This window comes from Bradyrhizobium sp. (genome assembly GCF_028868675.1).
Lineage (GTDB): Bacteria > Pseudomonadota > Alphaproteobacteria > Rhizobiales > Xanthobacteraceae > Bradyrhizobium.
Genome location: NZ_JAGWUA010000001.1, coordinates 1 through 55,995 on the forward strand (window position 1 = coordinate 1; position 55,995 = coordinate 55,995).

At 66.5% G+C, this 55,995-nt stretch carries 52 protein-coding genes and 2 pseudogenes (1 of these 54 only partly in view); 37 read left to right on the forward strand and 17 right to left on the reverse strand.

Features of this window, described 5'->3' with window-relative positions:
• Positions 1-185 precede the first annotated feature (185 nt).
• The 5 genes and pseudogenes from KGM94_RS00005 to KGM94_RS00025 all read left to right on the forward strand — a co-directional run bounded on the left by KGM94_RS00005 (position 186) and on the right by KGM94_RS00025 (position 7,452).
• Positions 186-551 (forward strand): DUF559 domain-containing protein, encoded by a 366-nt coding sequence (locus KGM94_RS00005; protein ID WP_300253620.1) that lies wholly within the window; start codon positions 186-188, stop codon positions 549-551.
• A 75-nt stretch (positions 552-626) separates the two neighbouring features.
• Positions 627-1,760, forward strand: a complete 1,134-nt coding sequence (gene recF / locus KGM94_RS00010; protein ID WP_300253622.1) for a DNA replication/repair protein RecF — start codon at positions 627-629, stop codon at positions 1,758-1,760.
• Positions 1,761-2,027: 267 nt separating this feature from the next.
• On the forward strand, positions 2,028-4,463 hold the full coding sequence (gyrB, locus tag KGM94_RS00015; RefSeq protein WP_300253624.1) for a DNA topoisomerase (ATP-hydrolyzing) subunit B: 2,436 nt from the start codon (positions 2,028-2,030) through the stop codon (positions 4,461-4,463).
• 165 nt (positions 4,464-4,628) lie between these two features.
• Positions 4,629-5,921: a UDP-N-acetylglucosamine 1-carboxyvinyltransferase gene (gene murA / locus KGM94_RS00020; RefSeq protein WP_300253626.1), complete on the forward strand. Its 1,293-nt coding sequence runs from the start codon at positions 4,629-4,631 to the stop codon at positions 5,919-5,921.
• Between the two features lie 135 nt (positions 5,922-6,056).
• Positions 6,057-7,452 (forward strand): annotated as a pseudogene (locus KGM94_RS00025) (MATE family efflux transporter).
• Positions 7,453-7,477: 25 nt separating this feature from the next.
• Here the strand turns inward: KGM94_RS00025 and KGM94_RS00030 are convergent.
• Positions 7,478-8,602, reverse strand: a complete 1,125-nt coding sequence (locus tag KGM94_RS00030; protein ID WP_300253774.1) for an FUSC family protein — start codon at positions 8,600-8,602, stop codon at positions 7,478-7,480.
• 116 nt (positions 8,603-8,718) lie between these two features.
• Between KGM94_RS00030 and KGM94_RS00035 the strand changes: the two genes are divergently transcribed.
• Positions 8,719-10,086: an MmgE/PrpD family protein gene (locus KGM94_RS00035; RefSeq protein ID WP_300253630.1), complete on the forward strand. Its 1,368-nt coding sequence runs from the start codon at positions 8,719-8,721 to the stop codon at positions 10,084-10,086.
• A 65-nt stretch (positions 10,087-10,151) separates the two neighbouring features.
• On the opposite strand, the gene KGM94_RS00040 is transcribed toward KGM94_RS00035, so the two are convergent.
• Entirely contained in the window at positions 10,152-10,727 is a 576-nt protein-coding gene (locus KGM94_RS00040; protein WP_300253632.1) for a GNAT family N-acetyltransferase, read from the reverse strand.
• Positions 10,728-10,795: 68 nt separating this feature from the next.
• Here KGM94_RS00040 and KGM94_RS00045 point away from each other — a divergent pair, with 68 nt between their 5' ends.
• The 3 genes from KGM94_RS00045 (at position 10,796) to KGM94_RS00055 (ending at position 13,726) form a co-directional block, all read left to right on the forward strand.
• Positions 10,796-11,713 carry a pirin family protein gene (locus tag KGM94_RS00045; RefSeq protein WP_300253634.1) on the forward strand — a complete coding sequence of 306 codons (918 nt, stop codon included), beginning with the start codon at positions 10,796-10,798 and terminating at the stop codon, positions 11,711-11,713.
• A gap of 64 nt (positions 11,714-11,777) precedes the next feature.
• Positions 11,778-12,692, forward strand: a complete 915-nt coding sequence (locus KGM94_RS00050; protein ID WP_300253636.1) for a phosphoribosylaminoimidazolesuccinocarboxamide synthase — start codon at positions 11,778-11,780, stop codon at positions 12,690-12,692.
• Positions 12,693-12,931: 239 nt separating this feature from the next.
• Positions 12,932-13,726 carry a crotonase/enoyl-CoA hydratase family protein gene (locus KGM94_RS00055; protein WP_300253638.1) on the forward strand — a complete coding sequence of 265 codons (795 nt, stop codon included), beginning with the start codon at positions 12,932-12,934 and terminating at the stop codon, positions 13,724-13,726.
• Positions 13,727-13,804: 78 nt separating this feature from the next.
• Here the strand turns inward: KGM94_RS00055 and KGM94_RS00060 are convergent, their stop codons facing one another.
• Positions 13,805-14,809: an ABC transporter substrate-binding protein gene (locus KGM94_RS00060; RefSeq protein ID WP_300253640.1), complete on the reverse strand. Its 1,005-nt coding sequence runs from the start codon at positions 14,807-14,809 to the stop codon at positions 13,805-13,807.
• 98 nt (positions 14,810-14,907) lie between these two features.
• On the opposite strand from KGM94_RS00060, the gene KGM94_RS00065 reads away from it, so the two are divergent.
• The 7 genes and pseudogenes from KGM94_RS00065 to KGM94_RS00095 all read left to right on the forward strand — a co-directional run bounded on the left by KGM94_RS00065 (position 14,908) and on the right by KGM94_RS00095 (position 20,115).
• The gene (locus KGM94_RS00065; protein ID WP_366526200.1) at positions 14,908-15,555 is read left to right on the forward strand and encodes a TetR/AcrR family transcriptional regulator; all 648 of its coding nucleotides are present in this window, start codon (positions 14,908-14,910) and stop codon (positions 15,553-15,555) included.
• Positions 15,556-15,637: 82 nt separating this feature from the next.
• On the forward strand, positions 15,638-16,408 hold the full coding sequence (locus KGM94_RS00070) for an ABC transporter permease (RefSeq protein WP_300253644.1): 771 nt from the start codon (positions 15,638-15,640) through the stop codon (positions 16,406-16,408).
• 16 nt (positions 16,409-16,424) lie between these two features.
• Positions 16,425-17,462 (forward strand): NAD-dependent epimerase/dehydratase family protein, encoded by a 1,038-nt coding sequence (locus KGM94_RS00075; protein WP_300253646.1) that lies wholly within the window; start codon positions 16,425-16,427, stop codon positions 17,460-17,462.
• Positions 17,449-17,763: pseudogene (locus KGM94_RS00080) on the forward strand (GNAT family N-acetyltransferase); the annotation flags it as partial. The gene KGM94_RS00075 and the pseudogene KGM94_RS00080, both read left to right, overlap by 14 nt.
• A gap of 154 nt (positions 17,764-17,917) precedes the next feature.
• On the forward strand, positions 17,918-18,268 hold the full coding sequence (locus KGM94_RS00085; protein ID WP_300253776.1) for a hypothetical protein: 351 nt from the start codon (positions 17,918-17,920) through the stop codon (positions 18,266-18,268).
• 21 nt (positions 18,269-18,289) lie between these two features.
• Positions 18,290-19,345: a dihydrodipicolinate synthase family protein gene (locus KGM94_RS00090; RefSeq protein ID WP_300253648.1), complete on the forward strand. Its 1,056-nt coding sequence runs from the start codon at positions 18,290-18,292 to the stop codon at positions 19,343-19,345.
• Positions 19,333-20,115: an ABC transporter ATP-binding protein gene (locus tag KGM94_RS00095; protein ID WP_300253650.1), complete on the forward strand. Its 783-nt coding sequence runs from the start codon at positions 19,333-19,335 to the stop codon at positions 20,113-20,115. Before KGM94_RS00090 ends, KGM94_RS00095 begins: the two co-directional genes overlap by 13 nt.
• A 15-nt stretch (positions 20,116-20,130) precedes the next feature.
• Here the strand turns inward: KGM94_RS00095 and KGM94_RS00100 are convergent, their stop codons facing one another.
• Entirely contained in the window at positions 20,131-21,624 is a 1,494-nt protein-coding gene (locus tag KGM94_RS00100) for an NAD-dependent succinate-semialdehyde dehydrogenase (RefSeq protein ID WP_300253652.1), read from the reverse strand.
• A 112-nt stretch (positions 21,625-21,736) separates the two neighbouring features.
• Positions 21,737-22,057, reverse strand: a complete 321-nt coding sequence (locus KGM94_RS00105; RefSeq protein ID WP_300253653.1) for a hypothetical protein — start codon at positions 22,055-22,057, stop codon at positions 21,737-21,739.
• 342 nt (positions 22,058-22,399) lie between these two features.
• Here KGM94_RS00105 and KGM94_RS00110 point away from each other — a divergent pair, with 342 nt between their 5' ends.
• Positions 22,400-23,593, forward strand: a complete 1,194-nt coding sequence (locus tag KGM94_RS00110; protein WP_300253654.1) for a serine hydrolase domain-containing protein — start codon at positions 22,400-22,402, stop codon at positions 23,591-23,593.
• 118 nt (positions 23,594-23,711) lie between these two features.
• On the forward strand, positions 23,712-25,406 hold the full coding sequence (locus KGM94_RS00115) for an AMP-binding protein (RefSeq protein WP_300253655.1): 1,695 nt from the start codon (positions 23,712-23,714) through the stop codon (positions 25,404-25,406).
• A 127-nt stretch (positions 25,407-25,533) separates the two neighbouring features.
• On the opposite strand, the gene KGM94_RS00120 is transcribed toward KGM94_RS00115, so the two are convergent.
• On the reverse strand, positions 25,534-26,394 hold the full coding sequence (locus KGM94_RS00120) for a sulfite exporter TauE/SafE family protein (protein WP_300253656.1): 861 nt from the start codon (positions 26,392-26,394) through the stop codon (positions 25,534-25,536).
• A gap of 511 nt (positions 26,395-26,905) precedes the next feature.
• On the opposite strand from KGM94_RS00120, the gene sdhC reads away from it, so the two are divergent.
• The 9 genes from sdhC (at position 26,906) to KGM94_RS00165 (ending at position 35,776) form a co-directional block, all read left to right on the forward strand.
• A complete protein-coding gene (sdhC, locus tag KGM94_RS00125; RefSeq protein WP_300253658.1) occupies positions 26,906-27,304 on the forward strand; it encodes a succinate dehydrogenase, cytochrome b556 subunit in 399 nt (132 codons plus the stop codon).
• The gene (gene sdhD, locus KGM94_RS00130; protein ID WP_300253659.1) at positions 27,301-27,705 is read left to right on the forward strand and encodes a succinate dehydrogenase, hydrophobic membrane anchor protein; all 405 of its coding nucleotides are present in this window, start codon (positions 27,301-27,303) and stop codon (positions 27,703-27,705) included. The genes sdhC and sdhD overlap by 4 nt, the downstream gene beginning before the upstream one ends.
• 3 nt (positions 27,706-27,708) lie before the next feature.
• Entirely contained in the window at positions 27,709-29,547 is a 1,839-nt protein-coding gene (gene sdhA, locus KGM94_RS00135; RefSeq protein WP_300253661.1) for a succinate dehydrogenase flavoprotein subunit, read from the forward strand.
• A gap of 104 nt (positions 29,548-29,651) precedes the next feature.
• Positions 29,652-30,434 carry a succinate dehydrogenase iron-sulfur subunit gene (locus tag KGM94_RS00140; protein WP_300253663.1) on the forward strand — a complete coding sequence of 261 codons (783 nt, stop codon included), beginning with the start codon at positions 29,652-29,654 and terminating at the stop codon, positions 30,432-30,434.
• Between the two features lie 355 nt (positions 30,435-30,789).
• Positions 30,790-31,953 carry a benzoate/H(+) symporter BenE family transporter gene (locus KGM94_RS00145; protein WP_366526201.1) on the forward strand — a complete coding sequence of 388 codons (1,164 nt, stop codon included), beginning with the start codon at positions 30,790-30,792 and terminating at the stop codon, positions 31,951-31,953.
• 116 nt (positions 31,954-32,069) lie between these two features.
• Positions 32,070-32,897 carry an FkbM family methyltransferase gene (locus KGM94_RS00150; RefSeq protein WP_300253665.1) on the forward strand — a complete coding sequence of 276 codons (828 nt, stop codon included), beginning with the start codon at positions 32,070-32,072 and terminating at the stop codon, positions 32,895-32,897.
• Positions 32,898-32,915: 18 nt separating this feature from the next.
• Positions 32,916-33,302 carry a VOC family protein gene (locus KGM94_RS00155; protein WP_300253666.1) on the forward strand — a complete coding sequence of 129 codons (387 nt, stop codon included), beginning with the start codon at positions 32,916-32,918 and terminating at the stop codon, positions 33,300-33,302.
• Between the two features lie 71 nt (positions 33,303-33,373).
• A complete protein-coding gene (locus KGM94_RS00160) occupies positions 33,374-33,616 on the forward strand; it encodes a hypothetical protein (RefSeq protein ID WP_300253668.1) in 243 nt (80 codons plus the stop codon).
• A gap of 162 nt (positions 33,617-33,778) precedes the next feature.
• Positions 33,779-35,776, forward strand: coding sequence for an OmpA family protein (locus KGM94_RS00165; RefSeq protein WP_300253670.1), 1,998 nt, complete (start codon positions 33,779-33,781; stop codon positions 35,774-35,776).
• 155 nt (positions 35,777-35,931) lie between these two features.
• On the opposite strand, the gene argG is transcribed toward KGM94_RS00165, so the two are convergent.
• The 6 genes from argG to KGM94_RS00195 all read right to left on the reverse strand — a co-directional run bounded on the left by argG (position 35,932) and on the right by KGM94_RS00195 (position 41,838).
• Positions 35,932-37,269 (reverse strand): argininosuccinate synthase, encoded by a 1,338-nt coding sequence (gene argG, locus KGM94_RS00170; RefSeq protein WP_300253671.1) that lies wholly within the window; start codon positions 37,267-37,269, stop codon positions 35,932-35,934.
• Between the two features lie 109 nt (positions 37,270-37,378).
• The gene (locus KGM94_RS00175) at positions 37,379-38,155 is read right to left on the reverse strand and encodes a phosphatase PAP2 family protein (RefSeq protein ID WP_300253778.1); all 777 of its coding nucleotides are present in this window, start codon (positions 38,153-38,155) and stop codon (positions 37,379-37,381) included.
• Positions 38,156-38,221: 66 nt separating this feature from the next.
• The gene (locus KGM94_RS00180; protein WP_300253673.1) at positions 38,222-38,716 is read right to left on the reverse strand and encodes a hypothetical protein; all 495 of its coding nucleotides are present in this window, start codon (positions 38,714-38,716) and stop codon (positions 38,222-38,224) included.
• A gap of 132 nt (positions 38,717-38,848) precedes the next feature.
• Positions 38,849-40,051, reverse strand: coding sequence for a 23S rRNA (adenine(2503)-C(2))-methyltransferase RlmN (gene rlmN, locus KGM94_RS00185; protein WP_300253675.1), 1,203 nt, complete (start codon positions 40,049-40,051; stop codon positions 38,849-38,851).
• Positions 40,052-40,259: 208 nt separating this feature from the next.
• Positions 40,260-40,889 carry an invasion associated locus B family protein gene (locus KGM94_RS00190; RefSeq protein WP_300253677.1) on the reverse strand — a complete coding sequence of 210 codons (630 nt, stop codon included), beginning with the start codon at positions 40,887-40,889 and terminating at the stop codon, positions 40,260-40,262.
• 109 nt (positions 40,890-40,998) lie between these two features.
• Positions 40,999-41,838, reverse strand: a complete 840-nt coding sequence (locus KGM94_RS00195; protein ID WP_300253680.1) for an SDR family oxidoreductase — start codon at positions 41,836-41,838, stop codon at positions 40,999-41,001.
• Positions 41,839-42,073: 235 nt separating this feature from the next.
• On the opposite strand from KGM94_RS00195, the gene KGM94_RS00200 reads away from it, so the two are divergent.
• From KGM94_RS00200 to KGM94_RS00210, 3 genes are all read left to right on the forward strand, one after another.
• Positions 42,074-43,048: an NADPH:quinone oxidoreductase family protein gene (locus tag KGM94_RS00200; RefSeq protein ID WP_300253682.1), complete on the forward strand. Its 975-nt coding sequence runs from the start codon at positions 42,074-42,076 to the stop codon at positions 43,046-43,048.
• Positions 43,049-43,390: 342 nt separating this feature from the next.
• A complete protein-coding gene (locus tag KGM94_RS00205) occupies positions 43,391-44,266 on the forward strand; it encodes a hypothetical protein (RefSeq protein ID WP_300253684.1) in 876 nt (291 codons plus the stop codon).
• Between the two features lie 25 nt (positions 44,267-44,291).
• Positions 44,292-45,479 carry a TAXI family TRAP transporter solute-binding subunit gene (locus tag KGM94_RS00210; protein WP_300253686.1) on the forward strand — a complete coding sequence of 396 codons (1,188 nt, stop codon included), beginning with the start codon at positions 44,292-44,294 and terminating at the stop codon, positions 45,477-45,479.
• A gap of 157 nt (positions 45,480-45,636) precedes the next feature.
• On the opposite strand, the gene KGM94_RS00215 is transcribed toward KGM94_RS00210, so the two are convergent.
• A complete protein-coding gene (locus KGM94_RS00215) occupies positions 45,637-46,017 on the reverse strand; it encodes a YkvA family protein (protein WP_300253688.1) in 381 nt (126 codons plus the stop codon).
• A gap of 90 nt (positions 46,018-46,107) precedes the next feature.
• Positions 46,108-46,431 carry a 4a-hydroxytetrahydrobiopterin dehydratase gene (locus tag KGM94_RS00220; protein ID WP_300253780.1) on the reverse strand — a complete coding sequence of 108 codons (324 nt, stop codon included), beginning with the start codon at positions 46,429-46,431 and terminating at the stop codon, positions 46,108-46,110.
• A gap of 163 nt (positions 46,432-46,594) precedes the next feature.
• Here KGM94_RS00220 and KGM94_RS00225 point away from each other — a divergent pair, with 163 nt between their 5' ends.
• Positions 46,595-48,037 carry a TAXI family TRAP transporter solute-binding subunit gene (locus KGM94_RS00225; protein WP_300253691.1) on the forward strand — a complete coding sequence of 481 codons (1,443 nt, stop codon included), beginning with the start codon at positions 46,595-46,597 and terminating at the stop codon, positions 48,035-48,037.
• Between the two features lie 33 nt (positions 48,038-48,070).
• Here KGM94_RS00225 and KGM94_RS00230 read toward each other — a convergent pair whose 3' ends face one another.
• A complete protein-coding gene (locus KGM94_RS00230; RefSeq protein ID WP_300253693.1) occupies positions 48,071-48,457 on the reverse strand; it encodes a response regulator in 387 nt (128 codons plus the stop codon).
• Between the two features lie 180 nt (positions 48,458-48,637).
• Here KGM94_RS00230 and KGM94_RS00235 point away from each other — a divergent pair, with 180 nt between their 5' ends.
• The 3 genes from KGM94_RS00235 to KGM94_RS00245 all read left to right on the forward strand — a co-directional run bounded on the left by KGM94_RS00235 (position 48,638) and on the right by KGM94_RS00245 (position 52,833).
• Positions 48,638-49,426, forward strand: coding sequence for a Crp/Fnr family transcriptional regulator (locus tag KGM94_RS00235; protein WP_300253695.1), 789 nt, complete (start codon positions 48,638-48,640; stop codon positions 49,424-49,426).
• Between the two features lie 238 nt (positions 49,427-49,664).
• On the forward strand, positions 49,665-51,491 hold the full coding sequence (typA, locus tag KGM94_RS00240; RefSeq protein WP_300253697.1) for a translational GTPase TypA: 1,827 nt from the start codon (positions 49,665-49,667) through the stop codon (positions 51,489-51,491).
• A 97-nt stretch (positions 51,492-51,588) separates the two neighbouring features.
• Entirely contained in the window at positions 51,589-52,833 is a 1,245-nt protein-coding gene (locus tag KGM94_RS00245) for an NAD(P)/FAD-dependent oxidoreductase (protein WP_300253699.1), read from the forward strand.
• Positions 52,834-52,923: 90 nt separating this feature from the next.
• Here the strand turns inward: KGM94_RS00245 and KGM94_RS00250 are convergent, their stop codons facing one another.
• On the reverse strand, positions 52,924-53,331 hold the full coding sequence (locus tag KGM94_RS00250; protein ID WP_300253701.1) for a thiol-disulfide oxidoreductase DCC family protein: 408 nt from the start codon (positions 53,329-53,331) through the stop codon (positions 52,924-52,926).
• 1 nt (position 53,332) lies between these two features.
• Positions 53,333-54,229 (reverse strand): alpha/beta fold hydrolase, encoded by an 897-nt coding sequence (locus tag KGM94_RS00255; protein WP_300253703.1) that lies wholly within the window; start codon positions 54,227-54,229, stop codon positions 53,333-53,335.
• A gap of 274 nt (positions 54,230-54,503) precedes the next feature.
• On the opposite strand from KGM94_RS00255, the gene KGM94_RS00260 reads away from it, so the two are divergent.
• The 3 genes from KGM94_RS00260 to KGM94_RS00270 all read left to right on the forward strand — a co-directional run.
• Complete coding sequence (locus KGM94_RS00260; protein WP_008136728.1) at positions 54,504-55,013, forward strand: GNAT family N-acetyltransferase; 510 nt, start codon at positions 54,504-54,506, stop codon at positions 55,011-55,013.
• Between the two features lie 201 nt (positions 55,014-55,214).
• Complete coding sequence (ppa, locus tag KGM94_RS00265; RefSeq protein WP_300253706.1) at positions 55,215-55,745, forward strand: inorganic diphosphatase; 531 nt, start codon at positions 55,215-55,217, stop codon at positions 55,743-55,745.
• A 148-nt stretch (positions 55,746-55,893) separates the two neighbouring features.
• A protein-coding gene (locus KGM94_RS00270) for a M20 family peptidase (protein ID WP_300253708.1) crosses the window boundary here: on the forward strand, positions 55,894-55,995 show its 5' end (the start). It continues 1,380 nt past the right edge of the window; 102 of the gene's 1,482 nt are visible here — the first part of the coding sequence; it begins with the start codon at positions 55,894-55,896; its stop codon lies off the right edge, out of view.

The following is a 55,995-nucleotide window of genomic DNA, read 5'->3' on the forward strand; positions in this document are numbered from 1 at the left end:
GCTGGTCCAGGACCGCGACGACAAGAGCGCGCTCTACGTGCTGATGCCGATGCGGGTGTGAGGGGGGTGGTCCGGCGGCGTCAGATCCCTTTCGAGCAAGGCGCGATGCGCGTTGCTGCGCCCTCTCCCCTTGCGGGAGAGGGCAGCTCCGCCGATCGACGCGACCTCGCTTGGGTGAGGGGTTAGTGCCGCAGACACCGCACCACCGCTCGATCGGCAAGCATCTCCGCGAATTCGCAAGGAACATGCGGCGTGAGCCGACCGACGCCGAAGCTGCGATGTGGCGCCTGCTGAGGGACCGTCGACTTTCCACCGTCAAGTTTCGCCGACAGGTTCCCTTCAACACCTACATTCTCGATTTCGTCTGCTTCGAGAAGCGCCTCGTCATCGAGATCGACGGCAGCCAGCACGCAGACTCGCAGAGCGACTCGCTCCGCGAAACCGCACTAGCGGCCGAGGGATTTCAGACCGCGCGTTACTGGAACAATGATGTTCTGCAGCGGCCTGCGGCTGTATTGGAGGACATTCTTGCAAAGCTCGCCGAGCGGTAAGATACCCCTCGCCCGTCGCCTCACTTCGTGAGGCGCCACCCTCCCCCACAAGGGGGGAGGGTAAGAGAATTCGACATGACCCCTTCCCGCATCCACCGCCTGACGCTGACGCATTTTCGCAATTACAGGGCGGCGGGGCTCGAGACGCGGGCCGACATGGTGGCGCTGGTCGGGCCGAACGGCGCCGGCAAGACCAATTGCCTGGAGGCGATCTCGTTCCTGTCGCCGGGCCGGGGCTTGCGGCGCGCCACGCTGGAGGACGTCGCCGACAACCAGGGCGACGGCTCCTGGGCGGTGTCTGCGCAGGTCGAGGGTGCGCTCGGGCTTTCGACGCTCGGCACCGGCATCGATACGCCGCAAGCCGACCAGCCGGTCACCCGCCGGGCCCGCATCGATCGCGAGCCCGCCGTGTCCGCGACCGCGTTCGGCGACCATATCCGCATGGTGTGGCTGACGCCCGCCATGGACGGATTGTTCATGGGCGCGGCCTCGGAGCGGCGACGGTTCTTCGACCGCCTCGTGCTCGCCATCGACAGTGCGCATTCCAGCCGCGTCTCCGCGCTCGAGCGCTCCCTGCGCTCGCGCAACCGGCTCCTGGAGGTGCGCAATTACGACGACCATTGGTGCAGCGCGATCGAACGCGAGACCGCGGAGCTTGCGGTTGCCGTGGCGGCAAGCCGCGGCCAGACCGCGGCGCGGCTCGCCGAGATGCTGCGCGCCCGCACCGAGGCCTCCTCCTTCCCGTCCGCGCGCCTCGCGCTCGACGGCTGGATGGAGAACGCGCTCGTCGGCGAGAGCGCCACGGCGGTCGAGGACCGCTATCGCCGGATCCTGCGCGACAACCGCCAGCGCGACGCCATCGCCGGCCGCACCACCGACGGCCCGCATCTCACCGACCTGCAGGTCGTCTACGCGCCGAAGGGCGTGCCGGCGCGTGACGCCTCGACCGGCGAGCAGAAGGCGCTCTTGATCGGCCTCGTGCTGGCGCACGCCACGCTGGTCGCGGAGATGACCGGCATCGTGCCGCTGTTGCTGCTCGACGAGGTCGTCGCCCATCTCGATCCGAACCGGCGCGCCGCGCTGTTCGACGAATTGCAGAAGCTCGGCGCGCAGGTCTGGCTGACCGGCGCGGACCCCGCCGCTTTTATCGAGATCGGCGCCGGCGGCCAGATTTTCGACGTCGAGAACGGGCAAGTCACGGCGCGCTGACAGGCTGCGGACGAGCCCCTTGGATGGCCTCGGAACAGCCATCCAAACCCTTCCTGCACGGCCCCGGCGGCAACGTTCGAATCGCGCTTTTTGCAGCGCCCAGAATCGGCCTTCACGGGTCTTGAATCGCGGCCGAAAATGCCTATCTGCTCAATGGGTTGCGGGAGGATACTTTGCGCTAGGCGCAATCCTCCTTTCATGGCACAAAGAGCTTGAGATCAGCGCCTTTTGCGCCGCTGATTCGGCGATATCCTCGAAGGCCTCTCGATGACAGAACCTGCCCGGCAGCCGCGTGCCGAAAACGAACCCTCCAGCGCGAGCGATTACGGCGCAGAATCGATCCGGGTGCTGAAGGGTCTCGATGCCGTCCGCAAGCGACCGGGCATGTATATCGGCGACACCGACGACGGTTCCGGCCTGCATCACATGGTCTACGAGGTCGTCGACAACGCGATCGACGAAGCGCTCGCCGGCCACGCCTCGCGCGTCGAGGTCGTGCTCAACGCCGACAATTCCGTCACCGTGCGCGACGACGGCCGCGGCGTTCCCGTCGACATCCACAAGGGCGAAGGCATCTCGGCCGCCGAGGTCATCATGACCCAGCTGCACGCCGGCGGTAAGTTCGACCAGAACTCCTACAAGGTGTCCGGCGGTTTGCACGGCGTCGGCGTGTCCGTCGTCAATGCGCTGTCGAGCAAGCTTCAGCTCAGGGTCTGGCGCGACGGCAAGGAGCATTTCGTCGAGTTCGCCCATGGCGAGACCGTGGCGCCGCTCAAGGTCGTCGGCGACGCCAAGGGCAAGCGCGGCACCGAGGTGACGTTCCTCGCCTCCTCCGACACCTTCAAGAACATCGAATACGACTTCGCCACGCTCGAGCACCGGCTGCGCGAGCTCGCCTTCCTCAATTCCGGCGTCAACATCATCCTCTCCGACATGCGCCATGCGGTCGAGAAGCGCGATGAGATGCACTATTCCGGCGGCGTCGAGGAGTTCGTCAAATATCTCGACCGCAACAAGACGCCGATCGTGCCCAAGCCGATCATGGTGCGTTCGGAGCTGAACGGCATCGGCGTGGAAGCCGCGCTGTGGTGGAACGACAGCTATCACGAGAACGTGCTGTGCTTCACCAACAACATCCCGCAGCGTGACGGCGGCACGCATCTCGCCGGCTTCCGCGGCGCCCTGACCCGCCAGGTCAGCGGCTATGTCGAGGCCAACGCGAAGAAGGAAAAGGTCGCACTCACCGGCGACGACTGCCGCGAAGGCCTCACCGCCGTGCTGTCGGTGAAGGTGCCCGATCCGAAATTCTCGTCGCAGACCAAGGACAAGCTGGTGTCCTCGGAAGTGCGGCCCGTGGTCGAGAACGTGATCAACGAGGCGCTGGCGGCCTGGTTCGAGGAGCATCCTTCCGAGGCCAAGACCATCGTCGGCAAGGTGATCCAGGCGGCGGCCGCGCGTGAAGCCGCGCGAAAAGCGCGCGAGCTGACGCGCAAGAACCCGCTCTCGGTCTCCTCGCTGCCGGGCAAGCTCGCCGATTGCCAGGAGAAGGACCCGGAAAAATCCGAGCTCTTCATCGTCGAGGGCGATTCCGCAGGCGGCAGCGCCAAACAAGGCCGCAACCGCGAGTTCCAGGCCGTGCTGCCGCTGCGCGGCAAGATCCTCAACGTGGAACGCGTTCGTTCCGACACGATGCTGAAGAGTGAACAGATCGGCACGCTGATCACCGCGCTCGGCACAGGTATCGGCGACGACTTCTCGATCGAGAAGCTGCGCTACCACAAGATCATCGTGATGACGGACGCCGACGTCGACGGCGCCCATATCCGCACGCTGCTGCTGACGTTCTTCTACCGGCAGATGCCTGACATCATCGACGGCGGCTATCTCTATATCGCCCAGCCGCCGCTCTATAAGGTCTCTCGCGGCAAGTCCGAGCAGTATTTGAAGGACGAGCGCGCGCTGGAGGACTACCTGATCGAGGCCGGCCTCGACGACTGCGTGTTCACGCCCGGCACCGGCGGCGAACGCTCCGGCCGCGACCTACGCGCGCTGGTCGACGACGCCCGCATCATCCGCGGCGTCTTGCGCAACCTGCACAGCCGCTACAATCGCAAGGTCGTCGAGCAGGCCGCGATCACCGGCGTGCTGAACAAGAACATCTACGGGGATCCGGAAAAGGCCGGCGCCGCCGCTCAATACATCGCCAGCCGTCTGGACGCCCAGGCCGATGAAGTCGAGCGCGGCTGGGTCGGCCACTACGCGGAAGGCCAGGGCTTCGTGTTCGAGCGCACCGTGCGCGGCGTCAAGGACGTCGCCATCATCGACGACGCGTTCCTCGGTTCGGCCGAGGCCCGAAAGCTCGACGAGTTCACGCTGAAGCTCCAGGACGTCTATGCACGCCCCGGCAAGCTGCGGCGAAAGGACGCCGAACATGCGGTCCACGGCCCGGTCGACCTGTTCGAAGCCGTGACCGACGCCGGCCGCAAGGGCATCACGCTGCAGCGCTACAAAGGCCTCGGCGAGATGAACCCCGAGCAGCTCTGGGAGACCACGCTGGACACCGATGTGCGCTCGCTCCTCCAGGTGAAGGTCAAGGAAGTCGACGAGGCCGACGACATCTTCACCAAGCTGATGGGCGACGTGGTCGAGCCGCGCCGCGACTTCATCCAGGAAAACTCGCTCAGCGCCAACATCGACATCTAAGTCGATACGCCGCGAGCATTAACTCTCCATCATGACCCGGACGGCCGGAATTCGGCCGTTTGCCGGCTCGAAAGGGGCGGCAGCGCCGGTTTGAAATTGCGCGCGATCCTCTGTAGTTTCCGGACCAGAGAGGCCCGGTTCAACTCAGAGACAGGACAGACCGCAGTGGCGCCCATCCAGTATATCGTCGAGGGCGGTCACCGGCTCTCGGGCTCGATCGAGCCGTCGGGCAACAAGAACTCGGCGCTGCCGATCATTGCCGCAGCGCTCCTCACCGAGCATCCGGTGACGCTGCAGAACGTGCCGCGCATCCGCGACACCGAGACGCTGGTCGAACTGATCCGCTCGGTCGGCGCGACCGCCGAATGGCGGGGCAACACGCTCCTGATCCACGCCAGGAGCATCCGCGCGGCCGACCTCGACCCCGAGCTCTGCGTTCGCATCCGCGCCTCCATCCTGCTCGCAGGACCGCTGCTCGCCCGCTGCGGCGAGGTGATGCTGCCGCCACCCGGCGGCGACGTCATCGGCCGCCGGCGGCTCGATACCCACGTGCTGGCGCTCGAGCAACTGGGCGCCAGGGTCAACGCGACCGACCGGCTGGAATTCCGCTGCCCGCGCCTGGTCGGCGCCGACGTGTTCCTGGACGAGCCGAGCGTGACCGCGACCGAGAACGCGCTGGTCGCCGCGGTCGCCGCCGAGGGCGTCACCTATCTGCGTAACGCGGCCTCCGAGCCGCATGTGCAGGACCTCGCCAACTTCCTCGTCGCACTGGGCGCGAAGATCGACGGTATCGGCACCAACACCATGGTCGTGCATGGACCGGCGACGCTGGGGGCCGCGGCCTATTCGATCCAGCCCGACCATATCGAGGTCGGCTCGCTGATCGGCCTTGCCGCCGTGACGCGCTCGCCCTTGCGCATCATGCGCGCCGGCGTCGAGCATCTGCGCTCGATCCGGATGGGATTCGAGCGGCTCGGCATCGTCTGCCGCGTCGAGGGCGACGACCTCATCGTGCCCGCCAACCAGACGCTGAAGATCCAGGACGATTTTGGCGGCCATGTGCCGAAGCTCGAGGACCAGCCGTGGCCGGCCTTCCCCGCCGACCTGATGTCGATCGCGATCGTCACCGCCACGCAATGCGAGGGCGTGATCCTGATGTTCGAGAAGATGTTCGAATCGCGCATGTTCTTCGTCGACAAGTTGATCTCGATGGGCGCGCGCATCGTGCTGTGCGACCCGCATCGCGCCATCGTCGCCGGCCCAAGCCGGCTGCACGGCGCGGTCATGACCTCGCCCGACATCCGCGCCGGCATGGCCATGCTGCTCGCGGCGGTCGCGGCGACCGGTACATCGACGATCAACAACGCCGACCAGATCGAGCGCGGCTACGAGCGCATCGACGAGCGGCTGAACGCGCTCGGCGCCAGGATCACGCGGGTGCCGGCGCGCAAGGGCTGAGGGCTCTCGCATTCCGGCCGACACTGAGCAGGCCTCGTGCCCCGGACGCAGCGCAGCGTCACTCCGTGCCGCAGCGCGTCCGGGACACGAGAATGGGGCCACGTTTTCGACGCGCGCTGATGCTACCAGGCGACCATGCTTGAGAAGATCGACCATACGCTCCACCCGCAGCTCGGCGCGCCGCAAAACCACCTCGCCGAGGAATTTTGGCGAGACGCTGCGGCTGGCCGTGCCGATGATGCTGACCCAGCTCGGCCAGATCGCGATGATGACGACCGATCTCGCGCTGATCGGCCGGCTCGGCGAGGATTCGGTCGCGGCCGCGGCGCTCGCCCATACCGTCTATTTCATCAGCTTCACCTTCGGCCTCGGCCTGGTCGCGGCCGTATCGCCGCTGGCGGCACAGGCTTTTGGCGCCGGCGATGCAAGGCGCCTGCGACGCTCGCTGCGCGTCGGCCTCTGGGTGGCGCTCCTGATCTCGCTGCCGATGATGGCCTCGCCGCTCTATGGCGAGCAGATCCTGCTCGCGCTCGGCCAGGCGCAACGTTCCGCGGCGCTCGCCCAGCACTACCTGTTCGGGCTCGCCTGGGGCATTGCGCCGGCGCTCGGCTTCGTCGCACTGCGCGGCCTGATGGGCGCGGTGAACCGGCCGCAGCCGGCGCTGTGGATCACCTTCGCCGCGATTCCCGCCAATGCGTTGCTGGTCTATGTGCTGATCCACGGCCTGTTCGGCCTGCCCGAGCTCGGATTGCTCGGCGCGGGCCTTGCGACCACGCTGGTCAATTTCGCGACCTTCGTCGCGGCGCTCGGCATCGTCGCCTTGCGCAAACCTTTCGCCGACTATCAGCCGCTCGCCCGGCTGTGGCGGATCGACTGGCCGTTGATGCGCGAGCTCGTCGGGATCGGCGCGCCGATCTCGTTCTCGCTCTTGATGGAATACGGCCTGTTCTCATCGGCCGCGCTGCTGATGGGCCTGATCGGCACCACCGCGCTCGCGGCCCATCAGGTCGCGCTGCAGGTGACAGCCGTGCTCTTCATGGTCCCGCTCGGCATCGGCATGGCGGCGACGGTGCGGGTCGGACACGCCTTCGGCCGCAACGAGCCGGCTGCGGTGAGGCGCGCGGGCCTCGTCGCGGCACTGCTCGGCATCGGCATGGTATCGGCGCTGACGCTGGCCGTCGTGCTCGGGCGCCATGCGCTGGGGCGCGCCTTTTTCGGCAGCGGCGAGCCGGCGGAGGCGACGGTCGAGCTCACTGCGACGCTCCTCCTGGTCGGCGCGACCTTCTTCGTGGCCGACGGCCTGCAGACCATCATGGGCGGCGCGCTGCGCGGGCTCAACGACACCAGGATGACGCTGCTGTTCGCGGCCATCGGCTACTGGATCGTCGGCTTCCCCTCCGCCTGGTGGCTCGCCTTCGACGCGCAGCTCGGCGCGGTCGGTGTCTGGATCGGGCTCGCGCTCGGCACCTTCGTCTACGCCGGTCTTCTGATCCTGCGCTTCCTGCGGCTGGCGCGCAGATTGGCCGCATGAGCGACGTCCGCGACGTCACGCCCGACTAGCCTGCCTGACCCGCGCGGCGCGCTCGTCCATTCAGCGACTTGTCCGACCACTCGCCGACGACGCGGTCGAGGTCGCCGAGATTCTGGTGCATCTGCTCCAGCGAGAAACCGAGCGCGAAGAAGCGCTCCACCATGTCGCCCGGCTGGCCGCGGACCAGCCCGTCGCGGCGCACGGCGGCGACCTCGTCCGCGTAGCGCTGCAGCGCGAGGTGCACCGGCTGGATCGGCGGCGCGCCGTCGCCCGAGCGCAAGGCCGCGGCCGCCGCGCGCAGGAACAGTGCGATGGCCGCGCTGACCTCCGCAAGCGGTCCGGCAAGCCGCGCCTGCAATTCGTCCGGCAGCGGCACGACGGTGGCGCGGCCGATCATCACGACGTCGTGGCGCAGCCGCAGGATCGTGCGCAGCAACGGCCCGGTGTCCGGCCCGCTCGACAGATACGCCGCGCGCTCGCGTTCGGCTTCCGCGCCGGTGGCGTTGAGACCGACGATCGCGGCGCCGATGCCGTCCTGGATACGATGCAGGGCGTCATTGTCGCGGCCCCGCGTCAGTCCCGCCAATAGTTCCGTGAAAGCGTCCGCGATCAGCTCCAGCAGGCGCTCCGCGCCGACGCGGATCTGGCTGACCGCGCGCGAGGGCAGCACCAGGAAGGAGATCACGAGCCCCGTGATCGCGCCGACCGAGACCTCGCTGACGCGGTCGATCGCCGAGGCCAGCGGATCGGCGTGGTGCATGGTCGGAACCAGGAGCACGATCACCGCGGTCACGGTCGCCGCGCTCAGACTCGGATGGATCGCCGCAACGAAGGCGAGCGGCGCGACCGTCAGAACCAGCGGCGCCAGCAGCCCGACCTCGCTGGAATAGGGAAGCAGCACCGCGATCGCGCCGCCATAGACTGCGCCGCCGACGGTGCCGAGCATGTAATCGCGCGTCGCCTTCAGCGAGCGCCCCACGCTCATCTGGGTGACGATCAGCGAGGTCAGGACGGCCCAGAGCGGCAGCAACAGGTGCAGCGCGGTGGCGATCGCATAGGCCGCCGCGGCGGCGACCGTGACCCGGATCGCCAGCGCCAGTTGCGTCTTGCGCGAGCCGATCCGCTCGAAGAGCCGCTTTGAGAGAGCCATCATCGCACATCCCGGCAACAGAACCCGCCGAAAGCATAGCTGATCCCCGCGGCGCCGAGGCGGCTTGAAAGCCGAAACCGGCCCGCCTACCCTGCGCCGCAACACGAGGAAACACGATGGCCCACGAAACCGCAACGCTCGCCGCCTATGTCGCCAACCTGAAATACCAGGATATTCCGGCCGAAGTGCTGGAACGCGCCAAGGTGCTGACGCTCGATTTCCTCGGCAGCGCCATCCGCGCCCGGAGCGAAGCGGAATCGACACCGTCGCTGCTCAAGATGCTGGAAGCGCTGGCGCTCGACAGCAAGGGCGAGTCGACCGTATTCGGCGACAGCAAGACCTGGACGCCGGCGGTCGCGGCGCTGCTCAACGGCGCGCTCGGCCATTCCCTCGATTTCGACGACACGCATGCGGACTCCTCGCTGCATCCGAGCGCGCCGGTGGTGCCGGCGGCGTTCGCCGTCGGCGAGATGGTCGGCGCCTCCGGGCGCGACGTGCTGACCGCGATCGTCGCGGGCTACGAAGTCTGCTGCCGGCTCGGCAATGCGCTCGACCCGACCTCGCATTATGCCCGCGGCTTCCACCCGACCGCGACCGCCGGCACCTATGGCGCGGCGGCGGCAGCCAGCAAGCTGTTCGGCCTGTCCGAGCCGCAGATCATCTCGGCTTTCGGTGTCGCCGGCAGCCAGGCCGCGGGCTCGCTGCAATTCCTGGTCAACGGCGCCTGGAACAAGCGCTACCAGGTCGGCGCCGCCGCGATGAACGGCGTGATTGCCGCCACGCTCGCGCGCAACGATTTCGTCGGCTCGACCGAATCGATCGAGGGCAAGCACGGCCTCCTGGCCGGCTACACCGACGACGCCCATCCCGACAAGGCGACGGCTGAGCTCGGCAACAGCTACGAGACCATGAAGATCGGCGTCAAACCCTATCCGAGCTGCCGCTATACCCATGCCGCGATCGACGCGCTGATCGCGATGCGGCGCGAGCACAATCTGACGCCGGACCAGATCAAGCGCGTCGAGATCGGCCTGCACCGCAACGGCATCACGCTGACCGGCGACGCCGCCACCAAGCGCCACCCGCGCTCGATCGTCGGCGGCCAATTCTCGATGTTCTTCACCGGTGCGCTGGCGCTCGACCAGGGCAGCTTCGGCTGGGACGATTACGACCGGCTGGGCGATGCCGCGATCGACGCCCTCGCCGACAAGTTCGACGTGGTGCAGGACGATCGGCTCGAAGGCCGCAGTCACCCCTTCGGCGCACGCGTCAGCATTACCACCGAGGACGGCGTGCACGAGCGGCTGCATGCCGACCCCTCCGGAGAACCGACCTCCTTTCCCGGTGCGCAGGCGATGCAGCAGAAATTCCTGACGCTGGCCCGCCCCGTGCTCAACGCCCGCGCCGAGCAGCTCGCCGACGCGATCCTGTCGCTGGAGCGCTTCGACCGCGTCGCCAAGGCGACGCAGCTCGGGAGGCAGTAGATCGCGCTTTCGTCGACCCTCTCCGTGTTGTGCGAGAGGGATCGCGCGAATGCGTTGCTTTCTCTTCAGCGACCATCCGGCCGCCAGCGCTCGCGTGTGGTTACCCAGAGGTCGATGCTGTCTCCGTGCAACTCGGCCGGACCTTCGACTTCCGCCCCCAAGCGCCGCGCCACGGCTTGCGAGGCCACGTTCTCCGGATCGATGCAGTGAACGATGCGATCGATCGCGAAGGTCGCGAACGTCCAGTCGATCGACGCACGCGCGGCCTCGACCGCATAGCCCTTGCCGCGCGCCCCCTTCGTGATGCCCCAACCGACCTCGAATCCCGGCCAGCCCGGCGGACACCACGGACCGACGCGGCCGATGTAGCGCCCGGAGGATTTCTCCTCGACCGCGAACATGCCGAAGCCGTGCAGCGCCCAGTGCCCCATGATGATGGCGGCGTTGCGCCAGCCGTTGGTCTCGCTGGTCACGGCCTTGCGATCCGGCGTGATGTAGCGCGCCGTGTCGGGATCGGACAGCATGGCGGTGTTCGGCGCGACGTCGCCGGCGCGCCACGGCCGTAGGATCAACCGTTCGGTCTCGACCGTGGGACCGTCGACCTGCAGCAATCTGGCGCCTGGCCTGAGCGGAGGGAGCATGGGTTTCACCTGCCGTTCCCGATCGTGTTCTGCTACGATCATACCAACAAACGGCGAGGAGTTCCTCCATGAGCTGGATGCCCACCAACGATCCCGTGCTCGGCGACTCCGCCTCCTGCGACGCGCTCGACCTCGTCATCGTGCCGCGCACCCGCGATCTCGGCGACGGCTTTGCGGTGCGCCGCGCGCTGCCGCACGGCCGGCGGCAGATGGTCGGCCCGTTCATCTTCTTCGATCATTTCGGCCCGGTGCAGTACATGTCCGGCAAGGGCATGGACGTGCGACCGCATCCGCATATCGGGCTTGCCACCGTCACCTATCTGTTCGACGGCGCGATCATGCATCGCGACAGCGAAGGCAACGTCCAGGAGATTGCGCCCGGCGCGATGAACCTGATGACCGCGGGCCGCGGCATCGCGCATTCCGAGCGCACGCCGGAGGCGCAGCGGCAATCCGGGCAGAGGATGCTGGGCCTGCAGAGCTGGATCGCGCTGCCGGCGGGCAGCGAGGAGATCGCGCCGTCGTTCCAGCACTATGCCGCCGGCGACCTGCCGATGATCTCCGAGCGCGATTTCACCGCGCGGGTGATCGCGGGCTCCTCGTTCGGCATCGCCTCGCCGGTCGCGATGGTCTCGCCCTGGTTCTACACCGAGGTCACGGCGGCAGAAGGTGCCCGCGTGCCGCTCGATCCCGACCAGGAGGAACGCGCGATCTATCTGGTCGACGGCGAGGTCGAGATCGCGGGCGAGCGCTACGCCGGGCCGCGGCTCCTGATCTTCCGGCCCGGCGACCGCATCACCGTCAACGCCACCCAGCCGACGCGGATGATGTTTCTGGGCGGCGACGCGCTGGAGGGCCCGCGCCACATCTGGTGGAATTTCGTGTCTTCCAGCAAGGAGCGCATCGAGCAGGCCAAGCAGGACTGGAAAACCGGCCACTTTGCTCCTGTTCCGCAGGAACACGAGTTCATTCCGCTGCCGGAATAGGCTATTTCGGCACCTGGCCCGTGCGCTCGCGCGGGCCTAGTCTCCTGCCCGAAGGCCCTTGCCGATGACCACCATGCTCTCCAGCGACCTGCCCCTGTCCAAGATCGGCCGCGGCAAGGTGCGCGACATCTACTCGGTCGACGACGACCGCCTGCTGCTCGTCACCACCGACCGCATCAGCGCCTTCGACGTCGTCATGGGCGAGACCATCCCGATGAAGGGCGCGGTGCTGACCCAGATCAGCGCCTACTGGTTCAACGAGCTGGAAGGCGTGGTGCATCATCACATGATCAGCGCCGACACCGACGAGATCATCGCGGAGGTGCCGGCACTGAAGCCTCACCGCGCCGACATTCTCGGCCGCGCCATGCTGTGCCGGCGGACAATCGTGTTTCCGATCGAGTGCGTGATCCGCGGCTATCTCTCCGGCTCGGCCTGGAAGGAATATGCGGTCGGCGGCACGCTCGCCGGCGAGAAGCTGCCGGCCGGCCTCGTCGAGAGCGTCAAGCTCGAGCCTGCGATCTTTTCCCCGGCGACCAAGGCCGAGACCGGCCATGACGAAAACATCACGATCGCGCGAATGCGCGAGGTCGTCGGCGAGGAAGTTGCCTACACGCTGGAGAGCATGACGCGGGCGATCTACACGCTCGGCGAGGAGCTCGCCCGCAAACAGGGCATCATCATCGCGGACACCAAGTTCGAATTCGGCCGCGACAAGGCGGGCCGCATCATCCTGATCGACGAGGTGATGACGCCGGATAGCTCTCGCTTCTGGGCGGTCGACGCCTACACGGCCGGCCGGCCGCAGGCGAGCTTCGACAAGCAGCCCCTGCGCGACTATCTCGACGCCGAGCGCCGCGCCGGCCGCTGGAACGGCGACGCCCCGCCCCCGCCGCTTCCGGCGAGCGTGGTGGAGGCGACCAGCAAGCGGTACCTGGAAGCGTATCGGCGGATCACGGGGAAAGAGCTGAAGGTTTAGCTGCGTCGTCACCATGCAACTCCGATGTCGTCCTGGCGAACGCCAGGACCCATACCGCGAAATCCATCGATTGCAGGCGGTGGGAGTACCGGGCCGCCAGTCTTCGTCAAACTGCTCCCTGGGGTAATGGGTCCACGCCTTCGCGGGGACGACACCGAATTTGCTCCCGCGTTCTCCAGAACATTGCCTGCGTGACGCCTTGCTGCAAGACTGCCTGAGAGAAAACAGGGAGCCCGCCCATGTCCGAAGCCGATGCCGTGCTGATCGAGCGCGATGGTCCGGTCACCATCATCTCCATCAACCGGCCGCATTGCCGCAACGCCGTGGACGGCGCCACTGCGCGCAGGCTCTATGATGCGTTCCTCGCCTTCGAGGCGGACACCGAGGCCTCGGTCGCGGTGTTCACCGGCACGCAAGGGCATTTCTGTGCGGGCGCCGATCTGAAGGCGGTGGCCAAGGGCGACCGCGAGAAGATGCGCGAGGTCGGCGGCCACGACACCATTGCGCCGATGGGCCCCAGCCGGCTGCGACTGTCGAAGCCGGTGATCGCGGCGATCGAGGGCTATGCGGTCGCCGGCGGCATGGAGCTCGCGCTGTGGGCCGACATGCGCGTGATGGCCGAGGACGCCCATTTCGGCGTGTTCTGCCGCCGCTTCGGCGTGCCGCTGATCGATCTCGGCACCATCCGCCTGCCGCGCCTGATCGGCCATTCGCAGGCCATGGACTTGATCCTCACCGGCCGCCCGGTCGGCGCGGAGGAAGCGCTGCGGATGGGCCTTGCCAACCGCGTGGTGCCGCGGGGCGAAGCCTGCGCGCGGGCGATCCTGCTGGCACGGGAGATCGCGCAGTTCCCGCAGGCCTGCCTGCGCGCCGACCGCCTGTCGGCGCTGGCCCAGTGGGACCTCGAGGAGGAAGAGGCGATCAAAAACGAGATGCGCGGCGGGCTGGAGGTCATCGCCTCCGGCGAGACGCTGTCCGGCGCGACGCGCTTCGCCTCCGGCGCGGGCCGCCACGGCACTTTCGGCAAGGACTGAGCGGCACCGCAGCTTGACCTGAGTCAATCCGGTCGCGCGCTCGGAACCCCCATCCCGCCGTCGCGGGAACGGAAAACCCTACTTCTTGACCTTGCTGGCATCCATCTTGACGCCCGGATCCAGCATCCTGGTGGTGAAAGCGGTGCTGACGTCGAACGGCTTTTCCATTCCGAGATAGGTCTGCACCAGCTCGTAGTCCTTCTTCATGCGCTCGGCGTCGATCCAGCCGAGCCCCTTGGTCGTCGTGTACTCGTCGGTCATCAGATACTTGATGCGTTCCCACTGCCGCTCCTGGTTCTCCTTGTCGAGACCGGAGACCTGATCGAGCAGCGCCTTGAGGCACGGCGCGGCGTCGGCGACACAGGCGGCAAAGGCCTTCTGGCTGACGCGCACGAAGTCTTCGACCAGTTTTGGATTCTTCTGCAGGAAGGCGCCGTTGACGATCAGAGAATTGCCGTAGGGGTTGAGCCCGATATCCTTCCAGTTGACGTAACCGAGGTCGCCGCCGAACTCGATCACCTTGAGGTCGTGCTCGTTGTAGAAGTCGCTGATGATGTCGACGGTGTGGCTCTTCAGAGCGGCAATCTTCGCGGTCGGCCCGATGTTGACGAAACTGACGGAATCCGGGGCGATGCCGGCGGACTTGGCGAATGCGGGCCACATCACCCGCGAGGCGTCGCCGGGCGGATTTCCGATCTTGTGGCCGGGAAAATCCTTGACGCCGTTCACGCCATAGCTCTTCAGCCAGTAGAAGGTCTGGCCGGTGTTGGCATAGATGCTCATCACCGCCACGTCGTCGGCACCCTTGCCCTTTGCCACCAGCATCGTCGCGAGGTCCGCGATGCCGAACGGCGACCCGCCCGATCCGACCTTGGCGGCGGAGACGCCGGAGCCCTTGCCGGTCTCGATGGTCAGGTCGATCCCGGCCTTCGCGTACCAGCCCTGCGCCTTGGCGTAGTAGAACGGCGAGTGATCGGCGGTCGGCGTCCAGTTCAGGATCAGATTGACCGATTCCGCGGCCCCCGCGGGCGTCGCCGCCAAACCGAGCGCCAGGGCCAATGTCGCGGCCTGCAAACCCTTCATCGCATTTCTCCTCATCTGCGACCCGGCTTGTCGCTATCCGCCGGTGAGGCTACCAATGCAACAAGCAGCGTCTCGACTTGTCAACTGTCTGGTTGAAAATGCCCTCGAAGCGATCAGGCGGCTCCCGGCCGCAGCGGCGGGATCCCGCAGCCACACGGCGGAAATTGCTCACCGCGGCGCGCCGGGAGTTCGCGCGGAACGGGCTCGCCGGTGCGCGCGTCGACGAGATCTCGGCCCGCGCGGGCGTCAACAAGCAGCTCGTCTACCACTATTTCGGCGACAAGGACGCCCTCTACCTGGCCGTGCTGGAATGGGTCTACGAGGAGATCCGCGAGCAGGAGCGCAAGCTCAACCTGGAGGGACTGGCGCCGCAGGAGGCCATCGGCAGGCTGATCGAGGCCTCGTTCGACCACCTCGCCGCCCACCCCGACTTCATCGTCCTCCTGAACGACGAGAACCGCGGCGGCGCGCGGCACGTCCGCGGATCGCGGCGGCTCGAGGCGATGCATTCGCCGCTCGTCAAGATGGTGTCCAAAATCCTGAACGAGGGGGTGCGCGCCGGCATCTTCCGCAAGGGCGTCAACCCCGTCCATCTCTACATCTCGATCGCGGGGCTCAGCTATTTCTACTTCTCCAATACGCCGACGCTGTCGGCGATCTTCGGAAAGGACCTGTCGAGCCCGGCGGCCCGGCGCGATCGCCGCAGGCACGTCGTCGACCTGGTGTTGCAGTCGCTCCGGCCTTAATCAACCAGATGGTTGAAACAGGGGCGGCGGCGGGTTAGGCTACCTTTGGCGGCCCCCGGGCCGAATCCACGAGGAGCGGTCGGTGGCAGGTGACGGCGGACGCCCGGCGCGAAACTTCGCGATCATCCTGATCGTGCACCTTGCTGTGCTCGTGCTCTGGCAGATCCTCGTGGACGCCTTCCACGTGCCGAAATTCATCCTGCCCTCCCCGCTCGCGACGTTGCAGACGCTCGGAACCGCGAACTACGCCTGGGGGGCAAACGTGCTGGTGACCGCGGCGGAGATCCTGGGCGGCTTCGCGCTCGGCGCCGTGGTCGGCGTGGCGCTGGCCGTGATCTTCAGCTGGTCGCCGCTGATCAGCGTGATCCTGCTCCCGCTGTTCGTGACGCTGAACATGATACCGAAGGTCGCGCTCGGGCCGCTCGTGATCGTCTGGTTCTCCTACGGGATCGTGCCGAACATCCTGATCGCGTTCAGCATCTGCTTCTTTCCCATTCTGCTGACGACCGCGCGGGGCTTGCGCGAGGTGGAACCCGACCTGCTCGATCTCGTCAAATCGCTGCGCGGTTCGCGCTGGACGCTGTTCCGCAAGATCCAGCTGCCGGGCTCGCTGCCCTACGTGTTCTCCGGCATGAAGGTCGGCGCCATCCTGGCGGTGGCCGGCGCCATCGTCGGCGAGTTCATCGCCTCCGAGCGGGGACTCGGCTATCTCATGATCCAGGTGCAATCGTCGCTCGACACGCCGGCGATGGTGATGGCCGTGGTGCTGCTGACGCTGCTTGGGGTCGCGCTTTACGGACTGGTGCTGGGCCTCGAGCGGATGTTCGTGGTCGTCGACACCAGGCTGCAATAACGACGGGGAACGACGCATGCTGCTCACGCGCCAGACGCTGCCGAACACGATCCCGGACATCGCCGCGCTCGACGAGCTGCTGTGCCGGCCGACCCAGGCGCTGATCGACGACCTCCGCAAGGTGGACGGCGACATCATGGTGCTCGGTGTCGCCGGCAAGATGGGGCCGACGCTGGCGGGTCTCGCCAAGGCGGCCGCGCCCGAACGCCGCGTCATCGGGGTGGCCCGCTTCAGCGATCCGGGCGTCAAGGACTGGCTGCATGCGCGCGGGGTCGAGACCATCAATTGCGATCTGCTCGACGAGGCCGCGATCCGGGCGCTGCCGAAGGCGCCCAACGTCGTCTTCATGGCCGGCCGCAAGTTCGGCGCCGAGGGCGACCTGTCGCTGACCTGGGCGATGAACGCGCACGTTCCGGCGCTGGTCGCCCAAGCCTTCGCATCGTCGCGGATCGTGGCGTTCTCGACCGGGTGCGTCTATCCGTTCGTGCCGGTCGACGCCAAGGGATCGGGCGAAGACATGGCACCCAACCCGCCCGGCGAATACGCGCAATCCTGCGTCGGTCGCGAGCGCATGTTCGAGTATTTCTCGCGCGAGTTCGCGACGCCGGGGCGGCTGTTCCGCCTCAATTACGCGATCGACATGCGCTATGGCGTGCTGCACGACATCGCGACCAAGGTCCTGTCCGGCACACCGATCGACCTCGGCATCGGCCATGTCAACTTCATCTGGCAGGGCGATGCATCCTCCCAGGCGCTGCGCTGCCTCGCGCACTGCACGACTCCGACTTCGCCGATCAACGTCAGCGGTCACGAAATCCTCGCCGTACGGGACCTCGCGGCGAAATTCGGCGCGCGTTTCGGCCGCGCGCCGGTGCTGATCGGCAAGGAGCAACCGACCGCCTGGCTGACCGACACCTCGCAGGCGGTCGGACTGTTCGGCCTGCCGGTCGTCGACACCGACCGGCTGATCGGCTGGACCGCCGACTGGGTCGCACGCGCGATGCCGAGCCTCGGCAAGCCCACCAAGTACGAGGTGCGCGATGGACGCTACTGACGACGGACCCGTCGTCCAGCTCGGAGTCGGGGATGCCGCGGCCGGGCTCCTGCTGTCGACCGAGGCGCGCTGGAATCAGAACGAAGACGACTGGCGCTTCTTCTTGCGTGCCGGCACCGTGTTCGGCATCCGCCACGGCTCGCAATTGATCGCGACCGCGGCGCTGCTGCCCTATTCCGACGACAATGCCTGGATCAGCATGGTGCTGGTGACGGCGAGCCGCCGCCGGCGTGGCCTGGCAACGCGTCTCGTCGATTCGTGCCTGGAGACGGCAGGGCGGCGCGGCCTGACCTGCTGGCTCGACGCGACGCCGGCGGGCGCGGCCGTCTACGGGCCGCTCGGCTTCGTGCCGACGCTGCAATTGCGAAGGTTCCGGCTGGAGCAGCCAGCATACGCGACCGCGCCGCCGCTGTCGCGCGCGACGCTGGAGGAGCTGCGCGCGCGACCGCCTCACCATCGGCTTCGATCGGGGCGATCTCCTCGCCGAGTTCGCGCAGCGGCCCGGCTCGCGCATTGTGTCCCTGAACGGTTCGATTGCGCTGATCCGCGACGGGCGGACCGCGCGCCAGATCGGCCCGGTATTTGCGGAGAACGCCGCGGACGCGCAGGCCCTGGTCGATGCGATCGCGCGATCGGAAAGCGGGCCGCTGTTGCTCGACGCCGTCGCGTCGCAGGACGTTTTCCTGCATGGACTGACCCGTGCGGGCTGGAGTATCGAGCGGCCGTTCCAGCGCATGCGGTTCGGCCGCGCCACCCGGCCCGGCGCGGACGTGGCGTTCGCGGTCGCCGGCCCTGAATTCGGATAGGAAGCCAGCTGGAAGGAAGCCATGCATCACAGCCAGATCGACAGCGGTGTCCGCAAGCTTTTGGCCGACGGCACGGTGCTGCCGGCGCATCCCCTGGCGCTCACGGCCGACCGCGAGCTCGACAGGACGCACCAGCGGGCGCTGACGCGTTACTATATCGACGCTGGCGCAGGCGGACTTGCGGTCGGCGTGCACACCACGCAGTTCGCGATCCGCGACGTCGGGCTGTACCGGCCGGTGCTGGAACTTGCCGCGGAGACCGCCGCCGGGTGGACGAAGCGGCCGCTGGCCATGATCGCGGGCCTCGCCGGACCCACCCGGCAGGCCATCGCCGAGGCACGGACGGCGCGTAGCATCGGCTACCATGCGGGCCTGCTCAGCCTCGCCGCCATGAAGAGCGCTTCGGAAGACGAGATCATCGCCCACTGCCAGGCGGTTGCCGGCGAGATCCCGCTGATCGGCTTCTATCTGCAGCCGGCCGTGGGCGGCGTGGTGCTGAGCAGCGGCTTCTGGCAGCGCTTCGCGTCGATCGACAACGTGATCGCGATCAAGATCGCGCCGTTCAACCGCTATCGCACGCTCGATGTCCTGCGCGGCGTGGCGGCGGCGGGCGCGCTCGACCGTGTCGCGCTCTACACCGGGAACGACGACCATATCCTGCTCGACCTCACCTTGCCCTTCGATCTCAGGGACAACGGCGTCACCACGCGCACCTATTTCAAGGGCGGGTTGCTCGGACACTGGTCGGTCTGGACCGCGAGCGCGATCGAGCAGTTCGAGCGATGCAGGCAGGCCCGGCACAAGGACGCCGTGCCGGCCGATCTGCTCGCGCTGGATGCCCGCGTCACCGACTGCAACAGCGCCTTCTTCGACGTCGCCAACAATTTCCACGGCTGCATCGCCGGCTGTCACGAGGTGCTGCGGCGTCAGGGCCTGATGCGGGGCCTTTGGTGCCTCGATCCGGACGAGGGCCTCAGTCCCGGACAGAAGCAGGAAATCGATCGCGTCTGCCGGGAGCACGCCGATCTCAGCGACGACGCCTTCGTGGCGGCCAATCTGGACAGATGGCTGGCATGACGGCGGAGCCTTTCATCAGCCTGCGCAGCGTCCGCAAGGTCTATCGATCCGGCGGCACCGAATTCCTTGCGGTCTCGGACGTCACCATGGACGTGCAGGAAGGCGAGCTGGTGTCGCTGGTCGGGCCGTCCGGCTGCGGAAAGACCACCGTCATGAAGATCCTCGCGGGGCTGCATGGCGCGGACGGCGGCACGGTGCGGATCGGCAACGCGGTCACGCCGTTCGATCCGGCGCGCGACATCGGCATGGTGTTCCAGCAGGCGCTGCTCCTGAAATGGCGAACCATTCTGGACAACGTGCTGCTGCCGGCCGAGATCGTGGGCCTGCCGATGAAAGCCGCGCGCGACCGGGCGCGCTACCTGCTGAAGCTGGTCGGATTGACCGGCTACGAAGACAAGTATCCGCAGCAGCTTTCGGGGGGCATGCAACAGCGCGCCGCGATCGCCCGCGCCTTCGTCCACGATCCCAAACTGATCCTGATGGACGAGCCGTTCGGCGCGCTGGATGCCCTCACGCGGGAGCAGATGAACCTGGAAATGCTGCGGATCTGGCGCGAGAGCGGCAAGACCATCATCTTCGTCACGCATTCGATCCAGGAAGCGGTGTTCCTGTCCTCGCACTGCGCCGTGCTCACGGCCGGGCCGGCGAAAATGGCCGATTATTTCGCGGTCGAGCTGCCCTTCCCGCGCGCACTGCCGATCAAGACGACCGACGCGTTCGGCGCCTATGCGCGGCGCATCTACGCCAAGCTCGGTCTGGGCGCGGCGTGACGACGGGGCGGGGGACTATACCCCCGCCATCATCACGTATTTGATCTCGACGTACTCTTCCATGCCGTGATGCGAGCCCTCGCGCCCCAAGCCGCTCTCCTTGACGCCGCCGAAGGGCGCGACCTCGGTCGTGATCAGGCCGGTGTTGACGCCGACCATGCCCGACTCCAGCGCCTCCGCGACGCGCCAGACCCGCCCGAGATCGCGGGAATAGAAGTACGAGGCGAGACCGAACGGCGAGGCGTTGCACATCGCGATCACGTCGGCCTCGTCCTTGAAGCGGATCACCGGCGCGAGCGGGCCGAACGTTTCCTCCTGCGACACCAGCGAGTCCGGCTTGACGTCGGCAAGCACCGTCGGCTCGAAGAAGGTGCGGCCGAGCGAATGGCGCTTGCCGCCGGTGACGATCTTGGCGCCGCGCTTCACGGCGTCCGCAATGTGCTTCTCGACCTTGTCGATCGCCTCCATGTTGATCAGCGGCCCCTGGGTGACGCCGGCTTCCGTGCCGTCGCCGATCCTCATCGCCGCGACCTTTGCCGACAGCTTCTGCACGAACGCGTCGTAGATGCCGTCCTGGGCGTAGATGCGGTTGGCGCAGACGCAGGTCTGGCCCATGTTGCGGTATTTCGAGACGATCGCGCCTTCGACCGCGGCGTCGATGTCGGCGTCGTCGAACACCACGAAAGGCGCGTTGCCGCCGAGCTCGAGCCCGAGCTTCTTCACGCCGACGGAAGCCTGCCGGTAGAGGATCTTGCCGACCTCTGTCGAACCGGTGAAGCCGACGAAGCGCACCGCCGGATGCTCGCACAGCACCTTGCCGATCGGCGGCGCATCGCCGGTGACGATGTTGAACACGCCCTTGGGCACGCCGGCCCTCTCGGCCAGCAGCGCGAGCGCCAGCGCCGACAGCGGCGTTTCGTTCGCGGGCTTCAGCACCACCGTGCAGCCGGCAGCGAGCGCCGGCGACACTTTTCGGGTGATCATCGAGTTCGGAAAGTTCCACGGCGTGATGGCGCCGCAGACGCCGATCGGCTGCTTGATCGCCAAGAGCCGCGCATCGGCGCGCTGGGTCGGGATGGTTTCGCCATAGACGCGGCGGGCTTCCTCGGCGAAGAACTCGACATAGGCGCCGCCGATATCGACCTCGCCGAGCGCCTCGGTGAGCGGCTTGCCCTGCTCGGAGGTCAGGATCAGCGCGAGATCCTCGCGGTTGGCGACGATCAGCTCGTACCATTTACGCAGGATGTTGGAGCGCTGCTTTGCGGTGAGCCTGGCCCAGGCCGGGAAGGCGCGCTCGGCGGCTTCGACCGCCCTGGTCGCATCGGCCGCCGTGAGTTGCGGCACCTTGGCGAGCGCCACGCCGGTCGCGGGATTGTTGACCGGAAAGACGGGCGAGCCGACCCAGGCGCCGTCGATGTAGCAGGCCTCGCGCAGGAGCGAAGGGTCCTTCAGCCGGTCGCGCAAGGTGGAAGCGGATTGCGAAGCGCGTGCGGCGGCGGTCGGGGTCATGGCGTTGCTCCTTGACGGCTCTTTTCGGATTGGCGCCGACTATAGGCGCAACCGGCGCACAATGCACCGCCCGGCAACGCACGGCAGATTCGAGCTTATCTGGGGGCGGCGCTTACGCCGCGCCGCTCATATAAGTCTCGCGCCGGCCGATCATGCGCTCGGCGGCCGCCTTGGCGTCGGCCTTGGTCGAGGTCGCGCAGGTCCGGTATTCGAGCGCGGGCACATCGGTGGTATCGCGGCGGCCGAACCAGGATTTTGAGCCGACCGGCAGCAGCGCCAGGGCCTGTGCGACGTTGTCGACCGCACCGAAGGAGTAGAGCGCACCGGTCCCGGCGACGCGAACCTCGTAGATTCCCGGCGAAATCGGCGCCTCGAGGTTCTCACCCCGGCCGGGACGGGGGTAACGCTTCCAGTCACTCCAAGTCGAAATCATCTCAAACTTCCCTCGCGGCCTTGGGCAGCCGCCAACATTTTGCATCGAGTCTGACCGGCCACGCCGATTTGGCCGTGTTCTGAACGCCTTAAGGCACGAAATGTTTCAAGAGGCCAAGCCCTTTGGAAACATTAGAGCCTGACGCCCCGGAGGGTCACGGCGAAGTGCGGGCATCCACCGCAGATTGTCGTCAGGTGTTGCAGTTTGGTCCCCTCGGAGCGTCTCGCCGTCAAGTCACGACATCGCGACCGGCGCGCGCAAAGGTAGATGCTTGCCGCGCGCGGTTGGCGGGAGGACAATCGATCGCTGCCAACAATAATCGAATGTCGGAGGAACAACCCCATGCACGGTCAGGCCGAGATCGATCAGGTTCTGCGCCAGAAGAGCGAGACACAGGAAATTCCCGGAGTCGTCGCCATTGCCGCCGATGGCGGCGACGTGTTGTACCAGGGCGCGTTCGGCAAGCGCGACCTGTCCAAGTCCGATGCGATGACGCCGGACAGCGTGTTCTGGATCGCCTCGATGACCAAGGCGGTGACGACGGCCGGCGCGATGCAGCTCGTCGAGCAGGGCAGGCTCTCGCTCGATGCGCCGATCGCGAAGGTGCTGCCGGACCTCGCCGCCCCGCAGGTGCTTGAAGGCTTCGACGCCAACGGCGAGCCGAAGCTGCGGCCTGCGAAGAGCCCGATCACGCTGCGCCAGCTCATGACCCACACCGCCGGCTTCTGCTACGACATGTGGAACGGCGACATGGCGGTGTATCTGGAGAAGGCCGGCATTCCGCCGATCACCACCTGCCAGAACGCCGCGCTGAAGACGCCGATCGCCTCCGATCCCGGGACGCGCTGGGAGTACGGCACCAACATCGACTTCGTCGGCAAGGCGGTGGAAGCGATCAGCGGCCAGCGGCTCGACGCTTATCTGCGCGACAATCTGTTTGCCCCGCTCGGCATGAGCGACACCGGCTTCAAGATCAGCGAGGGCATGCGCCAGCGCCTGGTCGGCATGCATGCGCGCGGCGAGAACGGACAGCTCGCGGCGATCCCGTTCGAGCTGGAGCAGAACCCGGAATTCCACATGGGCGGCGGCGGCCTCTATGCCACGGCCGGCGACTACATCAAGTTCACCCAGATGATCCTGAACAAGGGCCGCGGCAACGGCAACCAGGTGCTGAAGCCCGAGACCGTCACGACGATGGGCCAGAACCACATCGGCGATCTCAACATGACCAAGATGACGACGGCGGCACCGATCTACACCAACGACGTCGACCTGTTCCCCGATCAGGCGAAGAAGTGGGGCCTCAGCTTCATGATCAACACCGCCAGGACCCCGCAGGGCCGCAGCCCCAACAGCCTGTTCTGGGCCGGGCTCGCCAATACCTATTTCTGGATCGATCCCGCGCGCAACGTCACCGGCGTGATCCTGATGCAGCTCCTGCCCTTTGCCGACGCCAAGTGCCTGGAGGCGTTTGCAGGCTTCGAGCGCGGCGTCTATGACGGCCTCGACGCAGGCAGCGGAAAGAAGGCGGCGTAGGTTCTTACCGCGCGTCGCGGCCGGGCCTGGCCCGGCGATCCGCACGAAACAGTCATTCCGGGGCGGTTCGCAGGACCGAACCCGGAATGGCGCCCGGTTTGATAGGGAGGACACGACCTTGGCAGACAAAGCCGACAGCTACGTTTGCGGCATCTCGGACACACCGCTGCTCGGCGACACGATCGGACGCAGCCTCGAGCTCGCCGCCCGGCGCTGGGGCGCGCGCGAAGCGCTGGTCTCGCCGTCCCACGGCGTGAGATGGACCTGGACGGAATTTGCCGAGCGGGTCGACGCGCTCGCGGCGGGGTTTCTCGCCCTCGGCCTCGAGCCCGGCGCGCGCATCGGCATCTGGTCGCTGAACCGGCCGGAATGGACGCTCACTCAATTTGCCGCCGCCAAGGCCGGGCTGATCCTGGTCACCATCAATCCCGCCTACCGGCTGAGCGAGCTGGAATTCGCGCTCTACAAGGTCGGATGCGCGGCCATCGTCACCGCGACGTCGTTCAAGACCAGCAACTACATGGAGATGCTGAACACGCTGTTGCCGGAACTTGCGACCGCGCAACCCGGTCATCTGCGCGCGGCGCGATTGCCGGCCCTGCGCTTGGTGATCCAGATCGGCGGACCGGTAAGCCCGGGCACCGTTCCGTTCGACGAGGTGCCGCACATGGGCGGCGACCGGCACCGCGAGCAGCTGGCCCGGCTCGGGCGTGAGCTGCAGTTCGACGACCCCGTCAACATCCAGTTCACCAGCGGCACCACGGGATCGCCGAAAGGCGTGACGCTGACCCACCACAACATCCTCAACAACGGCTATTTCGTCGGCCGCGCCATGCGCCTGACGGAACAGGACCGCATCTGCATTCCGGTTCCGCTCTATCACTGCTTCGGCATGGTGATGGGCAACCTCGCCTCCGTCGCGCTCGGCGCGGCCATGGTCTATCCCGGCGAGGGTTTTGATCCCCTGACGACGCTGCGCACCGTCGCGCAGGAGAAATGCACCGCGCTCTACGGCGTGCCGACCATGTTCATCGCCGAGCTCGATCATCCGGAGTTCGCGAGCTTCGACCTCAAGACGCTGCGCACCGGCATCATGGCCGGCGCGCCCTGTCCGATCGAGGTGATGAAGCGCGTCAACAACGAGATGAACATGCGCGAGGTGACGATCGCCTACGGCATGACCGAGACGAGCCCGGTGAGCTTCCAGAGCGCGGTCGACGATCCGCTGGAGCGCCGCGTCTCCACCGTCGGGCGCATCCACCCGCATGTCGAGGTCAAGGTCGTCGACCTCGAAGGCAGGATCGTCAAGCGCGGGGAACGGGGCGAGCTCTGCACCCGCGGCTACAGCGTCATGCTGGGCTATTGGGACGAGGCGGAGAAGACCGCCGACGTGCTCGACAAGAATGGCTGGATGCACACCGGCGACCTCGCCACCATCGACGACGCCGGCTATTGCAACATCGTCGGCCGCATCAAGGACATGGTGATCCGCGGCGGCGAGAACCTCTATCCCCGCGAGATCGAGGAGTTTCTCTATCGCCATCCGAAGATACAGGACGTACAGATTTTCGGCGTGGCGGATCAGCGCTATGGCGAAGAGCTGTGCGCCTGGATCAGGGTGCGCTCCGGCGAGACACTGACGGCGGAGGAGGTGCGCGCCTTCTGCGACGGCCAGATCGCCCACAACAAGATCCCGCGCTATGTCGAGTTCGTCGAGGAGTTTCCGATGACGGTGACGGGAAAAATCCAGAAATTCATGATGCGCGACGCCGTGGAGAAGCGGCTCGGACTGCAGGCGGCGAAGACGGCGTGAGGGGCATGCGGCGTATCAACACCGTCATTGCGAGCGGAGCGAAGCAATCCAGGGTCTTTCCGCGGTGACAGTCTGGATTGCCTCGTCGCTTCGCTCCTCGCAATGACGGCGTGGAGACGGCCTCAGGCTACTGCCCACTCAGCAAGCTCATCACGAACCGGCTGCCGACGATGAAGAGGTAGCAGCCGAACGCCATCTCGAGCGTGCGCTTGGACATCGCGTGCGCGGCCCTCACGCCGAGCGGCGCGGTGACGAGGCTGGTCGGCATCACCAGCGCCGCCCCGATCAGCGAGACGTAGCCGAGCGCGAACGGCATCTGCAGTGCGGCGACCGCTGGATAATGCGCGGCCGCCGGCCAGCCGGCATAGACGTAGCCGAGCGCGCCGGGGATCGAGATCAGCACCGCGAGCGCGGACGAGGTCGCGACCGCCTGGTGGATCGGGCGGCCGTAGAAGGTCATCAGCAGGTTCGAGAACAGGCCGCCGCCGATGCCCATCAGCGTCGAGAGCAGACCGACGCAGACGCCGTAGGCGCGCATCAGCGGTCCCTTCGGCAGTTCGTCGCCCAGCTTCCAGCCTTCGCGCGCGAAGATCAGCCGCGCTGCGGCCGAATAGGCGACGCAGACGAACACGATCTTGAACAGCCGCTCCGGCGCATGGCGCGCGATAACGCTGCCGGCGAGGACGCCGGCTACGATCGGAAGCCACCAGATGCGAAGGATCTCCGTGTCGACGGCGCCGCGCTTGTAGTGCGCGTGGCACGAACGGATCGAAGTCGGGATGATGATCGCAAGCGAGGTGCCGATGCAGAGCGGCATGCGCACCTCCAGCGGCACGCCGGCAAGGCGGAAGCATTCGTAGAACACCGGCACCAGAACGGCGCCGCCGCCGATGCCGAACAGGCCGGCGAGGAATCCGGAGAGCGCGCCGACCGCGATCAGGAGCAGGAGGAGCTCGACGACGTCTTGGGAGTTGAGACCAGCAATCACGCGTATTTCGCCCCGGCACCCGATCGCGCCCGTGCGCTTCGGCGGACGCCGCGCGAAGAGCTCTAGGCGATCTCGTCGGTGCGGTCGACTGGCGCAGGGTGCGCGTTGGCCATCAGGGTGGAATGCGGGCCGCGCATATCCGGTGGATGGCGGGCGAGAGCGGCCGGGAACGCCGACGAGAATTGGGGGTTGTTGGCCAGGCGCTACCCGTGAGCGAAGCCGCCCTCGCGCATGAGGCAGGGGCTGGATGCGTCGTTCCGCTGGGATTTCAAGCCTTCGCGGCCCGGCGCCAAACAAGTGAACCTAAATTCTTTACTTTAAAGGTTGCAACTCGCTCTGGTATACCAAGCCTCTGATCGGGCTGGATTCGTCGCGATTATAAGACTGAACCGCAGTTCCCTTTATGGCGATTTGGTGATTGCGCTGACAGTTTCGACTCCGTAAATAGGACCGACCTTTCGCGATCCCCGCGCGCCCCATGCTGGGCGCAATAAAACATCAAAGCCGCCCAATGACCGCACGGATCGAACGACCGCTTTCACCACACCTGCAAGTCTACCGCGTGACGCTGACGATGGCGCTGTCCGTCGTCCATCGCGCCACCGGCATCGCCCTCTATTTCGGCACCCTGCTGCTCGCCTGGTGGCTGATTGCCGCGGCGTCGGGTCCTGCCGCCTATTCCCACGTGCAGGCCTTCACCGGCAGCTTCATCGGCCGGCTCATCGTGTTCGGGTACACCTGGGCGCTGATGCACCACCTGCTCAGCGGCATCAGGCATTTCGTCTGGGATCTCGGCTACGGCTTCAAGGCCAATGAGCGCGAGGCGCTGACCTGGGGCGCGCTGCTCGGCGGCATCGCGCTCACCCTGCTGATCTGGATCATCGCCTACGCGATCGGAGGCGGACGATGAGCGCAACGGAAACGACCAAGCGCAGCATGCGCACGCCGCTCGGCCGCGTCCACAATCTCGGCGCAGCGCATTCGGGCACCTCCGATTTCTGGCGCCAGCGCCTTACCGGCGTTGCGATGACGCTCTTGATCATCCCCGTGCTGGTGGTCGTCATGATGCTGATCGGCCGCAACCAGGCGGGTGCGGCACAGATTCTCGGCTCGCTGCCGATCGCCGTGATCCTGCTGCTCTTCATCTTCGCCAGCGCCTGGCACATGAAGATCGGCATGCAGGTCGTGATCGAGGACTACGTCCATAGCGAGAAGCTGAAGCTCGCTTCCATCATGCTCAACAATTTCTTCTCGATCGCGGTCGCGCTCGCCTCGACCTACGCGATCCTCAAACTTTCTTCCGGAGTGTAGCCCATGGCCACTGCCCAAAATGGCAAGGGAAGCGGCGCTGCGCCGGCGACCAGCAGCAAGGCCTATCCGATCGAGGACCACACCTATGACGTGGTCGTGGTGGGCGCCGGCGGCGCGGGCCTGCGCGCCGTCGTCGGCTGCAGCGAGGCCGGGCTGCGCACGGCCTGCATCACGAAGGTTTTCCCGACCCGCTCGCACACCGTCGCCGCCCAGGGCGGCATCTCGGCCGCGCTCGGCAACATGCACCAGGACGACTGGCGCTGGCACATGTACGACACCGTGAAGGGATCGGACTGGCTCGGCGACCAGGACGCGATCGAATACATGGTGCGCCACGCGCCCGAAGCCGTCTATGAGCTCGAGCATTGGGGCGTGCCATTCTCGCGTACCGAGGAGGGCAAGATCTACCAGCGCCCGTTCGGCGGCATGACCATGGACTACGGTAAGGGCCAGGCGCAGCGCACCTGCGCCGCCGCCGACCGCACCGGCCACGCCATGCTGCACACGATGTACGGCCAGTCGCTGCGTCACTCGGCCGAATTCTTCATCGAGTTCTTCGCCATCGACCTGATCATGGATGACCAGGGCGCCTGCCGTGGCGTGATCGCACTGAAGCTCGACGACGGTACGCTGCACCGCTTCCGCGCCCAGACCACCATCATGGCCACCGGCGGCTATGGCCGCATCTATTACTCCTGCACCGGTGCACACACCCAGACCGGAGATGGCAGCGGGATGGTGCTGCGCGCCGGCCTGCCGCTGCAGGACATGGAGTTCGTGCAGTTCCATCCGACCGGCATCTACGGCGCGGGCTGTCTCGTCACCGAAGGCGCGCGCGGCGAGGGCGGCTACCTCGTCAACTCCGAGGGCGAGCGCTTCATGGAGCGCTATGCGCCCTCTGCCAAGGACCTCGCCTCGCGCGACGTGGTCTCGCGCGCAATGACCGTCGAAATCCGCGAAGGCCGCGGCGTCGGCAAGAAGAAGGACCACATCTATCTGCACCTCGACCATCTCGACCCGAAGATATTGCAGGAACGGCTGCCGGGCATTTCGGAGTCGGCCCGGATCTTCGCCAATGTCGACGTGACGCGCGAGCCGATCCCGATCGTGCCGACGGCGCACTACAACATGGGCGGCATCCCCACCAACTTCCACGGCGAAGCGCTGACCAAGAAGAACGGCGACGAAAACTCCGTAGTGCCGGGACTGATGGCGGTGGGCGAAGCCGCCTGCGTGTCGGTGCATGGCGCCAACCGCCTCGGCTCCAATTCGCTGATCGACCTCGTGGTATTCGGCCGCGCCGCCGCACTGCGCTGCGCCGAGAAGCTGACGGCGAACGGCAAGCAGCCCGATCTGCCGTCGAACTCGGCCGATAAGGCCCTGAGCCGGCTCGATCGCTATCGCTACGCCTCGGGCGGCACGCCGACGGCGAAGCTGCGCGACAGCATGCAGCACGTGATGCAGAACAACTGCGCGGTGTTCCGCACCGGCGAAGTGCTGAACGAGGGCCACAATCTGATCCACAAGGTGCACGACGGGATCGCCGACGTCGGGACCTCCGACCGTTCGCTGGTCTGGAACACGGACCTGATCGAGACGCTGGAATTCGACAATCTGATCGCGCAGGCGGTGGTGACGATGGACTCCGCCGTCAACCGCACCGAGAGCCGCGGCGCGCATGCGCGCGAGGACTTTGCCGAGCGCGACGACAAGAACTGGATGAAGCACACGCTCGCCTGGCTCGACGAGGCCGGCAAGGTCGCGATCGACTACCGTCCGGTGCACAACTACACCATGACCAACGACGTGCAGTACATCCCGCCGAAGGCGCGCGTGTACTGATCACCACTCGTCATTGCCGGGCTCGACCCGGCAATCCATCCTTCGAAAGAAGATGGATGCGCGGTCGAGCCCGCGCATGACGAGAGAAACCAGAGGCTAGACTAATGGTCGAATTCGCACTTCCGAAGAATTCCAAGATCACCGGCGGCAAGACCTGGCCGAAGCCCGCGGGCGCGACCGAGCTCCGCGAATTCAAGATCTATCGCTGGAACCCGGACGACGGCAAGAATCCCAGCGTCGACACATATTACGTCGACACCCACGACTGCGGTCCGATGGTGCTGGACGGGCTGATCTGGATCAAGAACCACATCGATCCGACGCTGACCTTTCGCCGCTCCTGCCGCGAAGGCGTCTGCGGCTCCTGCGCGATGAACATCGACGGCCAGAACACGCTGGCCTGCACAAGGTCGATGCACGACGTCAAGGACGGCGCGGTCAAGATCAACCCGCTGCCGCACCAGCCCGTCGTGAAGGATCTGGTGCCGGACCTCACCAATTTCTACGCGCAATACGCCTCCATCGAACCGTGGCTGAAGACGACCTCGCCGACGCCACAGAAGGAATGGCGGCAGAGCCACGAGGACCGCGAGAAGCTCGACGGGCTCTACGAGTGCATCCTCTGCGCCTGCTGCTCGACCTCCTGCCCGAGCTACTGGTGGAACAGCGACCGCTATCTGGGACCCGCAGCCCTGCTGCAGGCCAATCGCTGGGTCTCGGACTCCCGGGATGAGGCGACCGGCGAGCGGCTCGACAATCTCGAGGATCCGTTCCGGCTCTATCGCTGCCACACCATCATGAACTGCGCCAAGGCCTGCCCGAAGGGCCTCAACCCGGCCGAAGCCATCGCCGAGCTGAAGCTGAAGCTGGTCGAGCGCCAGGTCTGACCGCCGCGTCCTGGGCAGGACGCTCAATCGCGCCCGCCAGGAGACGCGTCGTTGCGAAGCTGCGCCTCTCAACGGCAAGAACTGGGAGAGCGCTGCGACTTGAGACTTGACGCCCTCCATCCCGGAAAACGGATGCGCAAGGGTCCCGTCTCACAGACGATGGCAGACTGTCCAGGCCGTCCGCCATCGGCCTCGCCTGGAGTTGCCCGACCCCGGCGGCGGACTATCACATCGAGCCGCTTGCTGGTAGGTTCGGTCACGGATCCCCGCCGCCTCCCAGCAGTTCATGCTCAGCCATTTCGAACGACCGACCGAGAGACCGCCGACTCCTGGAAGGATCGCTTCTGACTTTGGCTTGCTGTACGCCTCGAACGGATTCATCGGCTGGCTCTTTGCCGCGACTGCGCCGGTGGCCATCATTCTGACCGTCGGTTCGCACGGCGGCCTTTCGGAAACCGAAATCGCCTCCTGGATCTTCGGGGTCTTCTTCGTCAACGGCCTCATCACCATCCTGTTCTGCTGGCTCTATCGGCAGCCATTGGCGTTCTTCTGGACGATTCCCGGCACGGTTCTGGTGGGACAGTCATTGGCTCACCTGACTTTCCCTCAGGTCGTTGGCGCCTACTACGTCACGAGCGCGCTCATGCTGGTGCTTGGCGCCACCGGCTGGGTCAAGCGCGCGATGGAGCTGGTGCCGCTTTCGATCGTGATGGGGATGGTGGCCGGGGTATTCCTCCGTTTCGGCCTCGATCTCGTCCATGCCGTCTTCGCGGACACTGCCATCGCGGGGTCGATGGTCGCGACCTGGCTGCTGCTGGCCTCGGCGCCGCGGTTCGGTCGCCGCTGCCCGCCGATCATCGGAGCGCTCCTGGTCGGCGCGCTTGCCGCGATCGTGCTCGGCCGATTCGAGGCTTCCTCGCAGCTACATTTCGAGTTGATCAGGCCGGTCGTTCAGGAGCCGACCTGGTCGGTCGCGGCGATCGTCGAACTGGTCGTGCCGCTGGCGATCACGGTCCTGGTCGTGCAGAATGGTCAGGGTTTTGCCGTCCTGAAAGCAGTAGGGCACAATCCGCCGGTCAATGCGGTGACGATCGCCTGCGGTGTCGGTGCAGCCGTCAGCGCCCTCGTCGGCGGCATCAGCACGTGCCTCACGGGGCCGACGAATGCCATCATCGTCGGCAGCGGCGAGCGTAAACGCCAATATGTCGCGGGCATCGTGGTCGGCGTCCTGGCGATCCTGTTCGGATTGCTGGCGCCGACTTTCACCCGACTGCTGCTCAATGCGCCAAGATCCTTCATCGCAGCGCTGGCGGGGCTCGCGATGTTGCGCGTGTTGCAGACGGCTTTCGTCACGGCGTTTGCCAACCGCTTCTCGCTCGGCGCGCTGGTGGCGTTCCTCGTCACGCTTGCCGACGTGCCGTTGTTGAACGTCGGAGCGGCTTTTTGGGGATTGGTCTGCGGCATCGTCATATCCCTCCTGCTGGAGCGCGCGGACTTTGCATCGGCGTCCTCGTCCTGAGGGAACTTCGCCAGTCACTTTAGCTTCCGGCAAAGAAGAAAAGGCGCAACATCCTCCGCATTGGAGTCGCCGGCAAAACCCGCTATGCCTGTGCCGCTTTGCAGAGGTCCCGACGCTTGACTCCCGACAATGATGCTTCGCCGGCGCCGTTCGGCGCGCTGGCGCCGAACGCGGCGCAGGCCGCGATCATCCGCCTTGCACGGCGCACGCGGCTGAAGCGCGGCGCGTTCCGCCCCTGGCTGTCGCGGCTGGTCAATTTGATGCGCGCGGGCCCCGTCGACGTGCAGTACCAGGGCGCCTCGTTCCGCTTCCATCACCAGGGCAGCGCGACCGAGCGCGGCGCGCTGTTCAATCCCGACTACAATCTCGAAGAGCTCGACTTCCTGCGCGGACACACGCCAGACGGCGGCGTATTCGTCGACGTCGGCGCCAATGTCGGCACCTTCGCGCTGGTGATGGCGCGCCACGTCGGGCCGCAAGGCAAGGTGATCGCGATCGAGCCGCATCCGGTCACTTTCGCGCGGCTGTCCTTCAACACGGCGGCCTCGGCATCGGCGCAGGTCCGCCTGGTGCAGGCGGCCGCGGGCGAGAGCGACGGCGAGTTGCTGATCGAGACCGACGGCGGCAATCTCGGCGCCAGCCACGTCGTGACGGGAACTGCCTCGGCCGCAGCCATCAAGGTGCCGTCACTGCGGCTCGCGCGGATTCTCGGCGAGGCCGGCGCGACGAAGGTCGACGCGCTGAAGATCGATGTCGAGGGATTCGAGGATCGCGTCCTGATCCCCTTCTTCAGGGAAGCGTCGCCCGCGCTGTGGCCGCGCGCGGTGGTGATCGAGCATCTGTCGCAAAAGGATTGGCGGGAGGATTGTATCGCCGACATGGTTGCGCGCGGGTTTGCGGTCACGAAGAAGACACGGAGCAATACTTTCCTCGCGCGTGGATGACCGCGAACGGAGGTTCCGATGATCGATCACATGGGCTTTTCGGTGTCCGACTATGAGCGCGCGAAAGCGTTCTACACCACGGCGCTGGCGCCGCTCGGCTACAGCCTGATCATGGAAGTGACGCAAGAGCAGACCGGCCACGATCCCGCGTGCGGCTTCGGCGCCGACGGCAAGCCGGATTTCTGGATCGGCGGCGAAGGCAAGCTGAACAAGCCGGTGCATGTCGCGATCCGCGCCCAGGACCGTGCCACGGTGGACGCGTTCTACAAGGCCGCGCTGGCGGCGGGTGGCCGCGACAACGGGCCGCCCGGCATCCGCGCGCATTATCACCCCAACTATTACGGCGCGTTCGTGCTCGATCCCGACGGGCACAACATCGAGGCGGTGTGCCACGCGCCGGCGTGATCCGATCACGGCGGGAACATCGCGGCACCGGCGACGTTGTGGTTGCGCATGACAATGACCGATGAGTGCCGATGCCGATCGAACCTCCGGAAATTCCGCCAGCAACGCCCGGACATCCGACCGAGCCGCCACCGGGAATCCCGCCGGGCAATCCGCGCCCCGACATTCCGACGCCGGTGCACGAACCCGGCGAATTGCCTCGGCCCGACGAATTGCCGGGACAAACGCCCGAGGAGATTCCATCTCGCGGACCGAACGGACCGGGCGCGTCCAATCCGGCGACGGATGCCGATTTGACGCAGGACGGCATGTGAGGCGATTGCAACATGCGCCTGAATGCGCAATGAACGTGCATGTCTTGCGCTGCTTCGCGTGCGGAAATAAATCGCCCCGCGCCTCGCCCGCCCGCCACAATCCGGCCTAACGCGTATCTGTTGATCGCCAGACCTTTCAAGAACCTTCGGGATCTCATCACCATGACTCACCTTCGCTTCGTGCTGCTCGCCACGACGGCTCTCACCGCGATGCAATTCGCAAGCTCCGCATCGCAGGCGCAGACCGCGCCGATCGTGGTCGCCCAGGCTCAGCCGCAAGGCGAAGTCGGGCCTGACGGAAAGCCGAAGCCGAAGGGACCCCCGGGCCCGCCGCCGCCCGCGGCCAAGCCGCCCTCGCCGCCTGCCGCGGCTCCGCCCCCTCCGCCTGCGCATCCGGCCACGCCGCCGCCTGCGGCCGCCCCGCCGCCGCGGCCTGCAGCCCCACCGCCGCCTCCACCGCCGCCAGCGCGTCCGACGCCGCCCTCACCGCCGCCCGTGACGCATCAGGCGCCTCCGCCACCGCCCCCGCCGCCGGCATCCTCCAAGCCGCCGACGCCGCCTCCGGCTGCGGCCCCGCAGCATCTGCCGCCACCTCCCTCGGCGCAGCCGCCGGCACGCGTGGCGCCGACTCCAACGCCTCAGCCCCTGCCGCCGCCTCCGGCGCCGACCACGCGCGCAACCCCGACCCCGACACCACCCCCACCGCCGCCACCTCCGCCCGCGGGACGGGTTGCACCTCTCCCGACGCCAGCTCCCACGGCCGCGCCGGCCCCGACCGGCACGCCACCGGCCGGGGGCGCGATGACGCCGCCCCCCGGACGCGCGGGCCCGCCGCCTGCGCCGGGGGCCACGCCCTCTCCGACCGGCACACCGCCGGCCGGCGGAGCCATTACACCGCCGCCCGGACGACAGGGTCAGCCGCCCGCGCCAGCCCCGACGGGATCGCCGACCCCGGCACCGACAGGTACGCCGCCCGCAGGTGGCGTCGTGACACCGCCCCCGGGCCGTCAGGGAGCCGGCGGGCCGCCCGCGGGCACAGCTCCGGGAGGCGCCCCGACCGCGGGCGCGCCCGGCCGCATCCCGGTCACCGGTCCAGGCGGCGCTCCGCCGCCCGCCGGCGCGCCCGTGACGCGTCCGCCCGCGCCGACGATTGCCGCTCCGCTGCCGCCACCCCCGCCGCCTTCTGCGCAGACGCTCACGCCGATCCCGCGAGGCGCCCCGCCGCAGGGACCGACGCGCATCGACGCCTTCCGCGGCGAGCGGCGCGAGACCGTGCAGGACGGACGCACCATCATCACCGAGCCCGGCCGCATCATCATCCGCGACCCCTCGGGCATGGCGATCGTGCGCCACGACGAGCTCGACCGCTTCCGTTACGGCGCGCGGGACATCCGCACCCAGCAGGTCGGCGGCGAGACCCGCACCGTCGTAATCCGTCCCGACGGCAGCGAGATCATCACCATCGTCGCTCCGGACGGACGTCTGCTGCGTCGTATCCGGCGCGACCCGATGGGCCGCGAGATCATCATCATCGACAACAGCTATCGCGACCCGCGCGCGTTCGGCGGATTCTATGTCGACCTGCCGCCGCCGATCGTGCGCATTCCCGCCAACCGCTACATCGTCGAGGCGGACGAGGCACCGCCGGAGCTGATCTACCAGACGATGATAGCACCGCCGGTGGACCGCATCGATCGCCGCTACACGCTCGACGAGGTCCGCTATTCGCCGAACGTGCGCATGCTGATGCCGAGCGTCGACGTCAACTCGATCAACTTCGAGACCGGTTCGTGGGACATCCCTCCCGACCAGGCCGCGAAGCTGCAGGCGATCGCCGACGGCCTCAACCGCGCGATCCAGGCCAACCCCCGCGCGGTGTTCCTGATCGAAGGCCACACCGATGCGGTCGGCAACGAGACCGACAATCTATCGCTGTCGGACCGCCGCGCCGAATCGGCCGCCACGCTGCTCACCCAGCAGTTCGGCGTGCCAGCGGAGAACCTGACGTCGCAGGGCTATGGCGAGCAGTATCTGAAGGAGCAGACGCAGGGCCCGAGCCGCATCAACCGCCGTGTCACCGTCCGCAACATCACGCCGCTGCTCAACGGCGGGCAGGCCTCGCTGCCGCCGCCCCCGCCCGGCACCACGCCGCCGCGCTGAGACGACGCGTCAGACATGCAAATGGCCGGGAGCGATCCCGGCCATTTTTGTAGCTCGCGCGAATCGTAGCCCGGATGGAGCGCAGCGCAATCCGGGGTCTTGCCGTATGGTGAGCATCCCGGATTGCGCTTCGCTCCATCCGGGCTACGAACGCCTCACGCCTTGTCGCTCTCCAGCCTGAATATCTGCGAGCCCTCGCCGCCCGCGAGCAGGCCGTTCTTCGTATAGAGGTTGAGCTTGGCGCGGGTGTCGGCGATGTCGAGATTGCGCATGGTCAGCTGGCCGATGCGGTCGGCCGGCGTGAACGGGGCGTCCTCCACCTTCTCCATGCTCAGCCGCTCCGGCGCATAGGTCAGGTTGGGGCTCTCGGTGTTCAGGATCGAATAATCATTGCCGCGCCGCAGTTCGAGCGTCACCTCGCCGGTCACCGCGCGCGCCACCCAGCGCTGCGCCGTCTCGCGCAGCATCAGCGCCTGGGAGTCGAACCATCGTCCCTGGTACAAGAGCCGGCCGAGCCGCATGCCGCTGATCCGGTATTGCTCGATGGTGTCCTCGTTGTGGATCCCGGTGACCAGCCGCTCGTAGGCGACATGCAGCAGGGCCATGCCGGGCGCCTCGTAGATGCCGCGGCTCTTGGCCTCGATGATGCGGTTCTCGATCTGGTCGCTCATGCCGAGGCCGTGCCGGCCGCCGACGGTGTTGGCCTCGAGGAACAGCGCGACCGGATCGACGAAGGTCTTGCCGTTCAGCGCCACCGGCTGGCCCTCCTCGAAGCGCACGACGACCTTCTCGGCCTTGACGACGCAATCGTCGCGCCAGAACGGCACGCCCATGATGGGGTTGACGATCCTGATGCCGCTGTCGAGGCTTTCGAGATCCTTGGCCTCATGGGTGGCGCCGAGCAAATTGCTGTCGGTCGAGTACGCCTTCTCGGCGCTCATCTTGTAGGCAAAGCCGCTGGCGGTCATGAACGCCGACATTTCCGCACGCCCGCCGAGTTCGTCGATGAATTGCTGGTCGAGCCACGGCTTGTAGATCCGCAGGCTCGGATTGGTCAGCAGGCCGTAGCGATAGAACCGCTCGATGTCGTTGCCCTTGAAGGTGGAGCCGTCGCCCCAGATGTTGACGCCGTCCTCCTGCATGGCCGCGACCAGCATCGTGCCGGTCACCGCGCGGCCGAGCGGCGTGGTGTTGAAATAGGTCAGGCCGCCGGTGGAGACGTGGAAGGCACCTGACTGGATCGCGGCGATGCCTTCGTGGACCAGTTGCGTGCGGCAATCCACGAGGCGGGCGTTTTCGGCGCCGAACTCCAGCGCCTTGCGCGGAATCTCGTTGTAATCGGCTTCGTCGGGCTGACCGAGATTGGCGGTATAGGCAAAAACGCGCGCGCCCTTCTGCTTCATCCACAGCAGCGCCGCGCTGGTGTCGAGGCCGCCCGAGAAGGCGATGCCGACTTTTTCCCCCTTGGGCAGGCTCTTCAGAATCGTACTCATGGGAAGCGTCCAATCGGTCGAGAATGGCTGATGCCGCGTGCGGCTCGAGGGGGCGAATAACAAATTTCGCAGCCAGGGGCACGCGTTTAATCGCGGCCGGCGCGGAGCTTCACGGCGAGGGCGCGGGTCCTGTCCTGCGGCCGAACAGGCGCCGGCGCAGCCGGTAGCCCGGCCAGGCAATCCGGGTCAGGAGGGCGTCGATGGCGGCGTCGGACGGGGTCGTCTTCGGCCAGCGGTAAATCAGCGCGTGAGCAAGCCAGATCACCAGGAAGGTGACGAGACCAGCGACCGCCACGTCGGTGAAGAAGTGTCCGCCGAAGGCCATGCGCAGCGCGCTGGTCAGGGCGCCGAACAGCGTCGCGCCGGCATAGGCGAGCGGCCGCAACGCCGGCGGAGCCAGCGCGGCCGGTGCCAACGTCCAGAATGCGGTGGCGCCCTCACCGGAGAAGAACGAGCAGTTGCGGCCGCAGCCGCCGCGCGGATCCCACCACGGCACGAATTGCTGGTTGCCGGCGAACTCCGTCACCACGACGGGCCGCGGCCGGCCCCAATAGGACTTGAAGGTGAGATTGGTGAGCACGCCGGCCGACAGGGCCAGCGTCGCCAACAGGAAGACGATGGTGCGGCCCTTGATCATCAGCGGCCGGTCCGGGCGGATCAGCTTGACCACGAGAGCCACGATCGAGGGCAACGCGAATGCCCACGCGATCCACATCGCGGCGTCGCGCGCAAAGCCGGCAAAGCCGCTCAGCTTGAGCGGAAAGCTCCTGGTCTCGGGATCGAAGAACAGGCTGGCGAGCTTGAGATCGAGTTCGGGATAGAGGCCGAACACCAGCCCAATCACGACCCACAGCGCCAGCGCGATGAAAAGTCCGGTCCGGTTCATGGCGCGCGGTTTAGCCGAGGCGGCAGCGCATGAAAACCCCACCATCGTCATTCCGAGGGCGCGCGCTCACGGCGCGTCCGGCCTCGACGCCGACGGCAGCGGCGGCGGCGGTTTCGGCGGCGGGACGGGATGCCGCCAGGCGCCGGCGCTGCGGCCGGCGATCATCCAGTAGACCGCGCCCGCGACGATGCCCGCACCCGTCATGATTTCGAGGTGGCGCCGCACGATGCCGGAGAACTGCAGCGTCTCGGGGTCGAAGGGAACGAGGCCGAGATAGCAGGCGAGACCCACGAGGCCGCCGCCGACGGCATAGGCCAGCGCGCTGCGGATGTAGAACGCCTCGGTGATCGCCACGATGACCATCGCCGGCAACAGCGCGAAACCCGAGACGAAGATGAAGCCGAAGCCCAACAGCACGTCGATCGTGCCCTGGTCGACCGGACCCGAGCCGAGATCCGAAAACTCCGGAAACAGCAGCGCCGCGACGACGATCATGCCGCCGACGAGGCATGCGGCGAGAAAGCCGATGAAGATGACGATGAGGCGGCCGATCAGTGCCATGAGACGCTTGCCCGGATTGACGTCATTGCGAGGAGCGAAGCGACGAAGAAATTCAGATTCTCTCCGCGGAGAAATTCTGGATTGCTTCGCTGCGCTCGCAATGACGAATTGCGACGGCGGGCGCGCACGGCCTCAATCCGTCATCGCCATGGCGCGCAGCGCCTGGCGTTCGCGCGCCGAGAGTTTTTCGGTCTCCGACTTGAGCTGGCCGCAGGCGGCGAGGATGTCGCGGCCACGCGGCGTGCGCACCGGCGAGGAATAACCGGCGTTGAAGATGTATTCGGAGAATTTTTCGATCTGGTCCCAGTCCGAGCATTCGTAGGCCGTGCCGGGCCAGGGATTGAACGGGATCAGATTGATCTTGGCCGGGATGCCCTTGAGCATCTTCACCAGGAGCCTGGCGTCATCGAGCGAATCGTTGACGCCCTTGAGCATGACGTATTCGAAGGTGATGCGGCGCGCGTTCGAAGCGCCGGGATAGTCGCGGCAGGCCTGCAGCAATTCCGCGATCGGATATTTGCGATTGAGCGGCACGAGCTCGTTGCGCAGCTCGTCGCGCACGGCGTGCAGCGAGATCGCGAGCATCACCCCGATCTCCGCGCCGGCACGGACGATGTTCGGCACCACGCCCGATGTCGACAGCGTGATGCGGCGGCGCGAGATGCCGATGCCCTCGTTGTCGGCGACGATCAAGAGCGCATCGCGCACCGCGTCGAAATTATAGAGCGGCTCGCCCATGCCCATCATCACGATGTTGGTGACGAGGCGCGCGCCGTTCTCGCGATCGGCCCAGTCGTTGAGGCGGTCGCGCGCCACCATCACCTGGCCAACGATCTCGCCTGCGGTGAGGTTTCGCACCAGGCGCTGCGTGCCGGTGTGGCAGAAGGCGCAGTTCAGCGTGCAGCCGACCTGGGAGGAGACGCACAAGGTGCCGCGATCGGTCTCCGGGATGTAGACGCACTCGACCTCGTGCGGCCTTTCGAGATTGCTGCCGCTCGGCAGGCGCAAGAGCCATTTGCGGGTGCCGTCGTTGGAGATCTGCTCGGCCACGACTTCGGGACGATCGACGGTGAAGTGCTTTGCGAGCTCGGCGCGGATGTCCTTCGAGATCGAGGTCATCTCGTCGAAATTCCTGGCGCCGCGGAAGTAGATCCAGTGCCACAATTGCTGCACTCGCATCTTGCGCTGCGCTACCTTCACCCCGATCTCGCCGAGCCGCTCGCCGAGCTCGGTGCGCGACAGCCCGATCAGCGATGGCTTCGTCGGCGGCACGTAGGTTTCGAGCGGAGTCTTCTCCACTAGGAGTGTGTTCTGCTGCGCGATCGTCGATTGCATGCGTCGGCCTAGGATGACTGGTGTTCGTCCTGCCCGGGCTTGTCCCAGGGATCCACGCCTTGCTTCGAATGCGTTGGCACGTGGATGGCCGGGTCAAGCCCGGCCATGACGACTGAAACTTCGGAACGCCCCTTATATAGCAACCGGAACCAGGATTGCGACTGCCGCCTGCAGTCCCGTCGCCTGCAGTATCCTGACGTCTGCCGTCCTACCGCCTGCAATCCTGGGCGATCCTGTCGAGTGCCTGGGCGAGGCCCTTCAGCGAGAAGACGTCGGTGGTCTCCGTCCCCTTGGCGGAGACGCCCTTGACCACGAGATCGGCGGAGCGGCGCATGGCCTCGACCATCCGCTCTTCCTCGGCGGCGTTCTTGATCCAGAGGCCGTCGCCCTGCGTGTACATCGCATAGGAGCCGCCGCCGACCTCCAGGATCGATTCCGAGCCCGGCTTCAGCGCGTAACCGATCATGACCGAGACCTCGTTGACGACCTTTTCGGACGGCCGGGTCGAGACGAAGGCATAGGCGGGATCGCGCGGCCGGTTCGGCGGATTGGTCTTCGACGACGAGGGCTTCGCGAGCGCAAAGCAGACCTTCTTGCCGTTGGGCGATGCCGTATAGGCGCCCCAGGTGCCGAACTGGCCGATCAGGGTCGGCTCGGCCCCGCCCGCAACCGTGCCGGGAAGTGCCGGCGGCCTGCTCTCGGGCTTTGCGGCGGTCTTTGCATCCTTGGCGGGCTTCGCAGCAGCTTTCGGCGCCGGTTGCGCCGTCTGCGCCTGCGCGAGATCGACGATCCCGCATGCCGCCACTCCGGTCATCAAAGCTAAAAGCACCCGCCACATGCTGGAGTGGTTCCCTCAATATTGTGACTGGAAGATGGCCCCAATGCGCTTTGTCCCCGCGGCAGGGATAGCCGGGAAAGCGCTTTTTGGGAAGGCAGTTACGAACCGCTCATTGCTTGCTCCGCGCGGCGCGCTGCGCGGCCCATTGTTCGTCGGTCCAATGCAGCAGGTCCTCCGCGCCGGAGCTGCGCAGATGCGCGCCGCCATCGATCGCCACCATCTCGCCATTGATATAGCCCGCGCGGTCGGAGATCAGGAAACTGGCGAGATCGGCCAGCTCGCCATGTTCGCCGGTGCGGCCCAGCGGGTTGCGCGACGTCCAGCCCTCATCGCGACCTTCCGGCCGCAATTGCCCGGTGGCACCGGCCGTCGGAAACGGTCCCGGCGCGATCGCCACGGTGCGGATGCCTTTCGGGCCCCACTCCACCGCAAGGCTCTTGGTCATCGCCAGCAGCGCCGACTTCGCCATGGCGGAGGGAACCGTGAAGGCGCGACCGGTAATGGTCGAGGTCGACAGGATCGAGAGCACGACGCCGCGATGCCCGGCCTCGATCCAGCGCTTCCCCGCCGCGAGCGTGCAATACATCGCACCGTGCAGCGTCGGGGCCAGGATCGCGTCCGCCGCGCGGAACGAAAGATGCTCGGTCTGCGCGATGAAGGTCGCCGCCGCATTGTTGACGAGCACGTCGAGCGGCGCCTCGCGCCAGATCCGATCCATCATGCCATCGACGGCACCGCCGTCGCGGATATCGCAACCGACGGTCGTGACCTTGCCGCCGGTCTGCGCGTGCATGTCAGCCGCGGCGGCCTCGAGCCGATCGAGCTTGCGGCCGCAGATCACGAGCTCGGCGCCAAGCGCGAGGAAGCGGCGCCCCATCGCCGCACCCAGCCCCGAGCCGCCGCCGGTCACCAGGATGCGCTTGCCCTTGAGCAGACCTGTTTCAAACATCGTTTGAATCCTCCCTTCACCGTCATTGCGAGCGAAGCGAAACAATCCAGCATGCACCCGCAGGCGGCAGTCTGGATTGCTTCGTCGCTATCGCTCCTCGCAAAGACGGAGGATAGACCGGTGCACGGCCTCCGACAAAGAAACCGGATTGTCGGGGGGCTTCAAATCCGGCATGAAGCAGGCAAATTATAGTGCTGCCCTCGAAGAGCCAGTTCCCGAAACGCCAGGTGTGTCCATGAAAGCCATTCTCTGCTCGCAATATTGCCAACCCGACGATCTCGTGCTGGCCGACGTGCCGGAGCCGGTGGCCGGACCGGGTGAGGCCGTGATCGCGATCAAGGCGGCGGCGCTGAACTTCTTCGACATCCTGATGATCCAGGGCAAGTACCAGATCAAGCCGCCGTTCCCGTTCTCGCCGGCGGCCGAGGTCGCGGGCGTGATCGAAAGCATCGGTTCCGGCGTGACCGGTCTCAAGGTCGGCGATCGCGTCGTGGCGTCCTGCGGTCATAACGGCGCGCGCGAGAAGATCGCGCTGCCTGCAAACGCGATCGTCAGGATTCCCGACAATCTCGACTACGATCGCGCCGCCGGCATCATCATCACCTACGGCACGGCGCTGCATGCGCTGGAGGATCGCGCGAGCCCGAAGCCGGGCGAGACGCTCGCGGTGCTGGGCGCGGCCGGCGGCACCGGGCTTGCCGCCTGCGAGCTCGGCAAGCAGATGGGCTTGAAGGTGATCGCCTGCGCGTCCTCGGACGAGAAGCTCGCCTTCGCCAAGGCGCACGGCGCCGAGCTGACGCTCAACTACGCCAAGGAGGACTTGAAGGAGGGCCTGCGCAAGCTCACGGGCGGCAAGGGCGTCGACATCATCTTCGATCCGGTCGGCGGCGCCTACGCCGAAGCGGCCTTGCGCTCGATCGCCTGGGAAGGACGCTTCCTCGTCATCGGCTTCGCCGCCGGCGACATTCCGAAGATGCCGCTCAACCTCGCGCTGTTGAAGGGCTGCGACATCCGCGGCGTGTTCTGGGGCGCGTGGACCAAGCTCAATCCAGAGAAAAACCGCGCCAATCTCGAGAAGCTCGTGAAGTGGACGGCGGAGGGTAACATCTCCTCCCACGTCGACCGCACCTTCCCGCTGGCGCAGACCGCGGATGCTCTGAAAGTGCTCGCCGGCCGTCAGGCCATGGGCAAGGTGATCCTGCATCCGTAAATGTGGCGGCGGCGCGCCGTCATCATCCATGACGCGCGACGGCCATGCGCGGGACAGGCCCGCGCATGATCATGATGATGTGCTTTTGAAGCAAATGCGTTCGTTCCCGCGATCAACCTGCGCCGGGCGCAACTCAACCAGAGCGCGCAAAATTGTGATGCATTTCGCGAGAGCGCCCAAATCAAACCCAAATATCTCCCAATTCGCGCAAACCGCCGTCGTCTTTTGGGCTGATTCAGACTGCGTTTTATAGGTTCCAGTTTGCGGGGCGCTTCTGGGCAAGAGCAAGAAGACTGGACCTGAGGATGCCCCGGCGTTGCGTCAGTAATGGGGAGCATCACCATGGAGACGACGGCCTACCGTCAGTCCAGAGAGTCGAGGGCAATCGACTTCGATCAAGACACAGACCGCCCACAGACCGCGCCTTACAGCTTCGGGCGCGCTGACCGGGCCTACCAGCCGCATCACGATCCGATGCCGCTCTTTCTGTCCGATCCCGAAGGCGAGCCGTATCCGCAGGAATTCGTCGCCACGCAGGCCAAGCCCAGCATCGTGCCGCGCATTCTCGCGGGCGTACTGGCGGCGGCCACGGTCGCGTTCCTGGCCGCGCTGTACCAGTCCGACATCGTGCGCCTGTTCGCCGTCGACGCCAAGGCTTTGGCCAGCGGCGCGGCAACCGAGCAGGCGGTGGCCGCGCCCGTCACGCCACCGGTGCGCCAGATTCCGCTGAAGGACCCGGCCCGCGTCTCGAGCCCGATGCTGGCGAGCGCCGAAGCGGCGCCGGCCGCGATGCCCGCGGCGCCCGCAGCGATGCCGGCGGCGCCTAGCCGCGAAGCGATCGCGACCGCCTATCAGTCCGCGCTGCAGGCCCAGTCGCCCGTTCCGGCGCCGGTCGCGGCGGCGGCGCCGCCGCCGGAGGCAAGCGCTCCCGCCAGGACGCTCGACGCCGACACGCTAGCCGGCCTGATGACACGGGCCAAGAGCCTGATGGCCGTCGGCGACATCGCCGCCGCACGGCTCCTGCTCGAGCGCGCGGCCAATGCGCAGGACGGCACCGCGGCGTTCATGCTGGCACAGACCTATGATCCGGCCGTGCTCGGCACCAACGACATAAGGAGCATCACCGGCGATCCGGCGGTTGCGCGCAGCTGGTACCAGAAAGCGGCGCAGTTCGGATCATCCGAGGCGCGGCAGCGCCTGACCCAACTTCAGAACTGAACACTCCACGCGAGCAGGGGACACCATGCGTTACGTTCTTAGGATGGCGCTTGCCGCCATGATGACGATCTTTGCCTTCTCGGCGCAAGCCGCCGAGACTGAGTACGACCCGAGCAAGGTCTCCGACAGCCTGAAGGCGATCTTCCAGTTCGGTTCGACCCAGACCAAGCAGGCGCTCAACGCCAACACCGTGACGCTGATCACGGGCACGATCGGCGGCACCTACGTGCAGTTCGGCGCCGACCTCGCTTCCGTGCTGGACGACGGCAACAAACTGCGCGTGCTTCCGATCGTCGGCCGCGGCTCGGTGCAGAGCGTCGCCGACATCCTGTTCCTGCAGGGCGTCGACCTCGGCGTCGTGCGCGCCGACACGCTCGACTATCTCGAGCGCAAGGGCTTCGCCAGCGACATCAAGAAGCAGTTCACCTACGTGACCAAGCTCTACAATGAGGAGATGCAGGTCATCGCGCCGAAATCGATCCGCAGCCTGAAGGATCTCGAAGGCAAGACGGTGAGCGTCGACCTGCCGAACGGCGGCACCTTCGTGACCGCGCTGACGGTGTTCGAGCGGCTCGGGATGAAGGCCAACGTCGTCTACATCGAGCAGCGCATCGCGATGGAGAAGCTGAAGGCCGGCGAGATCGACGCCGTGATCGTCGTCGGCGGCAAGCCGTACAAGTCGGTCTCGACCTTCAACAATGACGGCCGCTTCCATCTGGCGAACGTCGACTATGCAAAACCGCTGCAGAGCGACTATCTGCCGGCGACGCTGACCGCGAAGGACTATCCCAACCTCATCAAGGAGGGGGAGACGGTCGACACGATCGCGGTGCCGGCGGTGCTCGCCGCCTACAACTGGGCGCCGAAGACCGACCGCTATCGCAAGCTCGCGCTGTTCGTGGACGCCTTCTTCACCAAGTTCCCGGCGCTGCAGAAGCCGCCTTTCCATCCCAAGTGGAAGGAAGTCTCGCTCGCGGCGCCGCTCGCCGGCTGGAACAGATTGCCGGTGGCCCAGCAATGGCTCGACCAGCACGGCGTCGAACCGGTCACGCGGCAGCGCTTCGAGACCTTCCTGAGGCAGAACCCGGCGGCCGCGAAGGTGGTGCAGTCGGACGCGGACCGGGAGGCGCTGTTCAAGCAGTTCCAGGCCTGGGAGGCCGAGAACAACGCCCGCGACAACAATGCGCGCGCGCAGGTGCGTCCGGGCAAGTAGGCGGATCGCCGTCATTGCGAGAAGCGAAGCGGCGAAGCAATCCAGACTGTATCCGCGGATGCAGTTCTGGATTGCTTCGCGTCGCTCGCAATGACGGTGTTGATGGACTCGCGCCTTGCGACCGCCATAAACCAACGACGGCGCGTGTGCGGAGTTCCTACGTAGCCTCCGCCTCGCCGATGCCGCGCTTCAGCGCGGCGCGAGCGGCATCGCGGTGATCGGACGTGATGTGGCTGGCGACGAGTCGCAGCGCGGTCGCCAGAATCGCGGCGTCGTCGGTGAAGCCGAGCATCGGCAGCATGTCCGGAACGAAATCGAACGGCAGGATGAAATAGGCGATCGCTCCGAGCAGCGAAGCCTGCACGTGCCGGGGCGTCTGCTTGTCGAAGGCGCAGTAATAGGCGGCGAGCAGATCCTCGGCGAACGGCAGCTGCGCGACCACACGCTTCAGCTTCTGCCAGAAGCGCCGGCGCACGCTCTCGCGATCTTCCGCCAGCCGGTCGGCCGGCTCGAAGCCGACGCTGTGATCGGCGGCCATGGTCAATCTCCCCGTTCGGGCCGGCGCGGCCCTCGAGGCGGCGTCCGACGCTGCCCAAGAGATGGGGATGCGTGCCTGCCCCGCAAGGCGTCAGGCCACGCCGAGCTGGCCGGCAATTGCGTTCATGGCCTTGGCGAGTTCGACGTCGAGCGCCGTGACGCCGCCGGCATCATGGGTCGCCAGCACCACCTCGACGGTCCGGTAGACGTTGCGCCATTCGGGATGGTGATCCATCTTCTCGGCAACGAGCGCCACCCGCGCCATGAAGCCGAAGGCCTGGTTGAAGTCCTTGAAGGCGAAGGTCTTGCCGATCGCCTCCCGTCCCGGGGCCTCGGTCCAGCCCGCAAGCCCGGCCAGGGCCTGCTTCCGTGCCTCCGTCGACAGCCGCTCCGCCATGACAACCTCCGTGTTCAGGGAAACATTACCCTAACACCGCACTTTCGCCCGGGTTCATACGGGGTCTTCGTCCATCCGCTAACCATGACGCAGATGTAATTCCCGATCTCAAGAAATTTGCTACAAGTAGAAGGGTAGACGAATTGGCAAGATCAACCTTGGCACGATCAACCTTGGCACGATGAAACTGAGCCTGAAGCGATTGTTTGCCAGATCGATGACCGGCGAGTTCGTCCAGACGCCGCCGGCACCGACGTCGCCGCGATCGGCGGCGCGGAACGGCGTGCTCATCTCCATCGCCGGCGTCCTGGCCATCATCGGCGTGCTCGCCGGCGGCTATTACTTCGCCATGCGCCCGGTGACCCTGAAGATCGCGGTCGGACCGGCCAACAGCGACGACGTCAAGGTCGTGCAAGCGCTGACGCAGGCCTTCGTGCAGAACCGCGGCTATGTGCGGCTGCGGCCGATCCAGACCGAGGGCGCGACCGCGAGCGCCGAGGCCCTCGCGGAGAACAAGGCCGACCTCGCCATCGTGCGCGGCGATCTCGACGTGCCGAAGAACGCGCAGGCGGTTGCGACCCTGCGCAAGAACGTCGTCGTGCTGTGGGTGCCGCCCGGCAAGGGCAAGAAGAAGGGCGCCAAGATCACCAAGATCCCGCAGCTCGCCGGCCACCGCGTCGGCGTGGTCGGCAGGACGCAGGCCAACGTCAACGTGCTCAAGGTGATCCTGCAGCAATACGGCGTCGATCCCGCCAAGGTGGAGATCGTGCAATTCCCGGCGAACGAGGCCGCCGAGATGATCCGCGGCCAGAAGGCCGATGCCTATCTCGCCGCCGGCCCCGTCAACAGCAAGATCACGGCGGATGCGATCGCCGCCTCCACCAGGGAAGGCGGCGTTCCCACTTTCCTGGCGATCGATTCGGCGGATGCGATCGCGCAAAACCATCCGATCTACGAGGCGGCCGACATTCCCGCAGGCACCTATGGCGGATCGCCGGACAGGCCCGAGGAAGAGGTCAAGACCATCGGCTTCGCCCATCACATCGTGGCGCGCAAAGGCCTCTCCGAGACCACGGTCGCGGCGTTCACCCGGCAGCTATTCGCGGTTCGCCAGCAAGTGATGACGGAATTCCCGCTCGCGGCGAAGATCGAAACTCCCGACACCGACAAGGATGCCGTGATTCCCGTGCATCCCGGCGCCGCCGCCTTCGTCGACGGCGAGGAAAAGACCTTCCTCGACAGGTACAGCGATTACATCTGGTGGAGCCTGATGGCGCTCTCGGCCATGGGCTCGGTCGGCGCCTGGTTTGCCGGCTACCTCAAGAAGGACGAGCGCGACAACAACAGCCATCTGCGCGACCGGCTGCTGGACATGATCACGGCCGCTCGGCGCGCCGAGACGACCGACGAGCTCGACCTCATGCAGAGCGAGGCCGACGACATCCTGCGCGACACGCTCCGCTGCTACGACGACGGCGCCATCGAGGAGGGCGCACTCACCGCCTTCAACATCGCGCTCGATCAATTCCATGCCGCGGTTGCCGACCGCAAGGCGGTGCTGCTCAGCCTGCCGCAGAACCTGCAGCGCGCCGGCGCGCAATTCCGCGCGGCCGGCAACGCATAGCCGCGTCGCCGGCGCTATCGCCGCGTCACATGATCACCGGATGGCGTTTGCCTCGAGCAGCGCCGCCTCCAGCTCCTCGCTCGAGCAGGGCTTTTGCAGCCGCGGCTGGCCCGCGAACTCCTGCGAAATCCCCGTCTCGGCATCATAGCCGGTAACGAAGACGAATGGAATCTTCAGCGCGAGCAGCCGCTCCGCGATCGCAAAGCTCTTCTCGCGAACGAGCTCGACGTCCAGCAGCGCAAAGTCGGGCGCACGTTCCGCAATCGCGTCCAGCGCCCGCGCCACCGACGCCACCGTCCGGACCGTGCGGACGCCAAAACCCATGAGCCGTTCCTCGAAATCGATCGCGATGATCGGATCGTCTTCGACGATCAGGACATCGGCAGGACACGCTGGGCGGTCTGGGGAAGCGCGGTCCATGTTCTCGTCTTTGAGGTCGGTGAATTGGCGAGCAGAACAGCCGCGGTCCAACGCCTGCATCCAGCGCATCGGAGGGTTCCTGGAACGAACCCATCACAGCGCGGTTTCCCTGTCTGTCTACTTGTGCACACAAGTGGCGAGGGGAGCTCGATAGGGTGGGGAAAGGAGAACGAGTCTTCGATGGATGCGCGTATCGCCAGAGCCAACGAGATCGCCAGCCGGCCCTACAACAACCTGTTGCGGCGACTGAATGCTGCCGACTATGCGCTGGTCGCGCCGCATCTCACCGGCGACAAGGCCGCCGCGAACGATCTGCTCTACAATCCCGGCGACGCCGTCGAGGTCGTTCATTTCCCCTGCGGGCCTGCACTCGCGACGTTCCTCGTGCCCAACGAGGACGGCCGCGACGTCGAGACCATCCTGATCGGCCGCGAGGGCGCGGTCGGCGGCATCGTCAGCCACGGATTTCTGCCGGCCTACACACGGATCTCGGTGAAGTTTGGCGGGCCGTTCGCGCGAATTCACGTCGGCAGGCTCGAAGCCGCGAAGGCGCGCTCGCCATCCCTGCGCAACATCTTCGCCCGCTACGCCGACTGCATGCTGGCGCAGATCTTCCAGTCGACTGCGTGCAATGCCATCCATTCGATCGAGCAGCGCACCGCCAAATGGATCCTGGCGGCGATGGAGCGGACCGACGGCGACGACAGCGTGCCGCTGACGCATGAGCAACTCGCAAACCTGCTCGGGGTCGGCCGCAGCTATGCCAGCCGCGTGATCCAGTCGTTCAAGGCGGAAGGCATCCTCGACACGCGGCGCGGCTCGATCCAGGTGCGTAGTCGCGACGGGCTGAAGCTGCGCGCCTGCCTGTGCAACGACGCCGTCAGGAACCATTTCGAGGAGGTGCTGAGCGGCGTCTATCCGACCGAGGGGGTCAACCCGAACGCCGGCGAAACGTCAAGCGCCCCCTAAGCCCCGAGGATCCCCCGGCAAAATTCAGTCAACCAACCGGTAAAGAACCCATTGTTTTTTGAGGTTTTTTGCATATATTGCGTCGCAAACGCGCAGGGTGCCCGGTCGATCTGGCCGGGCTTCCTTTTTGGGCGGAAGAGGCCCCGTTTTCCACGTTTCAGCGTTGTCCGAGAAGAGGTCCCGGTTTGACCGGCGAGATCGCGCTTAACCCATTGTTCGACCGCAAAGAAGCCAACTCATGAACCTTCGCAACGTCGCCATCATCGCCCACGTCGACCACGGCAAGACGACGCTCGTCGACCGCCTCCTGCAGCAATCCGGCACGTTCCGCGAGAACCAGAAGGTGGCCGAGCGCGCCATGGACTCCAACGACCTGGAGCGCGAGCGCGGCATCACCATTCTGGCCAAGGCGGCCTCGGTGCAGTGGAAGGACACCCGCATCAACATCGTCGATACCCCCGGCCACGCCGATTTCGGCGGCGAGGTCGAGCGCATCCTCAACATGGTCGACGGCGCGCTGGTGCTGGTGGACGCGGCCGAAGGTCCGCTGCCGCAGACCAAGTTCGTGGTCTCCAAGGCGCTGAAGGTCGGACTGAAGCCGATCGTCGTCATCAACAAGGTCGACCGCCCCGACGCGCGCCCGACCGAGGTAATCAACGAGGTATTCGATCTGTTCGCCGCTCTCGATGCCAGCGAGGAGCAACTCGACTTCCCCATCCTCTACGGTTCGGCCAAGCAGGGCTGGATGGCCGATAGCCCGGAGGGTCCGAAGGACAAGGGCATGGAGCCGCTGTTCGACCTGATCCTGCGCCACGTCGCCCCGCCCAAGGTCGAGGACGGCCCGTTCCGCATGATCGGCACCATCCTGGAGGCCAATCCCTATCTCGGCCGCATCATCACCGGCCGCATCTCCTCCGGCGTGCTGAAGCCGAACCAGCAGGTGAAGGTGCTTTCCGCCGACGGCAAGATGATCGAGCAGGGCCGCATCAGCAAGATCCTGGCGTTCCGCGGCATCGAGCGTACGCCGCTCGAAGAAGCCGAAGCCGGCGACATCGTCGCCATTGCCGGCCTGACCAAGGGTACCGTCGCCGACACCTTCTGCGATCCCGCAGTCGAGACGCCGCTGCCGGCGCAGCCGATCGATCCGCCGACCGTGTCGATGTCGTTCATCGTCAACAATTCCCCGCTCGCCGGCACCGAAGGCGACAAGGTGACGAGCCGCATGATCCGCGACCGCCTGCTGCGCGAGGCCGAGGGCAACGTCGCGCTGCGCGTCACCGAAGCCGCCGACAAGGACTCGATGGAAGTTTCGGGTCGCGGTGAGTTGCAGCTCGCGATCCTGATCGAGACCATGCGCCGCGAGGGTTTCGAGCTTTCGGTGTCGCGTCCGCGCGTCGTCTACCAGAAGGACGAGGCGACCGGCCAGTTGAAGGAGCCGATCGAGGAGGTCGTGATCGACGTCGACGAGGAACATTCCGGCGTCGTCGTGCAGAAGATGAGCGAACGGAAAGCGGAATTGATCGAAATGCGGCCGTCCGGCGGCCATCGCCTGCGGCTGGTGTTCTACGCGCCGACCCGCGGCCTGATCGGCTACCAGGGCGAGCTCTTGACCGACACCCGCGGCACCGCGATCATGAACCGCCTGTTCCACGGCTATGCGCTCTACAAGGGCGAAATCCAGGGCCGCCGCAACGGCGTGCTCATCTCCAACGACCAGGGCGAGGCGGTCGCCTACGCCATGTTCAAGCTGGAAGACCGCGGCCCCATGATGATCGAGCCGGGCTGGAAGGTCTATCGCGGCATGATCGTCGGCGAACACACCCGTGACAACGATCTCGAGATCAACGTGCTCAAGGGCAAGCAGCTCACCAACATCCGCACCACGTCGAAAGACGAGGCGGTGCGGCTGACGCCGCCGATCAAGATGACGCTGGAAAAGGCGCTCGCCTATATCGAGGACGACGAGCTCGTCGAGGTGACGCCGAAATCGATCCGGCTGCGCAAGAAGCACCTCGATCCCAACGAGCGCAAGCGAGCGGAAAAGGCCCGCGAAGCGGTGGCGTAGGCTGCGAATGGGAAATGGCGAGTAGCGAACAGGGGCGTTACCTGGAGGCGCGATCTGCTATAAGCCCTATTCGCCATTCGCCACTCGCCATTCGCTCATGTCCTTTCCCTCCTCCGTCGACGTCGCGATCATCGGCGCGGGCGCTGCGGGCCTCGGCGCTGCGCACGCGCTGCAGGGTTCCGGCCTCTCCGCGATCGTGCTGGAAGCGCGCAACCGCATCGGCGGGCGTGCCTGGACGGTGCAGGCCTCGCCTGACGTGGTGTTCGACGTCGGCTGCGGCTGGCTGCATTCGGCCGACAGGAATTCCTTCGTCGGCATCGCCGAACGGCTGAATTTCGAGATCAACAAGGAGCTGCCGCCGTGGCGCGAGCGCGCCTATGGCAATGCGTTTCCGCAAGTCCTGCGCGACGATTTCATCCGCTCGCTCGAGGCCTTCTACGAGCGCGCCGAGGACGCCGCGCTGAAAGGCCAGGACGGTCCCGCGGACCGGTGCCTGGAGCCCGGCAATCGGTGGAATCCGATGATCGATGCGATCTCGACCTATGTGAACGGCTGTGAGCTCGACCAGGTTTCGATCACGGACATGGATGCCTATGAAGACACCAACATCAACTGGCGCGTCCGCCGCGGCTATGGCGCGCTGATCGCGGCCTATGGCGCGTCCTGCCCGGTCGCGCTCGACTGCAACGTCACGCTGATCGACCATTCCGGCCAAGACATCCGCATCGAGACGTCGCTGGGCACGCTGACCGCCGCGAAGGTCATCGTCACCGTGCCGACCAACCTGATCGCCGATGAAGCGATCCGATTCTCGCCGCAGCTAACCGCCAAGGTCGATGCCGCGCGCGGCCTGCCGCTCGGCGTCGACGACAAGGTGGTGCTGGCGCTGGAGGATGCGGACGCCTTTCCCAAGGAAGCCAACCTGCGCGGCGCCACGATGCGCACCGCGACGGGCACCTATCACATCCGCCCGTTCGGCCAGCCCTGCATCGAGGGATTTTTCGGCGGCAGGTTCGCGCGCGAACTGGAAGACGCGGGCTCCGGCGCGTTCGCCGAGCAGAGCATCAACGAGATCGCAGGTCTTCTCGGCAACGACATCCGCCGCAAGCTGAAGCCGCTGGCGGAATCACGTTGGGCGAACGACCCCTTCGCCCGCGGCGCCTATTCCCATGCCCTCCCCGGCCACGCCGGCAACCGCGCCGTGCTCGCAGCGCCAGTGGACGGACGGCTGTTCTTTGCGGGAGAAGCGACCTCGCCGGCTTTCTTCACCACCGCGCACGGGGCGCGGGACAGTGGGGAGAGGGCGGCGAAAGAGGTGCTGGCTTTTACAACAAGGCGCTAGTCACGCGCTCCGTCATTGCGAGCGCAGCGAAGCAATCCAGATCGTCGCCATGGAAAGATTCTGGATTGCTTCGCTTCGCTCGCAATGACGCTAATCCAGAACTCGCGCCCTCAACTCCGCATCCGGCACAAAGCATTCGTCATACTTCCCAAAAATACGGTAACGATTCCGCGCAACGAGGTTGTAGACGGCGTCGCGCAGCGGTTTTGGCACGGCGAACAGCACGCGGACCCAGCCCCAGCCCGGCAGCAGGGACAGCACCGTCAGCACGGCGTCCGACTTCAAGAACACCTCGCCGCCATGGACCACGGCGTTGGTATCGGGATCGTCAGGATCGATCCCGAAAGCCCGCGCGAGGCGCGTGCCGTAGGCCGACTGGATCGGCGTGAAGCGGAAGCGGCGTGCGGTGTCGCGCCTCGCAACGAAGCGGACCCAGCGCGAGCAGAAGATGCAGACGCCGTCGAACAGGATCACGTCGTCGTCGGGCCAGCGGGGCATGTCAGCGCTTCTTCCTCCCCGCCACCGGCGCCCGCAGCGCGCGGTCGAACTCGCCGCTTGCGATCTTCACGCCGGCCTCGGTCTCGATCATCCAGTGTCCCTCGCTGCCGACCGCCGGCAAGGGGCGGAAGTCGACCTTGCCGCCGCCGCGGCGAAAGGCGTCCGCGAGCTGGCGCGAAAAGACCGGCGAGAAATAGGTATCGTTGGCGGCCACGAGCCATGTGACGGGAACGCGCGCAGCCTTGCCGAATTCGGCGGCGGCCGCGGTCAACGTATGCGGCGCGCAGATCTGATTGGGAAAGTCGTTGGCGTGTCCGCCGCGTCCCGGCGCAAACGCGACGATGGCGGAGACCACCCTGGGGTCAGCGCCCGCGAGCGCCAGCGCGCCCCAGCCTCCGGCGGAATGACCGAGCACGACGGCACCGTCCTTGCGCGCGAAATCCTGCGTTCGCAGGTAGTCCAGCGCGAGTGAGATTTCCGCCGCGGTGGCGCGGCCCGAGCGGGCGTAGTCGGCCTCGTCGCAACCGCCCTGGTCCTCGACATAACGGCCGCCGGTTGCGCCATGGCCGAGCCGCTCCGGCACCAGCACGGCAAAGCCGCGCGCGACCAGATGCGCCGCCAGCGCGCGGTATTCCGGCTGCAGCATTTGCGCGCGACGCAAGATGTTCTGGGTGGTGGCGTGGGCAATTACCGCGAGACGAAACGGGCCGTGTCCGGGCGGCCGGAACAGCAAGGCATGCGCCAGCGTGGCGGCATCGGACGAGGGCAGCAGCCACGCCTGCCTGCGCCAGGGTTCGCCTTCCGCGCCCGCCGGTCCAAGCCCGGTCTGCGCGCGCGCAAGCGGCGCGGAGAGCGCGAAGAGGCAGACCAAAGCGACAAACGTCCTGAAGGGCCGCATGAAATGCCGGGTGGAATACTGAGAACCATGGGCAGAGTAGCGGGCGCGAATCAACTTGGCCGCAGTTTTTCTGCGCGGGCTCACGGTCGTGTGACGTGCACGGGGCCCCGGGAGTTGCCGCGCAGTCGTTCGGAGGATCGCCGCTGGCCGGGTGGGTTGCGCTGTCCTCTTTCGGCACACCGGGGTCAAAAAACTGATGCAGAAAATCCACACGTTAACCGATAATTAACGATAGCCCTTGCCGCCGGCCCGGTGACTTGGTTTGATCGCATCCATGAGCACAACCCTGATCGAGGTCCGGCCGGCCAAAGCTGCAGACGCAACTGCGGTGGCGTCGACCCACGACGAAGCCTGGCGCTCGGCCTATCAGGGCATCATTCCCGGCGCCGAGCTGGAGAAGCTCATCAATCGCCGCGGCCCGCAATGGTGGGACAGCGCGATCCGCAAGGGCAGCCGCGTCAGCGTGCTGGTATTCGGCGACAAGATCGCGGGCTATGCGAATTACGGCCGCAACCGCGCCCGCAGCCTGCATTTCGACGGCGAGATCTACGAGCTCTATTTGCGCCCGGAATTCCAGGGCCTGGGGTTTGGCCGGCGCCTGTTCGCCGCGGCCCGCCGCGACCTGATGCAGAGCGGGCTGAAGAGCATGGTGGTCTGGGCACTGTCGGACAACGACCCCGCGACCGAGTTTTACCGTGCGCTGGGCGGCCGCATGGTAGCGCGCTCCTCGGAGCGGTTCGGGCCGAAGTCGCTCGACAAGGTCGCTTTCGCCTGGACCAACTAACCAGCCAACTGATCCGGACTGGCTGATCTGCCGCCTTGGTCGGCGGACTTCCCCTCCGTGGATACCGTCGTCGTTTCCACCGTGGGGCGCGGGCCGGAGTTCATGGTGTCGCGAAAGTTCGATGGCTAGCTGCGCCGGGCCCGCGTAAGACAGGGCCGAATCGCAGCCCGGCGACGACCCCCGGCACGAACGGAGCTTTCCATGCGTATCGACGCGATCTCAATCGGGGCCAACCCGCCGCACGAAGTCAACGTCATCATCGAGGTGCCCGTTGGCGGCGAGCCGATCAAATACGAGATGGACAAGGAGGCCGGCACGCTGGTGGTGGACCGTTTCCTCTATACGCCGATGCGCTACCCCGGCAATTACGGCTTCATCCCGCACACGCTGTCCGGCGACGGCGACCCCTGCGACGTGCTGATCATCAACACCCGCGCCATCATCCCGGGCGCGGTGATGAGCGTGCGCCCGGTCGGCGTGCTGTTCATGGAGGACGAGGCCGGCGGCGACGAGAAGATCCTGGCGGTGCCGTCGTCCAAGCTCACCCAGCGCTACGACAAGATCAGGAGCTACAGCGACCTGCCCGAGATCACGCTGGAGCAGATCCGGCACTTTTTCGAGCACTACAAGGACCTCGAGAAGGGCAAATGGGTGAAGGTGCTGCGCTGGGGCGGCGCCGAGGACGCGCACAAGCTGATCGCCGACGGCATCGCGCGCGCGAAAAAGAAGTAATAACCTCTGTTGTCCCGGACGCGGTGCGCCACGAAATGGCGTTCCGCAGAGCCGGCAACCTAGGTCGCCACTCGCACTGGGCCCAGGATGCAACGCACCGCTTCGCGCTGCATTGCATCCGGGGCACGGCATCGGTGAAAGTCAGTCCATGCGCCGATTTTTCAAGATTGTCCGCAACATCCTGCTGCTGATCGTCGCTTGCGTCGTCGTCCTTGCCGGCGTGCTGGCGTTCAACGTGGCGACGCGCGGC

What these genes read in the sequence shown, in the direction of transcription:
- recF (WP_300253622.1), top strand. Translation starts at nt 627, where the DNA reads ATGACCCCTTCCCGCATCCACCGCCTGACGCTGACGCATTTTCGCAAT.
- gyrB (WP_300253624.1), top strand. Translation starts at nt 2,028, where the DNA reads ATGACAGAACCTGCCCGGCAGCCGCGTGCCGAAAACGAACCCTCCAGC.
- KGM94_RS00030 (WP_300253774.1), bottom strand. Translation starts at nt 8,602, where the DNA reads ATGGCTCTCTCAAAGCGGCTCTTCGAGCGGATCGGCTCGCGCAAGACG.
- KGM94_RS00035 (WP_300253630.1), top strand. Translation starts at nt 8,719, where the DNA reads ATGGCCCACGAAACCGCAACGCTCGCCGCCTATGTCGCCAACCTGAAA.
- KGM94_RS00040 (WP_300253632.1), bottom strand. Translation starts at nt 10,727, where the DNA reads ATGCTCCCTCCGCTCAGGCCAGGCGCCAGATTGCTGCAGGTCGACGGT.
- KGM94_RS00045 (WP_300253634.1), top strand. Translation starts at nt 10,796, where the DNA reads ATGAGCTGGATGCCCACCAACGATCCCGTGCTCGGCGACTCCGCCTCC.
- KGM94_RS00050 (WP_300253636.1), top strand. Translation starts at nt 11,778, where the DNA reads ATGACCACCATGCTCTCCAGCGACCTGCCCCTGTCCAAGATCGGCCGC.
- KGM94_RS00055 (WP_300253638.1), top strand. Translation starts at nt 12,932, where the DNA reads ATGTCCGAAGCCGATGCCGTGCTGATCGAGCGCGATGGTCCGGTCACC.
- KGM94_RS00060 (WP_300253640.1), bottom strand. Translation starts at nt 14,809, where the DNA reads ATGAAGGGTTTGCAGGCCGCGACATTGGCCCTGGCGCTCGGTTTGGCG.
- KGM94_RS00065 (WP_366526200.1), top strand. Translation starts at nt 14,908, where the DNA reads ATGCCCTCGAAGCGATCAGGCGGCTCCCGGCCGCAGCGGCGGGATCCC.
- KGM94_RS00075 (WP_300253646.1), top strand. Translation starts at nt 16,425, where the DNA reads ATGCTGCTCACGCGCCAGACGCTGCCGAACACGATCCCGGACATCGCC.
- KGM94_RS00090 (WP_300253648.1), top strand. Translation starts at nt 18,290, where the DNA reads ATGCATCACAGCCAGATCGACAGCGGTGTCCGCAAGCTTTTGGCCGAC.
- KGM94_RS00095 (WP_300253650.1), top strand. Translation starts at nt 19,333, where the DNA reads ATGGCTGGCATGACGGCGGAGCCTTTCATCAGCCTGCGCAGCGTCCGC.
- KGM94_RS00100 (WP_300253652.1), bottom strand. Translation starts at nt 21,624, where the DNA reads ATGACCCCGACCGCCGCCGCACGCGCTTCGCAATCCGCTTCCACCTTG.
- KGM94_RS00105 (WP_300253653.1), bottom strand. Translation starts at nt 22,057, where the DNA reads ATGATTTCGACTTGGAGTGACTGGAAGCGTTACCCCCGTCCCGGCCGG.
- KGM94_RS00110 (WP_300253654.1), top strand. Translation starts at nt 22,400, where the DNA reads ATGCACGGTCAGGCCGAGATCGATCAGGTTCTGCGCCAGAAGAGCGAG.
- sdhC (WP_300253658.1), top strand. Translation starts at nt 26,906, where the DNA reads ATGACCGCACGGATCGAACGACCGCTTTCACCACACCTGCAAGTCTAC.
- sdhD (WP_300253659.1), top strand. Translation starts at nt 27,301, where the DNA reads ATGAGCGCAACGGAAACGACCAAGCGCAGCATGCGCACGCCGCTCGGC.
- sdhA (WP_300253661.1), top strand. Translation starts at nt 27,709, where the DNA reads ATGGCCACTGCCCAAAATGGCAAGGGAAGCGGCGCTGCGCCGGCGACC.
- KGM94_RS00140 (WP_300253663.1), top strand. Translation starts at nt 29,652, where the DNA reads ATGGTCGAATTCGCACTTCCGAAGAATTCCAAGATCACCGGCGGCAAG.
- KGM94_RS00155 (WP_300253666.1), top strand. Translation starts at nt 32,916, where the DNA reads ATGATCGATCACATGGGCTTTTCGGTGTCCGACTATGAGCGCGCGAAA.
- KGM94_RS00160 (WP_300253668.1), top strand. Translation starts at nt 33,374, where the DNA reads ATGCCGATCGAACCTCCGGAAATTCCGCCAGCAACGCCCGGACATCCG.
- KGM94_RS00165 (WP_300253670.1), top strand. Translation starts at nt 33,779, where the DNA reads ATGACTCACCTTCGCTTCGTGCTGCTCGCCACGACGGCTCTCACCGCG.
- argG (WP_300253671.1), bottom strand. Translation starts at nt 37,269, where the DNA reads ATGAGTACGATTCTGAAGAGCCTGCCCAAGGGGGAAAAAGTCGGCATC.
- KGM94_RS00175 (WP_300253778.1), bottom strand. Translation starts at nt 38,155, where the DNA reads ATGAACCGGACCGGACTTTTCATCGCGCTGGCGCTGTGGGTCGTGATT.
- KGM94_RS00180 (WP_300253673.1), bottom strand. Translation starts at nt 38,716, where the DNA reads ATGGCACTGATCGGCCGCCTCATCGTCATCTTCATCGGCTTTCTCGCC.
- rlmN (WP_300253675.1), bottom strand. Translation starts at nt 40,051, where the DNA reads ATGCAATCGACGATCGCGCAGCAGAACACACTCCTAGTGGAGAAGACT.
- KGM94_RS00190 (WP_300253677.1), bottom strand. Translation starts at nt 40,889, where the DNA reads ATGTGGCGGGTGCTTTTAGCTTTGATGACCGGAGTGGCGGCATGCGGG.
- KGM94_RS00195 (WP_300253680.1), bottom strand. Translation starts at nt 41,838, where the DNA reads ATGTTTGAAACAGGTCTGCTCAAGGGCAAGCGCATCCTGGTGACCGGC.
- KGM94_RS00200 (WP_300253682.1), top strand. Translation starts at nt 42,074, where the DNA reads ATGAAAGCCATTCTCTGCTCGCAATATTGCCAACCCGACGATCTCGTG.
- KGM94_RS00205 (WP_300253684.1), top strand. Translation starts at nt 43,391, where the DNA reads ATGGAGACGACGGCCTACCGTCAGTCCAGAGAGTCGAGGGCAATCGAC.
- KGM94_RS00210 (WP_300253686.1), top strand. Translation starts at nt 44,292, where the DNA reads ATGCGTTACGTTCTTAGGATGGCGCTTGCCGCCATGATGACGATCTTT.
- KGM94_RS00215 (WP_300253688.1), bottom strand. Translation starts at nt 46,017, where the DNA reads ATGGCCGCCGATCACAGCGTCGGCTTCGAGCCGGCCGACCGGCTGGCG.
- KGM94_RS00225 (WP_300253691.1), top strand. Translation starts at nt 46,595, where the DNA reads ATGAAACTGAGCCTGAAGCGATTGTTTGCCAGATCGATGACCGGCGAG.
- KGM94_RS00230 (WP_300253693.1), bottom strand. Translation starts at nt 48,457, where the DNA reads ATGGACCGCGCTTCCCCAGACCGCCCAGCGTGTCCTGCCGATGTCCTG.
- KGM94_RS00235 (WP_300253695.1), top strand. Translation starts at nt 48,638, where the DNA reads ATGGATGCGCGTATCGCCAGAGCCAACGAGATCGCCAGCCGGCCCTAC.
- typA (WP_300253697.1), top strand. Translation starts at nt 49,665, where the DNA reads ATGAACCTTCGCAACGTCGCCATCATCGCCCACGTCGACCACGGCAAG.
- KGM94_RS00245 (WP_300253699.1), top strand. Translation starts at nt 51,589, where the DNA reads ATGTCCTTTCCCTCCTCCGTCGACGTCGCGATCATCGGCGCGGGCGCT.
- KGM94_RS00250 (WP_300253701.1), bottom strand. Translation starts at nt 53,331, where the DNA reads ATGCCCCGCTGGCCCGACGACGACGTGATCCTGTTCGACGGCGTCTGC.
- KGM94_RS00255 (WP_300253703.1), bottom strand. Translation starts at nt 54,229, where the DNA reads ATGCGGCCCTTCAGGACGTTTGTCGCTTTGGTCTGCCTCTTCGCGCTC.
- KGM94_RS00260 (WP_008136728.1), top strand. Translation starts at nt 54,504, where the DNA reads ATGAGCACAACCCTGATCGAGGTCCGGCCGGCCAAAGCTGCAGACGCA.
- ppa (WP_300253706.1), top strand. Translation starts at nt 55,215, where the DNA reads ATGCGTATCGACGCGATCTCAATCGGGGCCAACCCGCCGCACGAAGTC.